A 54,370-nucleotide genomic window follows, 5' to 3' on the forward strand; every position below is an offset into this window, starting at 1 on the left:
ACAGGTCCACGGTTCCGGCGACGCCATCGCCGATCCAGGTCGCGCCAATGCACGCCGCGATGTCGACCGGTTGGGCGGCAACGTGGTTCGAGGCGTCGCCGTGGACAAAGGTGACACGCTCCGCCACATCCAGTTCAAGCGCACGTGCCCTCGCACTGGCCAGGAACACGGTGCTGATGTCGACGCCGGTCCCGGTGATGCCGTGAGCGCGCGCCCAGGTGCACAGCATTTCGCCTGTGCCGCAAGCCAAATCGAGCATCCGGCTGCCGGGCGGGGGGCTCAGCGCGTCGCCGAGGACCGCCAGTTTCTCGCGGGACAGCGGGTTGTGGATGCGATGGCTGCTCTCGCGGATGGTGTAGACACGGGGAAGATCCACGCCGGGGCACGCTAGGGAGATCCGGCCCGCCTGTCCACCTATTTGAGGTGCGCCAGGGCGGTGATCATGCGCTCGGCGATGTCGGGCGGCCAGGGGAACGAGACGGTCGACGCTCGTTGGTGGGCCAGTCCGTGCAGGCCCAGCCAGAGCGCGATCGCGTCCGCCTGCAGGTCGGTGCTGGTCGCCAGGCCAGCGGTGACACAGCCGCTCAGCATGCCCGTGAGCAGTTCTATCGATGCGTCGCCGAGGGTGGACAGGTCACTCTCGGTGATGGATGTGTCGTCCAATGCGGGCATCCACACGCCGCCGAACATCAAGCGGTACCGGGAAGGGTGGTCCTCGGCGAACTGGAGGTAGGCGTTGCAGCCGGCGAACAGTCGCTCCACCGGGTCCGCGCCAGCAGCGTCGAGTGCCGCGCGGAGTTGTTCCGCCAGACCGTCGAACTCCTGCTGCACCAGGGCCAGCATGATCGATGGCTGGTCTGGGAAATGGCGGTAGATCGAGGGCGCGGCGATACCGACGCGGCGAGCGACGGACCGCAGCGTGACCGCGCTTTCGTCGCCGGTCTCGTCGATCAGCCCGGCCGCGGCGGCCACGATCTCGTCACGCAGGCGGGCCCCTTCCCCTCGGCGGTTGCGGGAGCGGGTGGCCGGTTGCTCTGACATGGGCGTCAGCTTACACCACAAAACTTACGGGTGTTAGCTCTTGCGATTCGTAGACTTACATGCGTAACCTTATTGCTGTAAGCACAGACTCGAGGAGCATTTCATGACCACCACTGAAATCGTCCTGCCGGGCAAGGTCGAGCCCACTGGCCTGCAGGTCAAGACCCGTGACCTCCCTGCCCCCGCCGCGGGCCAGGTCGTGTTGCGGATGGACGCGACCGGCGTGTCGTTCGCCGAGCAGCAGATGCGCCGCGGCAAGTACTACGACCAGCCCGCGTTCCCCTTCGTGCCTGGTTACGACGTGGTCGGCACCGTGACCGCCGTCGGCCCGCACGTGGACGCCTCGATGATCGGCCGCCGGTACGCCGCGGTCACCAAGATCGGTGGCTGGGCCAGTTCGCTGCTGATCGACGCCGCGGACCTGGTCGCGGTGCCAGACGGTGTGTCCGCGACCGCGGCCGAGACCATGGTGGTCAACGGGATCACCGCCTGGCAGATGCTGTACCGGTCGGCCAACGTGCTTCCTGGTTCGACGATCGTGGTCCTCGGCGCGAACGGTGGCGTCGGCTCGACCCTCGTTCAGCTGGCCAAGCACGCCGGGATGACGGTGATCGGCACGGCGTCGGCACGGCACCACGACACGGTCCGTGAGCTGGGCGCGATTCCGGTCGACTACCGCGACCCGGACATGTACCAGCGCATCCGCGAGCTCGCGCCGGACGGCGTGGACGCGGTGTTCGACCACGTCGGCGGCGCCGGGCTGAAGGAGTCGTGGCGGTTGCTGCGCAAGGGCGGGTCGCTGGTGTCCTACGGCACCGCGGCGACGAAGAACGAGGACGGCAACTCGCGGCTGCCGGTACTGAAGTCGTTCGCGCGGCTGCTGATGTGGAACATCCTGCCCAACGGCCGCAGCGCGAGCTTCTACAACTTCTGGGCGGGCCGCCGGCACCTGAACACCTTCCGGGACCGGCTGCGCGAGGACCTCACCCAGGTGCTGCAGTTGCTGGACAGCGGCGCGCTCACCGCGCAGATCGCCGCGGAGTTCCCCCTGGCCGACGCCGCCGCCGCGCTCGCACTGGCCGAATCCCGCACTGTCGCGGGCAAAGTCGTCATCGTCCCGTAGCCATGAGCACGGCGCCCCGGCCACGAAACCGTCGAGGGCAGGGCGACCGGCTTCGCGCGGAGCTCCTGGCCGCCGCGACCGACCTGCTCGACGCGGGCTGTGTAGTCACGTTGCGTTCCGTCGCAAGGAAAACCGGCGTCGCGCCGCCCTCGATCTACCCCCATTTTCCCGACCAGCAGGCCATTCTGCTCGCCGTCGCGCGCCAGGGGTACACCGAACTGGTCAGCAGGCTGCGATTCGCCGCCAGTGTCAAGGATTCCCGGCAGCGGCTGCACGCCATCTGCTGGGCCTACCTCGACTACGCCCAGGCACATCCCCACCGCTATCGCGCGATGGCCTTGCCAGGCAACGAAGTCTCGCGGTTGCTCACGGACAGCCTGGCCGCCTGTGCCGCTACCGGGTACAGCACCACGCAGAACCCCGCGGCCGACGCGATCGCGCTGTGGCTGGGTTTGCACGGACTCGCTCACCAACGTGCGGTCACCCGTTTCCAGCCATGGCCCGCCGACATCGCCCATCGCGTCACCACTGCCCTCGCTCGCCTGAATCCCGACCGCAGTGGCGTAACGGAAACGCCACTGCGGTCGGTGTTCAGGCGGCCGGGTGGATGACGATGTCGTCGAGCCGAGTGCGGGCATAGACCTTGACGGTCTCGGCAGCGAGGTCGTTGGCAGGCAACGAATTGCGCACCACACCCTTGGTGCTGTCGGCGTCCACGTCGGCGGCGGCGCCCGCGCCGATGCCGACCTCGATACCACCCGAGGCGTTCATCAGGTCCGCCTGGCCGCGGGTCATCCGGCCGACCCGGATCGGGCAGTTCGCCGCCTTGGCGATCACGCTGCCCTCGGCGCGGTCGATGTCGAAGCTGCCGCTGGCGCCGTTGAGGTCGACATCGGACCGGGCGTGCCCGATCCAGACCTTTCCGGTGGAACCCACATACCGCACGGTCCCCTCGACCTCACCGATCCGCACACCGGCCGCACCGCCCTGAAGGTCGACGGTCCCGGCAACGTGCCCAACCGCGAACCCACCGGCCACCAGGCTGCCGCGCACCGCGGTGATCCGCTCCAACTCGACCTGCCCCGATCCCATCTCCAGCACACACTCACCCAGCAGGCCCTCGGCCCGCACGTCCGTCCAAGCCGTCTTCAGCACCAACCCGGACCCGGCCGGCAGCTCGATGGTGATGGCCACCGAACCGGTCTTGGCGCCCGACTTGGTCGTCTTGATCGACAGCTCACCCGCCGCGAACTCGACCTTGACCCCCTCGGCAACCTTCACGTCCGGCTTGTTCGTGCTGTCGACCGGCTCGACCAGCACAGTTGTGTCGGTCCGCTCGGTCGCGACGACCCGCACTTTGGCGCCGGCGGTGCTGACGGTGGCGGTGATCGGCTCCGGCGTAGCGAAAGCAGGCATTTCGAACTCCCCTTGATGTGTCCATCTCGTTGTTGGGACCACGTTCGCCGGGACGCCTGACACACCCCTGACACGACTCGGACACCGGTATGACTCGCGGTGGGGGTCGATATGTGATCCGGCGTGCTCTCGAGCCGCTCCGGCGGCAGCCTTGGTGAGGGCCCCGCGCCCTGGTGATGTCGGCGGCCGGCGGGGTCAGGGCCGGGCGAGCTCCGCGAAGGCCTCGTGCGGGCCGACTTCGGCGATCCGTTGGGCCAGTACGTCTCCCGGCGAACGGCGGGACTCCACCAGCTCGGCCAGATCGTGTATGTCCGCGGACAACGCGGCCGGTGCGCGGTCGGCGGCTATCCGCAGGCAGCGGCGGGCCGAGTCGAACAGGCGTGGGTCGGCCAGGCCGAAGTGGGCAGCCTCTGTCCACAGTGAACCGGTGGGCTCGGTGGCCTCGGCCGCGAGGTCGGCGGCGACCGGATCGTCCATCAGGGTGGCGGCGACAGCCGCGATGGCCGGCCACCAGCGTCGTGGCGCGGCGTCGAGGTAGCGCAGTTCGAGGTAGCCGCGCAGGCGCACCGGCGGCCACAGGGTGGTGAGGTGCAAGTCGAGGTCATCGGCCGTGGGCAACCGGTTGCCGAGCCGGACCTCGCCCGCCGCCCACTGCTCGAACGTGACATCGTGACAAACTGCGGCCGGTCGCCCGTTGCCGACGAACATCACCGGCGCCCGCAGCGCGTACCGGGCCCATGCCAGCGCCGGTTCCGCGGCACTCCCCTGCACCACTGGGCCGGATCGCCGCAGGTCCAGGCCGAACCAGGCCCATTGGCGCGTCGAACGCCACCCCGTCGGTCTGCTGTGCACCCAGGGTGAACTGGCCGAGATCGCGCTCAGCGCCGGGCCTAGCCGGTGCGCGTGCGCGACCCGCTGCACCCACCCGTGTTCCGGGCCGGCCTCGACGTTGACCTGGAGCGACGCGGTCGAGTTCATCAGGATCGCGCCCGGGGCGGCCGTCCGGACCGCGGCGAAATGTTCTTCCATGGCGCGGTATCGCGGGTTCGGGTTGCGCCGCCGCGATGGCCGCAGCGGGTCGGTGCCCAGCTGGGCGAGCCCGATACCGTGCTCCACCAGCGCTTTCCGGACGCTGTCGAGGTCGGCGCGCAAGGTGGTGACAGCGGCGACCACCGTGTCGTGGGGCGGCGACGACAGCTCCAGCTGCCCGCCAGGCTCCCAGGTCACGGCGTTGCGCCCGGCGGCCGCCCGGACGTTGTCCGGCAACGGGTCGAGCCGCTGCCAGCCGACCGGCCGGGCGACCGAACCGAGGTCCACCACGTGGTTCTCCAGTTCCAGCCCGACCGTCCCGACCTGCGAACCGGTCAGGGCCGATCGCCATACCTGCTGGTAGGCGGCCTCGACGGACAGCGGGTCGGCGGTCATCGGTCTCCCCGGCCTGGATGACTCGTGCACCTCCGATCCAACAGCAGTGGATGGCTGTGCGCACGCCGTCCAATCGAGGGTCATGTTGTGCTGGCGGCGCGTCGGCCGCAGGATGGTGCCGAGGTGAGCGCCATGCTGGACGGCAACGCGATCGCGGGCACGCTGCACGATGTGTTCGGCGGTGACATGACGACCGCCACCGGGACCTGCGGGTCGTGCGGTGACCGCGGGGTCCTCGCGGAGGTACGGGTTTACCTGCACGCGCCCGGCATCGTGGCCCGCTGCCGGCATTGCGAGAGCGTGCTGCTGGTCATCGTGGAGCGGCGCGGGGTCGCCTGCGTCGACGTGTCCGGGTTCGCCGCCCTCGACCAGCCTCACAGCGACGAGTAGTGGTCGCCGAGGTACTGGCCGTGGAGTCCAAAGGGGATGAACGTGTCCAGCTGGGCGCGCGCGACCTCGCTGAAGTCACGGGCGTTGAGCACCAACAGGAATGACGTCTGGGTGGTGGTGTCCAGGACCAGGCACAGGATGACCCCGTCGTCCTCGGTGGTGGCGCCGGGCGTGGGGACGAAGACGGGTTCACCTGGGAAACAACCGTCCTGGAACCACGTCGTGGACACGTGGGACCGGGTGTCGGCCTTGACGATCTGGTTGTAGGCGACTTCGGGCAGATCCTGGCGCATACCCGCGGAGTACACGTACCGGTAGGGCTTTCCGTTGTGGCGCCCGTAGTTGTAGGTCGGCAGCTCGACCTGCTGACTGGACAGGACTTCGCAGGTCACCTCGTTGCTTGCACCCAGTGGCAGGGCGTACCGGCGCAGCTGGCCGAGGGACAGCGGTGAGTTGTGGTGCCGACGGTCGAGGTAGAAGTCGGTCATGTGCTCGGCCGAGTCGTAGGCCGCGACGTCCATGAAGATCATGTCGCCGACCTCGTAGGCGTTGGCGTGGTGCACGGCGAAGAACCCTTTTGCCTCAAGGACTTTGTGCAGGGTCCCGTCGACCCGGCTGGTGATGAAGATCTTCGTTGCGGCCGTGGGGTTCCAGCGGAAGCAGGCGACGAAAGGCCGGTCTCCGGCGGCGAGCGTGGCCAGATCGGTGGTCAACGGGTATTCGACGGCGATGACGTAGTTCTCGGTCATCGAGAAGTGGTGGCGGTACCCGGGATTGCCGCTTTCAACGGGCACCGTCGACAGGATCTCCGGTGTGCCAGTGGTGATGTCCGTCGACACGATCTGGTAGACCGGGTTCGGGCCGAGGACGGTGTGCACGTTGTACTGGATCTTGTGGTCGAAGTCGCGATGGGGGTGCGCGGTGACCGCGTGATGGCCCGGGATGTCGTTGTCCGCCGGTGACTGGTCGAGCCAGCCGGTCGCCTGGAGGGTCTCCGGGTCGAACGTGACGGCCATGGCGCCCTCACCCTGCGCGGCGACCACCTCGCCGATCCGGGTGATGTTGATGTTGCAGTTGCCGTTCTCCTCGACGAGATCCGTCTTCTCGCCGCGCATCAGGCCGGCGCACGGATCGGTCGCGAACGACTTCCACGAGATCCGTCCGGTGGCCTCCTGCGTTCGGTAGCCGGGACTGTCCAGGAACCGGCACCGATACGACACCGTCCCGCCCGCGAAACTGAAGCGCTGCAACAAAGCCAGCCCATCCCACCAGTGCAGCAGGTGCTGGCGGCCGAGATCCCACTTGCTCGGGCCGGTGCGCAACAGGCTGCCGGACAGCCACTCCGGCATGGTTCCGGTGACGGGAACGTTCGGCATGTCCACCTCGCCGGGCAGGTTCCGCCAGCCCAGCGTCCCACGCAGGGTACCGACCATGTCCCCCTGGCCACCGCGGTAGATCCCCTGCCGCACCAACATGTCCAGCTGAGGCAGACGGTCCAGACTGTCCACAGTGGCGTGCCACATACACCCTCCCGGTCCGGCCGCCACCCTCCCACCCGCCGACACCGGGAACTACCAGTTCTTGCGGACGAAGGTGCCTTCCATCCAGGTCTGGCATGCGATGGTGCCGCCCTCGGCGACGATGATCTCCCGCCTGATGGTGCGGTCGTCGAAGGCGGAGCGGATCGAGGCGAAGTACGCGGCCAGTCCCGCGTAGCCGGTTTCGAAGCCGTCGGGACCATTGAATGTTGCCCGGTGCTCCACCCGCCGTACCGGAGACACCTCCGGAACCGTGCTATGGTCGATAACGGAGGACCCCTCCACTACCACTGCACGAGGAGGACGCGGATGATCGCGAACAGCCCTCATTTCACCGCTACCGGCACCGCCCGTGCGGGTGGGGCCGGGGCGATGGGGAACCAGGCGGTGTCGCGGATCGGGTTCGGCGCGATGCAGCTGAGGGAGTTGCACGCCGACCGGGCCGCCGCGATCGGTCTGTTGCGCCGCGCGGCCGAACTCGGCGCCGACCATGTCGACACCGCCCATTTCTATGGCGACGGCTTCGTCAACGGGCTGATCCGGGACGCGTTCCGGCCGCAGGACGGCGTGGTGACGGTCAGCAAGGTGGGCGCCGATCCCAATCCGGGGGGACGCATTCCGCTGCGGCCGGCTCAGCGGCCCGAGCAGCTGCGCGCCAGTGTCGAGGACAACCTGGCGAGTCTCGGTGCCGACCGGATCCCGGTGGTGAACCTGCGCCGCCTGGAGACCCTGCCCGGAATCCTGGCCGAGGGCGACCAGGTGGTCGACGTGGACGACCAGCTCGCCGAGCTGACCGCGTTGCGGGACGCGGGCAAGATCGGCGCGATCGGCCTGAGCGCCATCACCCTGGACACCCTGCGCCGGGCGCTGCCCGCTGGGATCGCCTGTGTCCAGAACGCCTACAGCGTGGTGTCGCGCGGCGACGAGGAGATGCTGCGGCTGTGCACCGAGGAGCACATCGCGTGGGTGCCGTTCTTTCCGCTGGGTGGCGCCTTTCCCGCCATGCCGAAGGTCGTCGATGAGCCGGCCGTCATCACTGTCGCGCGGGAGCTCGGCCACACCCCGGCACAGGTCGGGCTGGCCTGGCTGCTGCATCACGCGCCGAATGTCCTGCTGATCCCCGGTACGGCCAAACTCAGCCATCTCGAAGCGAATATCGCCGCCGGGTCAATCGAGCTCGACGAGCAGGCGATGGCCGCGTTGGATGCCGTTCAGCCGCGTTCTGCCGAAGTGACGCTCGGCTGAGCGAGGAACCTGCCGGGAAGGCATTCCTTCCCGGCAGGTTCATGCCATTCTCCTGGTTATCGGGTAAGGAACGCCCACGATTGGTCGGAGAAACTCGGCATGCAGTCGAAACTGGTGGCCGCGCCATTCGCGCTGGGCGCCGCGAGGCACTTTCCGCGCAGAATCCCTTTTTCTCCGACGCGAAGAAATCGAATCACGGCGAGACAAAGCGATTTAGTGAATGCGTCTCAGCCGGGCCGACGAACAGGAGCCCTATTGCGTTTTCCGGGCCCATTGGCCGGTTGTTTCCCGGCGATCTTGGCCGTTGGCCGGATGCGGCCATCCCCGCTACACTCTGCCCCGGCGCTGCGGGAGGGTGGATGAGAACCGGCTTGACCAGTGTGCTTTCGGAGTCGGCCGCCAGGCTTTATGAGCGATTAATCGTCAGCGGCGGCCTGTCACTGCGGGAGCATCCGGACCTGTCCGGCAGCCACGAGGCCCGGGAGCTGATCGACAAGGGGTTCGCCCGGGAACGCTATGTGGAGCTGCCCAGACTAGTGCCCGTTGAGCCGATCCGGGCCGTCGACAACGCCATTCTGACCAAACAGCGGCAGATTCTGGACCAATACCAGTCGTTGCTGCGCCTGCGCGACGAGATGCGCGCCCTTCAGCAGGACTACCTGTCGGCCGCGGTGCCCGAGGAGCCGCACGACCTGGTCCGGGTGATCACCGACCGGGAGGAGATCGGCGCGCTGTCGGTCGAGCTGTGCCTGTCCGCGCAGCACGAGGTGGCCAGCCTGGAGACCGAGCACTTCACCCGCCCGCCGGATCCGCGCTCGGCGCGGTCGCTGCCCGCCGAGGTCGTCGAGCGCGGGGTGTCGTTCCGCAACATCTACTCGAAGGCGGCGCTGGAGGTGCCCGGGGCGGCGGAGATGCTCCGCAAATCCCAGGACGCCGGCTGGCTGTGCCGGGTGTACCCGGATCTGCCGATGAAGCTCGTGCTCGTGGACGAGCGGGCCGCGTTGCTGCCGCTGGGCCCCACCGGTATGGAAGGCGCGGTGCTCGTGCGGGCGCCGGTGATCACCGCGACCCTGCGGACCTACTTCGAGCTGCTGTGGAGCCGGGCGGTGTCCATCGACGGCACCCCCGCGAAGGTGCCGCCGGAACAGGACCAGGTGCTGCGGCTGGTGCTGACCGGCATGACCGACGGCGCCATCGCCCGCAACCTGGGCATCAGCGAACGGACCGTGCGCCGGCACGTCCAGGCGCTGCTCAACGCGCTCGGCGCGACCAACCGGGTCACCCTGGCGGTCGCCGCCGTCCGCGAGGGCTGGGTGGACTGAACCACTACTGCCACTACTGCCATTCCCATGGCCGGTCGATGCTCCCGCCACAGATGCGAACCAGCCTCGGGTCGCCAGGAGGCGGCGAAGCCACTGACGGCGCGGCGTCCCCGCCCACCGGCGCGATCAGCCGGCTGTACTGTCCCGCTACCCCCGAGGACGGCCGCCAGTCCGTCCGGTTGGCGGCACGACAGGGAAACTGCGTCTGGGTCAACAGCACCAAACCGCTGGAGTCGACGCCGTACAGCAGGGTTCCGTCGCCGGTCACGTCGTGCACGCCTTCCGGCAGCTGCCCACTCGGGTACCAGACGTCGTCGTGTGTGGCACTGCCCGGCTCCCGCCAGACGCGGTACTCCATGCCGTCCCAGTTGCCGACCGCGTAGTCCTTTGCCAGCGCGGTGATCACCGGCCCGTGCAAGAGCGTGAAGAGCACGCCGTCCTCGGTCAGGGTGTTCCCGTTGTGCCGGAACAGGTGCACCGGTCCGCCGAAATCACCGGCCGCCAGGTATCCCGGACGAGCGGCGAAAACGACGTTATGAGACCAGCCGGACCCGGCACGGACGGGAGCACCCAAAGCCGCACCGGGAGTTTCCTGCCGGCGCCACCACAGTTCACCGTTCGCCGTGACCGCGTAAACGACCACCGCCGCCCCGTCGTACGCGCCGAACACCTTCGAGTAGGCCCGCCAATCCCCCGAGTCCACCGTCACCACGGATCCGAGCTGCCAGGATGTGTCGGCGGGCCATGACGTCCCGGCCGGACACACCTGAACCTCCGCCAGGTGCCCAGTTTTCGCGTCCACGGCGAACACCCGCGTATCGCACCCGGTGTCGGCCGCGGCGGGCGTGACCCCGCTCAGTACCAGCACCAAGCACGCGGCCACCCGTCCGACCGTCTGAAGGAACACGGCCCCAACACTAGGAACCGCGGACCCGCCCGAACCGTCCGGCGCAGGCCACTGACCTCATCCGGCCGTTCGGGCCGTGATGATCCAGGCGCGCGAGTCGAACCAGACGCCGTCGTCGGTGTTGTGCTTGGTCATGACTTGATGCAGCCGGTCGAGGGCGTCGGGCTGTGTGGCGGCCCCACTGCCCATCTGCAACGCGAGCACGGCGTCCACGGCCGCGTCCGGATTTGCGCCGTACCACACCGGTTCGCGCACGTCAGTGACGGTGATGCCGGTGAACCCGGCGGACGTCAGCATACCGTCCACAGTGGACGGTTCGGACAAGGAGAACGCGCCGCCGCTCGGAACCGTTCCGCCCAGCGCGCCTTGGATCGCGTGCGCCCATTCCTGGTGGTCACCGCTTTGCCACACCAGCTGAACCAGCCGCGCCCCTGGCTGCAGCGCCCGCCGGATGTTGGTGAACGCCGCGACCGGGTCGGCGAAGAACATCGTGCCGAACCTGCTGATCGCCAGGCTGAACCCCTGCGGAAACGGGTAGACCTGCGCGTCCCCCTCGTCAAAGCGCAGGTTCTCCAGCCCGTCGGACAACCGGCGCGCACGCTCCAGCATCACCGGGTTCACGTCGACGCCGAGCACGCTTCCGTCGGTCGCGAGCCCCGCGGCCGCACGGCTGGTCTGGCCGGTGCCGCAACCGATGTCCACAACGGTGTCACGGTTTCCCACGGCCATGGCCTCGATCAGCCGCGGCTGGTATCGCCGCAGCTCAGCGTCGTAGTCGAAGCCATCTCGTTGATCTCCCATCGCCCCATCATGCATCAACGCGACGGCCGACCACTGTCCTCTGTGGACCGATCGACAGCGACGCGCGCTCACCGGGCGCAACAACACGGCGGAAGCCGCTGGCTGGGCACGTCCTGCGTGCCCGGCGCTGACAGCTGCTGCCTGTGACGACCGGGCGGCCCGGTCGTCACAGGCGCCGGTCGACGGTCAGCGCCAGCCGAGCTCGGGGGCCACGTGCGTGAGGATGTTCTCGATGACGTGCGCGTTGTACTCGACGCCGAGCTGGTTGGGCACGGTCAGCAGCAGGGTGTCGGCTTCGGCGATCGCCTCGTCCTCGGCCAGCTGCCGCACCAGCACGTCGGGTTCGGCGGCGTAGGTGCGGCCGAAGATCGCCCTGGTGTCGGCGTCGATGTAGCCGACCTGGTCCTTGCTCTCGCCGTCCCGGCCGAAGTACGCGTGGTCCATCTCGGTGGTGAGCGCGAAGATGCTGCGCGACACCGACACCCGCGGCTCGCGCTGCCAGCCCGCCTCGTCCCAGGCCTTGCGGAACGCGCGGATCTGATCGGCCTGCTGGACGTGGAACGGCGCTCCGCCCTCGTCGTTCTTCAAGGTCGAGCTCATCAGGTTCATGCCCTGCTCCGCGGCCCACACCGCCGTGCCGTTCGACCCCGCGCCCCACCAGATCCGGTCGCGCAGCCCAGGCGAATGCGGTTCGACGCGCAGCAGGCCCGGCGGGTTGGCGAACATCGGCCGCGGGTTGGGCTCGGCGAACCCCTCGCCGCGCAACACCATCAGCAGGACCTCGGCGTGCTTGCGGGCCATGTCGGCGTCGGTCTCACCCTCGGTCGGCGCGTAACCGAAGTACCGCCAGCCATCGATCACCTGCTCGGGTGATCCCCGGGAGATGCCCAGCTGGAGCCTGCCGCCCGCGATCAGGTCCGCGGCGCCGGCGTCCTCGGCCATGTACATCGGGTTCTCGTAGCGCATGTCGATCACGCCGGTGCCGATCTCGATGCGTTCGGTCTTCGCCCCGATGGCGGCCAGCAGCGGGAACGGCGAGGCGAGCTGCCTGGCGAAGTGGTGCACGCGGAAGTAGGCGCCATCCGCCCCCAGCTCCTCCGCCGCCACCGCCAGGTCGATCGCCTGCAGCAACGCGTCCGCCCCAGTCCTGGTCTGCGAGTGCGGCGTGTCCGACCAGTGCCCGAATGACAGAAACCCGATTCTCTTCACACCCACCCCAACGCACAACCCCGATGGTTGATTCCTCAACTAACAGAGTCCAACAACTGTGCCGGCCAGGCCTTCGGTTTGGTTTCCGGGGCGAAGCGGAACGAGATGGCCTCCATCAGGGGCTTGCGCTGGGTGTTGTGGAAGGCGGCGACGAGCCAGTGGCCGTCCTGGCGCACGAACGTGTAGGTCTGGACCTTGGTCAGCTTCTTGGGGTGTTCACCCTTGTAGGTGTCACCGCGGGTGGTGACGACGGCCGCGTCGGCGCCGAGGAAGCGCACGTCGAGGACCTCGTGGGCGAGCTTGGTGTCCTTGAGGAACTTGGCGAACAGGGTGTTGTGGCTGCCCGCGATGTCGTCGCGGCCCTGGTAGCGGGTGCCGACGAAGGTGATGTAGGTGGCGTCCTCGGTGAAGTGGGCGCCGTACGCGTCGCCGTCGCCGCGCGCCCAGGCGTCGGCGAGCGAGTCGAGGACTGCGGTGATGGCGGCGGTGCGGTCGGTGTCGATCATGGTCGTTCCCTCAGCTAGGATGTCTTCGCGTGTGCAGTATCTGCGCAAATGCAGATATTAGGCAGAGGAGGGATCTCATGGCAAGCCTTCATCTGGTTTTCCGCCGGTACCTGGACGCGGTGGGCCTGCACGGGCTGGCCGCCGCCGAGGCCGCGGGCCTGCACGCATCCGAGTGGTATGCGCTGAGCCTGCTCGACCTGGAGGGCCCGCTGACCTCCGGCGAGCTGTCCACCCGCACCGGCCTCACCACCGGCGCGACGACCCGGCTGATCGATCGCCTCGAACGCGCGGGCTACGTCCGCCGCACCGCAGACCCGGCCGACCGCCGCAAGGTCGTCGTCGAACCCATCCCCGACGCGCTGACCGGCGTCGAGGCGATCGTCGGCCCGGCCCGCCGCCACATCGCGGACATCATCGCGAGCTACACACCCGAACAGCAGGAGCTGTTGTTCGACTACTTCGCCCGCGCGGCACCGGCGTACCGTGAGGCGTCCGAGGAGATCCGGCAGGCGAAACGCGGCAAATGACTACCGCACCAGGACTTTCACGAGAACCCGCGCGATCGCTTGGCGCGTCGACGGTTCGCCATGCGACGCCGCCATCCGGCCGGAGCAACCGCATCGCCTCGGCGATGACCCGGTCGGCGATCGGGCGCCGCTCGGCGTCGCAGGAAACAACTCACCCGGAAGTCAAGGTGTTTTCGCCGGACAGCTTCCGCACACGCACGGCGTCACCGCGGTCCGGTCCGGACGGCGAAGCGCACGCCGACGCCACGGCCGACGCCGAGCCGACAACCCACAGCTGGCGAGAAAAGCCCGGTCGTCGGCCAGCAGTTCCGGGAAGTAGTTCACACCGACATGCATGGCCAGGTCGCTTTTCAGCTGTGTCCGCAGCAACGACACCTGGCGCACGAGCGCGCAGCCACGCCTGCGTTCGGCCTCCGCGGGCGGCAACGCGGCGAGCTGCTCGGCCAGACCGCTCGGCTTGACCGTCCCGAGTGGACACCCAAGGTTGGTGTGCACGACGACGAACAGGTCACGGGACGCGGTGGACATCAGGATCCCGTCGCCGTCGTCGAAGTACCACTTGCTCATGTCGTCGAAGAGCTGCCGGCGTTCCGCCGCGTCCAACGGCGTGTCCCGGAACGGGCTGGCCAACGCGGTCAGCCCCCACAGCCGCATGTACGACTCGACCTGCCGTTCGGCCAGCTTCAGACGGATCTGCCGCCGGTAGTTGTGCGCGAACCAGAGCCCGACGAGGCCCAGCAACACCGTTCCAGCCGCCTGAATCCACACCGTGACCGTCATGCTGCCAGGATGGGCCGAGAACGCTGAAAGGGGGACCGTATGGCTACTTTTGTCCTTGTCCCGGGTGCCTGCCACGGTGGTTGGTGCTACGAGCAGATCGCCGGTCAGCTGCGTGACCATGGTCATCGTGTCATCACGGTGACGTTGACCGGCCTGAGTGAACGCAGACACCTGCTGACCTCCACGGTCAACCTGGACACCCACATCCAGGACCTCACCGCGGTGCTGGTCGCCGAGCAGGTACAGGACGCAATCCTGGTGGGCCACAGCTACGGCGGCATGGTGATCACGGGGGCCGCCGACCGGATGCCCGAGCGCGTCGACTCCCTGGTGTTCGTCGACGCGTTCGTGCCGCGGGACGGCGAGTCGTGCTGGATGCTCACCAACGACATGCAGCGCGAGTGGTACCTGAGTGCCGGCGAGGATGGGTACTCGGTGCCCGCGCTGCCGATGTTCGACCCGCGTGCCACCGCGCACCCACTCGCCTCGTTCCTCCAGCGCATCAGGCTTTCCGGCGATCTCGGCCGGTTCCGGCGCCGCGACTACGTCTACGCCAAGGTCTGGGACGGCGAGTCCCCGTTCGCCCCGACCTACGAGCGGCTCCGCCGAGATCCACAGTGGACGGTCCATGCCGTGGACAGCAGGCACAACATCATGCGCGACGCCCCGGAGGAACTCCTCAAGATCCTGCTGGACACCGTCTAGCTACTTGCGGCCCGCGGAGAACGAGTCCCACTCGGGCCGCGACGACCCACGCGGCACCAGCACCTGCCGGTAGTAGCCGGGTGTGCGGGTCATCAGGACCTGTTCGGTGACGCCCTGGTAGAAGCCCAGTGGGGTGTCCGCGGTGAAGACCTGGGGGTCGAGGTAGGCGTGCGGGCCGCCGGTGCCGGCGATCTCATGGGCGTACTGCTTGTCGAACACGCCCATGCTCAACATCCACAGGGCGGTGCGGGTCAGCGATACGTGCACGCGGTAGCTGCCGCCTTCGGTGGCCCGGCGGATGAGGGCCTCGATGATGCCCGCGGTCATCAGCCACGCCACCATGTAGTCGTTCACGACCAGGATCGGTGGCAGCGCGGGTTTTTCGGGCGTTCCTTCCAGGTGCATCATCCCGGTCAGGCACCCTGCGGTGTGGTCGAAGCCGGTGCGGTTCACCCACGGACCGGTCTCGCCGTTGAGGGACGCGGTGGCGTGGATGATCCCCGGGCGGATCTCGGCGGCCTGATGGACGTCCATGCCGATCTTGGTCAGGTAGCCGGGGCGGCGGTTGGCGAAGAACACGTCGGCGCCGCGCAGCAACGAGTGGATCTTGGACATCCCGTCCGGCCAGGCGGGGTGCAGGGTGGCCGACCGCACGCCGACGTTCGCGGTGATGTAGGTGACCTCGTGCTCGATCTCGTCGTGCCGCCACAGGTTCAGCACGTCCGCGCCGTGCAGCGCGAGCGCCCGCCCGGTGCCCGCACCGGCGATCACGTGTCCCATGCCCAGCGCGCGAATACCGTCCAGCGGCTGGACACCGCGCTGGGTGAACGGTTCCGGGTCGCTGTCGGCGATCTTGGTGATCTCGATCAACGGCAGATCGGCCAGCACCTGCTGGTAGTGCTCCTCGGCGAGCAGCTCGTCGGCGAACCGGACCATCGGGATGACCGCGCCGCCCTGCGCCGCCGCGTCCTCCAGGTCACGGGCCTTCCACTTCGAGATCGCCGCGGCGACCGCATTCACGTCCTCCGGCACACCCAACACCCGCTGTGCGGCCACTTTCGGCCGTGGGTACGGGTTCAGCGGCATCACCCAGCGGTCGTCCGCGGTGCGGTAGAACCCGAACGCGAACGCGTCGTTGGGCATCGACGGCGCCGCACCGGGATACCCGTTGATCAGCTCCCATTTTGAGTCGTACGAAGGGCACAACCGGTGCGGCGTGACCCGCAGGTCGACCGCGATGTCCTGGCCGTCACCGCCCCGGTGGCGCCACAGCTTCGCGACCGCGGCCGCCTTGGTGGCCAACGCGATCGCCGCGGCGCCGCCGAGCCGCAACGTGCTGGGCACCACCGGATCCGCACCGATGAACCCGATCGCGCCACCGGTGTCGTCCGGGGTCATCCCGATCCCGGCGAGCACCTCCTCGAACTCGGCGTGCGGGTCGAACGCGTCGTCGGTGGCGGGGTTCGCGATCGCCTTGGCCACCCGGTCCGTCAAAGACATCCGTCACCAGCTCCCTTGGATTGTTGTGGGGAGCTTGCGGTGGGTGGGACTGGTTGATCGACGAGTTCAGCGAATGCCAACCGCGCTAATCGCCCAAACCGGCGAGAACCTCCCTGAGTTTCCCGGCGAACGCCTCGGGCTGACCGGCGTAGCCGGACTCCGGACCGAGGAAACCGCCGTGGTGACTGGGAAAAACGGTCGGTTCCTGGCCGAGCAGCTGGGCCATCGCGACCGAGGTACGCCCGGTGACGATGCCCTCGGACTCCTCACCCACCGCGATGACGATCCGGGTCGGCGCCGCCTTCAGCGCGTCGACGTCGGGCTCGTAGCTGGAAATGGGCCAGGACACATCGGACAGCAGCGGATCGCCCCGGGTGCCGTCATCCTCGGCGGGGAGTCCGAAGTGGACCGGATCGGGCGCCGGCTGCGCGAAGTAGTCCTCCGTGTACTCACCGCGCCAGGACGTCATCGCGATGAACGCGGCCATGCCGGCGCCGAACCCCTTGGCCTCGTAGGCGTCCCGGAACGCGGCTCGCGCACGCATGGTCGCCTCGGCGTCGGGTAGCACCGAGAACAGCGGCGGCTCGTGCGCGACCAGCGTGGTCACGTCGTTCGGGTGGGCCGCCACGAGGGCGAGCGCGGTCACCGCTCCCCCGCTGCTGGCGAACATCTCGACCGGGCCGGCGCCGAGCTTCTCGATGATGCCGTGCAGGTCCTCCGCCTGGACGGTCGGTGAGTTGTCCACCCGGCCGTCGTGGCGTGTGCTGCGACCGAGGCCGCGCGGGTCGTAGGTGACCACCGTGCGGTCGGTGAAATACGAGGCCAGCGTCGTGAACCCGGAGGCGGTCATCGGCTGGCCGATCATGAACAGCGGTGGCCGTCCGAGCTCGGCGGGGAGCGGACCGGACACGTCGTAGACGACTGCGGCTTCTGTGGTCTCCAGCACGTGCATTGGCAGGATGGTAGTCGCGCGGCCGTCGTGCCACGATCTTTCCATGAACGACCTGGGGGACCGCGGCTCGGGCGAGCTTCTCGACCAGGGCCTGGACTTTCTCGGCGCGGTCATCGGCCGGCTCGGCCCGGACGACTGGGAGCGGCCGACACCGTGCGCCGGGTGGACCGCCCGCGACCTGGCCGGCCACGTGGCGACCTCGACCAGGGTCGCGATCAGCTCGATGCTCGGCCAGCCGCCCGCGTTCCCGGACGTGGCCCGTCCCGGCGACCTGGTCGACGGCGATCCGGCGGAGTTCTGGCAGGCCACGGCCGCCGAGGCCCGGGACGTTCTGCGCAGGGCGGACCTGACACTGCCCACGAACTCGCCGCTCGGCAGCACCGTCGCCGACGACCTCGCGATCCCGGTGATCGACTTGTACGTGCACGCCTGGGACCTCGGCGTCACGATCGGCGCCGACGTCGAGATCCCAGCGGACGTCATCGCCTACGCCCACGCCTACCTCGACCCACTGCCCTACGAGCTGTTGCGCGGCGAGAACCGGGCCTTCGCGGCCCCGGCCGCGGCGCCCGCCGACGCCTCCCCCACCGAGCGGTTCATCGCCTGGACCGGTCGCCAGCTGACACAAGGAGTCCCGTGAGCATCCAGCCTTCGGTTCTGCAGGCCATCGGCGGAACGCCGCTCGTCCGGCTGAACCGTGTCGTTCCCGAGGGCGTGGCCGACGTCCTGGTCAAAGTGGAGGGCGGCAACCCCACCGGCAGCTACAAGGACCGGATGGCGCTGGCCATCATCGAAGGCGCCGAGAGCCGCGGCGATCTGCGCCCAGGGCAACGAGTCGTGGAGTTCACCGGCGGCAGCACGGGTTCCTCGCTGGCGTTCGTGTGTGCGGTGAAGGGATATCCGGTCTCGCTGGTGAGTTCGGACGCGTTCTCGCCGGAGAAGCTGCGCTCCATGCGGGCGTTCGGAGCGGATGTGACCGTGGTGCCCAGCGACGGGGGCCGGATCACGCCCGACCTGTTCGTCCGGATGCGTGCGGAGGTCGACCGGATCGTCGAGCGTGACGGCGCGTACTGGACCGACCAGTTCCACAACACCGACGCTTTCACCGGTTACGCGGCCCTTGGCCGGGAAATCCTTGAGCAGACGGATGTTGACGTGTTCGCCGCGGCTGTGGGCACGGCTGGGATGATCACTGGGGTCACCGCGGCCCTGCGCGATGGTGGCAGCAAGGCCCGCATTGTGGCGCTGGAGCCGTCGTCCTCGCCGATGCTGACCACGGGCACTGGTGGCCCGCACCGCGTCGAAGGGACCGCCGCGGGCATCATCCCGCCCCTGCTGACCGACGGCACCTACGACGAGGCCCGCGCCATCGACGAGGACGAAGCCCGCGCGCTGGCGTTGCGGCTGGCGCGTGAGGAGGGCATCTTCGCCGGAACCTCCAGCGCCCTCAACGCGGTGGCCGCGATCCAACTGGCCCGCGAAATCGGGCCAGGGCACACCGTCGTGACGGTCGCGGTGGACAGCGGGCTCAAGTACCTCAGCGGGGATCTGTTCGCCGGCTGACTGCCGCGTGCCGTCCCGCGCGGCGGCCGAAGAACGAGCCCTCGCCGAGCTGGAGGCCCGAGCAGTAGCCCTGGCCGTCCTGCGCGATGGCGGAGGCGCACGCGCCCGCGGCGTAGAGTCCCGGCACCACCGAACCATCGGCCCGCTGGGCTTGTCCGTCCACTGTGGTCTTGATGCCGCCCAGGGTGAAGCCCGCGTAGAGTGCCTTGCCCAGGCTGAGGTTGTAGGCCGCCCAAGGTCCGGTGTCCTGCGGTGCAAGCCATTCCGGTTGCTTGTGGAAGTCCGGGTCCTCGCCGCGGGCGGCGTGGGTGTTGTAGCGCTCCAGAGTCGCGCGCAGCGCATCTGTTGGTATACCTAGACCTTCGGCCATCTCCCCGACCGTTTCCCAGCCGTCGATGAACGGCACCAGCGGCATGCTCGGGCGTTCGGCGTGGTTGCTGTCGACGATCAGGTACGCGGCCGAATCCCGTTGCCGCATCACGTGGTACGAGGTGCGGGCGTGGTAGCTGTCCTCGGCCACGAACCGCTGCCCGTCCTTGTTCACGACCAAACCCTTGACCAGCAGCGAAGGCGGGTAGAAGGGCGCGGTGATGAACGGCTGGTCCATGTGCTCGAGGGCGGCCCCGGCCGACGCGCCGAGCCGGATGCCCAGCCCGTCGTCGTAGGTGGAGCCGAGCGTGAACAGCTTGGCGCCCAACGCCGGGGTGTACTTGGCGACCATGTCGGCGTTCATCACGAACCCGCCCGCCGCGAGCACAACGGCGTTCGCGCGTACCAGGCCGGTTTCCTGGAACTTCCGCCATTTCAGGCCGACCACCTCGCCCGCCTCGGTCGCTACCAGCTGCGTGGCGCCGGTCTCGTAGCGGACCTCGGCGCCAGCCTCCTCGACCCGGTCCCGTAACAAGTCCATGACCAGCTTCGCGCCCTGGGTGTCGCCCGGGACGGGCACTTTGTGGCCACGCGGCGCGGGGGTCGCCTGGTTGAGGTACGGCCACACCTTCTCGTTGGCCGTGTACATCAGGCCTTCGGTGCCCGGCTGGATCACCGCCTTGCCGGCGAAGTACGACCGTTCGAACTCGAACCCGAGCGCTTCCAGCCAGTCGAAGTGCTCGACGGAACCCTCGCAGTAGGCCCGGATCTTGGCGTGGTCGGGTTCGCGCGACACCGACACCAGGAAGTCGTACATCGCCTCAGCGGTGTCGTCGTGGCCGGTCGCCTTCTGCACGGCGGTGCCGCCGCCGAGGTAGAAGTGCCCGCCTGCCATACATGTCGTGCCGCCGGGCACCGCCGCCCGCTCCAGCACCAACACCCTCGCCCCAGCGCGCGCGGCCTCCAGCGCCGCGCACCCACCCGCGATCCCGAACCCAACCACGACCACGTCGTAGGAGTCGCCGACGCCGGCCAGATCCGCCGCGTCGAGCAGGGTCTCCCCGTCTTCACGCACCGTCATCGCGATGGGCTCCTCACCGTATGGGTCCGAGGAAGATCACCTTCTCGCGCCACGGCCTCGCGGGCAAGGCGCCATTCGCGTGGCCCATGGGTGCCTGCCCCCAGCCGAATCGGGAAAGCTTCCCGGGAATTTCCCGGATGGCGAATCTGTCGGCCGGAACGTTCACGTCCCTACGGTTGACGCTTAGCGCTTACGGGAGGCGGTGATCACGTAACCGCGCCTGTCGACGATTTCGACCTCGACATCCGGATGACGGAAACCAATCGCGAAAGGACGTAGAGAAATGTCCGCACCAGTCGATGACTTCGACCTCGACATCCGGCTCGGCTCGATCGAGCTGACCGAATTCGGCGGTTCCGTGGCGGGCGCTGGGGCCACCGGCGCTTCCAACTGCCAGACAGAGTGCCGCTCGGCCTGCACCACGGGCTGCCGCGCCAGCGAGTGCGTCTGTACTCGCACCCAGTAGGCGGCGACGGAATCTGCTGATCCAGTAGTTCACTCGAAAGGAAGGGCTGCGCAGTGGCCACTCACCATGCGCCGGTGGCGGTCCGGCGGCCGTGGCGGGCGATACTGCCCGATGATCTGGCCGGCCAGGCCATCGAGGTGGCGCTCGACGTCGCGCGGCGGCTTTCGGAGCCGATGCCGGAACACACCATGGAGAGTGGCGCTGGTTGTGCCGTGCTGTTCGGCCGGCTCGACCGGTATCTGCCCGGGCAGGGCTGGGCGGCGGCCGCCCACGACAGCCTGACCGCCGCGGTGCGAGCCGCCGAACGATCCGGCGCCGGTCATGCCGGGTTGTTCGGCGGTCTGAGCGGGGTCGCGTTCGCGGCGAACGCCGTTTCCCAGCAAGGTACCCGGTACGGACGCCTGCTGACCGGGCTGGACGGGGCCGTCACCAAGGCGGCCCGCGGGGCCGCTCAGGCGATCGCCGGGAGGCCGGAAGGCTTGCCGGTCCGCGTGTTCGACATCATCAGCGGCGCGGCCGGAATCGGCACCTATCTGCTGAGCCGCCGGGACGAGGCCGCGGTGCGGCCGGTGCTGGCCAGTCTGGTGGCGCTCTGCGGCGAGGACGACGGCATGCCCAACTGGTACACGCCGCCCGAGGCCGGTATCCCCGCAACGCCCATGGCCGACGGCTTTCCCGAGGGCGTGTTCAACTGTGGCCTCGCGCATGGCGTTCCGGGTCCCATGGCGCTGCTCGCGCTCGCTACACGGGCCGGGATCGCGGTGGACGGCCAGCTCGACGCGATCCGCCGGGTCGCGCAGTGGCTCGTCGCGAGCCGGGCGGACGACGAATGGGGCCCCAGCTGGCCGAGCGGCATCTCGATGACCGGCGGCCGTGCGGTTCACCCGACCCACAACGCTTGGTGCTACGGCAGTTCGGGCCTCTCTCGAGCGCTGTGGCTGGCGGGCGAGGCACTGGAGGACGACTCGCTGCGCACGCTCGCCGTCGACGCGATGGCCGCGGTGTACCGCCGACCGCCGGAGGCCAGGTTCATCGACCGTTCGCCGGGCCTGTGCCATGGGCTGGCCGGTGTCCTGCAGATCTCGTTGCGGTTCGCGCAGGACAGCGGCGAGGACGTATTCACGGTGGCCGCGACCAGGTTCACTGAGCTGCTACTCGGCCACTACGACCCCGGCCGCCGGTACGGCTTCGGTTCGGTTGTGGAGGACGGCTCGCTGACCGACGAGCCGGGCCTGCTCGACGGCGCCGCCGGGGTGGCCCTCGCGCTGCTCGCGGCCGCGACCCCGATCGAGCCGGACTGGGACCGGATGTTGGCGCTGTCATGAGGAAAGAGGTGGCGATGAGGTACCGGCCGCTCGACTGGGTGATGGTTCGCGCGCCGTTGCTCCCGGTCCAGGCGCTGAGCGAAGACTGGTCCGGCGACGCCCGTGTGCAACGCGCGCTCGTGGTCGGCGCAGGCGACTTGCCGCAAGCCCTTGCGCGCTCGACACCGGACGGCCGGGTGGCCGCGAAACTCCAGCGGTACATGATCCGGATGGCCAGCCGGCCCACCCCGTACGGTGCGTTCGCGGGAGTCGCGCTGGGCTCGTGGGGCGAGCACACGAACCTGGAGATCTCGGACAAGCCGGCCACCCTGCGCACCCGGCCGGACATGGGCTGGCTGCTCGACTTCGTGTCCACAGTGGAGCAACGCCCGGACGTCCGGTCGCAGCTGCGCTGGTTCGCCAACCCGGCCGCGTTCTTCCGCGCCGGACGGGTGTTCCTGGCCGAGCAGACCCCGGTCGGCGCGGACACCGAGAAAGGCAGGCCGGTGTCCACCCGTGCCTCCGGTGCGGTGCGGCGAGCGTTGGAGTTCGCCCGAGAACCGGTGCCGTACGCGGATCTCGTCGCCGAGCTGTCCTCATTTCCCGGCGCCACAGGGGAAAAGATCGAACGACTGCTGAACCAGCTGTGGGAGCAGACGCTCCTGCTGACGGACCTCCGGCCGCCGCTGACCGGCGTCGAGCCCGCTTATCATGTGGCGCAACGCCTTTCCAGCATCCCGGCCGCGGCCGGCGAAGCCGCCGCCCTCACCGGCCTGCTCGACCGGCTCAGCGGCTGGGACCGGTTGAGCCCCGAGGACGCTGTCACCGAGTACCCGCAACTCTCAGCCCTGGCACGGGAAATCCATTCCCCCAAGGGCCACAAGGACATCTTCCAGACCGACATGGCGATCCCGCTCGCCGGGCGAGTGGTCCACCGGGCGATCGCGGACGAGGCCGCCCGGGCCGCCGAACTGCTGGTCCGGCTGAGCCCGCACCAGTCCAGCCCGCGGCACTGGGACGCCTACCGGGACTCGTTCATCGGCCGCTACGGGTCGGATCGCGATGTGCCGCTGCTGGAGCTGCTGAACCCGGAGTTCGGGCTCGGTTCGCCGAAACACTCCCACGGTCACCCGCAGACCACTCGCGACCGGGTGCTCATCGAGCTCGCGATCAACGCCATCCGGGACCGCACGCACGAGGTGGAACTCGACGAGGCGCTGATCGCCAGGTTGCAGCCGAAGGTTCCGGAAAGGGCGACGTCCTCATTGGACATCTCGGTGTTCGTGTGCGCCACCTCCGCGGCGGCCCTCGACGCGGGCGATTTCCAGGTGGTCGCCGGGCCCAACCTGGGCGGCCAGGCCGCGGGCCGGGTGCTCGGCCGGTTCGCCGACCTGATCGGGCCGGACGCCGAGGACGCGCTGCGTGGCGCCGCGGCGGCCGAGGAGGCGGGCGAACCGGGACAGATCCGGGCCGAGGTCACCTACCTGCCACGCAACGGCCGCAACGCCAACGTGTCGATCCGGCCGCTGGTGCGCGACCTGGAGATCACGGTCGACACGGTCGCGGCGACCGGGAAGGTGATCCCGCTCGCCGAGCTGGCGGTCGGGGTCCGGGACGACCGGCTGGTGCTGCGCTGGTCGGTCACCGGCGAGGAGGTCGTGCCCTGCGCCGGGCACATGCTCAACTCCCAGATCGCCCCGGCGGTCGTGGAATTTCTGGACGAGCTGACCCGGCTCGGCCGCGCCGTGCCGATCCCGTTCAGCTGGGGCACCGCAAGCGATTTCCCTTTCCTGCCAAGGCTTCAGTCCGGTCGGGTGGTGCTGTCGCCGGCCACCTGGAAGCTGCGCCCGGCCGATGTGGAGTCGTTCGACGTGTGGCGCGAGCACTGGCAGGTGCCGAGGTACGTGTACCTGACGTTCGCCGACCAGCGTCTGTTGCTCGACCTGGACGACCCAGCCCAGGTCGAGCAGGTGCGGATCGAGGCGCGTGGCAAGCCCGATGACCACCGGCTGGCGTTGTCCGAAGCGTTGCCTTCGCCCGAACACGCCTGGCTCGTGGCACCGGATGGCGGCCACATCAGCGAACTGGTCGTGCCGGTCGTCCGCGACAGCGTCGAACCCGCTGTGCGCCAGACCCGTCCGGTTGTCGTGCGGGAGGACCAGCGGGTCCGGCCGCCGGGCACCGACTGGCTGTTCGCCAAGCTCTACCACCCGCCCACTTTCGAGCAGGACCTGCTGGTGGACCACGTTCGCCCATTCTGCCAGCAGTCCGTGGCCAACGGGCAGGCCGGTTCCTGGTTCTTCATGCGGTACGAGGACCCGGAGCCGCACATCCGGGTCCGTTGGACCGGCGATCCGGACACCCTGGCCGACAAGCTGGCGCCCGCGGTGCTGAGATGGGCGAACTCGTTGGTGAGCGACGAAGTCTGCCGTCGGGTGGGGCTGGACTCCTACGACCGTGAGGTCGAACGCTACGGCGGCGTCGAGGGGATCGAGCTCGCCGAGGACCTCTTCGCCGCCGACAGCGAGGCCGTGCTCGACCTGCTGCACCTGGTCGACCACAAGGTTCTGGACCTGGACACCGCATTGCTCGGTGTGTACACGGTGGACGATTTAGTGCAAGCGTTCGGGCTGACCGCCGAACAACAGGACCACCTGTACCGCCACGCCGTGAACGACCGGAAGGCGGCGGCCAAGGAATACCGGGAGCAGCAACGGGTTCTGCGTTCGCTGCTCGGCGACCCGCAGTGGCTGGCCGCGCAACCGGGCGGCGGCAAGGTCATCGAGATCCTCGCGCGCCGCCGGTCCCGCGTTCAGCGGGTCGCCGCCCGGTACGACACCCTGGACGCCCCTGTCCGGACCAAGGTCGAACTCGCCCGCAGCTTCGTGCACATGCACGCCAACCGGTTGCTCGGCTGCGGCCACCCACCCGAGCAACGCGTCCTCGGGCTGGTGCAACGGACCAGGGAGAGCCTGCACCGCGCACCGGTGAAACAACTGCTACGAGCAGGTCCAGCGCAATGGGCCGCCACCGGACACGCGACCGAAGATCGAGTCATCGTCCCCGACGACGAAAGTGTCGTCGTCGCTCTCACCGGCCGGTAGCGGAAGCTCGGCGAGCAGGGTGGTGTCACGCCAGACAGCGGCCGGACCGGCCAGCGTGCCACGACTTCCGACGATCAGCCCACGGCCGTTGATGGCTTGTGCGGTACCGCCATCCTCGATCGCCTTGGGCGAGGCGGGGTCGTACCAGAGCAGCGACTGGGCGTCCGGCCAGGACGTGACCTCGTAGCCGATGACCTTGCCCGACCGGATGGCGCCGAACACGAACGGCCCGGCCGCGCCGGTCAGCGGGGTGATCTGGCCGTGCCGCCACACGTGCGCGGGGTTGCTCCTGCCGTCGTAGAGCAGGACGGTGCCGTCGTCGTCCAGATCGATGCCCGTGCCCAGCGGGGTGTCAATCACGATCGGCCCGGCGGCGAGGTTCGACCAGAGCACCGTGACCTGGTGCCCGTCCTTGGCGTGTGCGATCCCCAGCACGTCACCGCGCTCGTTCAGGGCCACCGCGTAGTCGGTCTCGTACCCCGCGGGCGCGGGGACGTAAGTGAGCGTCGGGTTGGCGGTGTGCGCGTTCTGGTACAGGAAGATGCCGTAGCGGCCCGTGCTGCGCTGTGACCCCGACACCAGCACGGTGCCTGCTGAGTTCTCGTCGGTGACGTTCGGGAACATGAAGTCCGCGAAGGCATCGGCCAAATGCGGTTCGCCCTGGTTCCAGATCACGACCTTGGCCGAGTCACTGGCAGGACTGGACGTGGTGCCCGAGTAGTTGCCGTGGCTGTCCGTGCCCTCCACACGAGTCCGCTGGTCCTCATACCCGGCCGGTGTCCGCACCTTTTCCACGGTCCACGTGCATCCGGCGGCCTGCGCCGGTGTCGCCGCAGCCACACCGGCCACGAGCACAGCGGAAATGAGCATGCCAAGACGTTTGTCCATGTGATTCCCCCTTCAGTCCCGCCATGATGGCAGCGGAGGCCTTGCAGAAATCTTGCAGCACCCAGCCGAGGACTACAGTGATCATGACGGCACCGGCAGGAGGTTCGGTATGCGAGCAGCGGGGATCCAGCGGATAGACAGCGCTGTGGAAGTGCTCGAACTGCCCGAGCCGCGTGCGTTGGCCGCTGACGAGGTGCTCATCGAGGTCGCCGCCGCCGGGGTCGGGAACTGGGACGAGATCGTCCGCACCGGCGGGTGGGATGTCGGGTCGACGCCGCCGATGGCGTTGGGGGTCGAGGCCGCGGGGACCGTCGTCGCGGTAGGTGCCGATGTGACGGATGTCGTGGTGGGCGCTGAAGTCCTGACGCATCCGTTGCCGTTGCGGGAGCAGGGCACTTGGGCGGAACGGTTGATCGCGCCCGCGAACCTCGTGGGCAGCAAGCCCGCCGGGGTGTCGTGGGAGGCCGCTGCCGCGTTCGTGGTTCCCGCGTTGACCGCCGAACAGGTTCTTTCCGAAGCACTCAGTGTCCAATCCGGACAGACGCTCCTCGTCCACGGGGCCAGCGGGATCACCGGCGGAATGCTCGTCGAGCTCGCGGTATTGCGTGGCCTGCGGGTGATCGCCACCGCGGGCCCCGCCGCCCACGACCGGGTGCGTGCGCTGGGCGCTGCGGAGGTCCTGGACTACCACGACGATGACTGGCCGTCACAGGTGCTGCGGTTCAGCGGCGGCGGCGTCGACCTCGTGGCGAACGCGGCCCGCGGCGGCGCCGCGACGGCACTGTCCGCTGTGGTCGACGGCGGCCGCCTCGCGACAATCACCTCGGACACACCAGCGGCGGAGCGGGGCATCACGATGTCCGAGGTGTATGTGCGACCGGATGGCGACCAGCTGACCGGTCTCGCCGCGTTGCTGGGTGAGGGGCAGCTGACGGTGACCGTCGCCGGGCGCTGTTCGTTCGCGGACGCGGGCGAGGCGCTGGCCAAGGTGGTCAAGGGAACGAGCGGCGGCGCCGTGGTCCTCACTCCTATGTAGACGCATATCACTCAGGTGGTGAGGCGGCGATCTCGAAACCTGGCGGCCGGAGGTCGACTCCTTCCGGCGAATGGTGCTGGACGGTGGCGTTCCGGCCGACATTGTTCGTGAATATCTGCGGTTTCGCTGCCTGAACCAGGAACTCATCTGCTCGGTCTGCATTCTGGATCTCGACCTGACGTTGATCAAGCGTGACGAGCCGATCCTGTGGGAACGCCATCAGGACCATGTCACCGAAGCGGGAACATGGGCCTATCTGTCGATCGAACGCGCCGACGCACAGGGTGGAGTCACTCTGGAGCCGCTGTACTTGGAGTCCGCGCTGCGACAGTTCGCACGCGATTGGACAGTGGCCAAGGAGTTGTGATCACGGCCGGAGCGTATGATGCTCGGACACTTCGGCATGGGCGAACGGGACAGGGATGACCGACACAACGGCGACCTCGGCGCACTCCGGCGGGGAGAGCACCTTCGTCCCGCCGGACTTCAGCGTCCCGACCACGTTCGTGCACGACGAGTTCCACCTGACACCGCTCCGGCCGGAACACAACCCGGACGATTACCGGGCCTGGACCTCGAGCAAAGAGCACATTCGCCGGACCCCCGGCTTCGAGCATTATGGCTGGCCGGTGGACATGACCATCGAGGAGAACCGGCGGGACCTGGTTCAGCATGCCGACGACTTCACCCGGCGGGTCGGTTTCACCTATTCGGTGATATCCGGCGAGGAGGTCATCGGGTGTGTCTACATCTATCCCGACGACAAGCCCGGGCATGCACAGGTCCGGTCGTGGGTTCGCGAGGACCGCGCGCAGCTCGATGTGGTGTTGTACGAATTGGTGGACGAATGGCTTCGGGATGTCTGGCCGTTCAAGGGGTACAGCTACTCGCCCCGGACCAGAGAACTCAGCCGCTATTAGCGTTCGATCACCGCGAACTCGCGCCCACCTGCGCAATCAGCCGACCGGCGACCTTGGGAGGCGCGGCGATTCCTTTTCGGGGTGATGGGGGTCTACCTGCTCGACACAGTGTGGCCCACCATGAAAGCGAGCATCATGCGCGCTCTGCAGCAGACATCCCTGAACGGCCCGCAGGACATGCGGTTGATCACCGACGCGCCGGTGCCTAGCCCTGGCCCGGGTGAGGTCCTGATCCGGGTGGAGGCGGCGGGGATCAACTTCGCCGACATCTCGAGGGCTACGGGCACCTTCCTGGGTGGACCGCAACCGCCGTATCTGGCGGGGTTCGAGGCTGCGGGGGAGGTCGTCGAGGTAGGCGAGGCGGTGACTGGCCTGCAACCGGGGACGAGAGTGACCGGGGTTGGGTATGGGGCTTTCGCGGAGTACATGGTTCTGCCCGCGGCGATTCCTGTGCCGGATGGGTGGACGGCTGAGGGAGCGCTGGGGCTGGCAGTGAACTGGCCCACCGCGTTGGCGGCGCTCAAGCCGATGGGCAACGTCGTCGCCGGGGAGACCGTGCTGGTCCACGCGGCGGCGGGCGCGACTGGCCAGGCCGCGGTGACCATGGCCAAGCACTATGGCGCAACGGTTATTGCCACCGCGTCGCCGAGCAAACACGACAGAGTACGCGGCGCCGATCATGTGTTGGACTCGCTCGATGGCGACCTGGCCGCGGCGGTGCAGCGGCTGACCGGTGGTGCCGATGTCGTGCTGGAATCGGGTGGTGGCGCCACGTTCAAGGCCAGCCTGGCCGCGGCGAAGCCGGTCACCGGGCGGGTCGTCGTCTTTGGCCTGGCGGGGGGCGAAGCCGCGATCACCAACTGGGAACTGGTCTACAAGCACCAGGTGAGGCTGATCGGCCTCAACATCGGCGCCCTGATCCAGAACGCGCCCGCGGTGTTCGGCGAACTGATGGGCGAACTTGCCGCGCTCATCGCCGGAGGCGTCCTCGCGCCCGTGCAACCCACCGTGTATGACCTGGCCGACGGGCCGAAGGCGCTCGCGGAACTGGCCGCGCGGGCGACTGTCGGCAAGCTCGCGCTGCGGCCCTGACCTGCGCTGCGATTCCTTTCCGCGATCGCCCCAGTCGTACTGTGGCGAGGAAAGGAGCCGCGTATGGCAGGCAGGGTGCGGACGGCGGCGGACCAGGACCGGTTCGCCGCCGAGACCGGGCAGTTCCGCCGGGAGCTGCTGGCGCACTGTTACCGCATGGTCGGCTCGGCGCAGGACGCCGAGGACCTGGTGCAGGAGACGTACCTGCGGGCCTGGCGGTCCTACGCCGGGTTCGAGGGGCGCGCGTCGATCCGGTCCTGGCTTTACACGATCGCCACCAACGTCTGCCTGACCGCGTTGGCGCCACGCCGGATCCGGGTCCTGCCCTCGGGCCTTGCTGGTCCGTACGACGGGCCCGACCGGCCGCCGGTCCAGGTCGCCCCCGGTGCGGTGTCGTGGCTGGAACCGTTGCCGGACAACTGGATCGAAGACCCCGCGAGGACGGTGATCGCGCGCGAGTCCCTCCGGCTGGCGCTCATCGCGAGCCTGCAGCACCTGCCCGCCCGCCAGCGCGCGATCCTCATCCTGCGCGAGGTGCTCGCGTTCACCGCACCCGAAACCGCCCGGATCCTCGGCACCACAACGGCGGCGGTGAAAAGCGGCCTGCAACGCGCCCGAGCCCGGCTGGACGACCTGGAGCCCGAGGAGGAGCTGCTCGAACCCACCGACGAGCGGGCGCAGGCGTTGCTCAAGGGCTACATCGCCGCTTTCGAACGCGCCGACACCCGCCTGCTGGAACAAGTGCTGCGCACCGACGCCACCCTGGAGGCGACTCCGTTCCGTGACTGGTATGCGGGCCGGGTCACCTGCATCCACCTGCTCGAGGCGTTCGTGCTGGGCGACCCCGGCGACTGGCAGCTGATCCCCACAACGGCCAACCGCCAGCCCGCCGCCGCCGTGTACCACCGCGACACGGATCTCAGGCTGCGGGCACACGGAATCGTGGTGCTCACCCCGACCGCGACCGGCGTCTCCCGGGTGACCGAGTTCCACGACCCCGCGCTGGTCGGAAAGTTCGGCTACCCGGATGTGCTTTTCACTCCGCCAGAAGGGGGAAACCTGTCCCCAGAAACGACCGGATACGGCGTACGGTCAGTCCAGAGACCCGCGCCAGCGCGGAGGTGAGCGGCGGTGAGCGGCCCCGTGGAGGTCCCTAGCACCATGCAGGGCGGATGCTGTGTCGCCCGCCCGGAGGGGGTCCTCGACAGCCGGACCTACCGCGAACTGCGGGACGCGCTGATCAAACTCGCCGTGGAGCAGCCGGACGCGCTCGTGGTCGACCTGCACGACCTGCGGATCAGCAGCCAGAGCGCACTGACGGTGTTCTCGTCGGTGTGGATGCGGGTCAGTGAATGGCCAGGGGTGCCGATCCTGCTCGTAACCGAGGACGAGCACGTGCGGTCGCAGCTGCGGGGCACGATCAGCCGCTACGTCCCGGACTACCCGACGGTCGCGGCGGCACTGGCCAAGTCCGGCCTGCCGCCCGCGCGGCGCAGGGCCGTTCTGGAGCTGGCCGCCGACCCGGACAGCTCCCACATGGCCCGTTTGTTCGTGTGGGAGACGTGTGAACGGTGGGAGCTGTACGACCTGACCACCGACGCGCTGGCGGTGGTCAACGAACTGGTCGACAACGTCAACGCCCACACGCACAGCGGCGGCTGCCAGGTCCGGCTGGAGCTGCGCAGGCGGATGCTGACCATCGCCGTGTGCGACGAAAGCCCCGCCCCCGCGGTGCTGCGTGAGCGGATCGGGTTCGAGCCGTGGGGCAACGGCCTGCGCATCGTCGCGGGCCTGTCCCGCCATTGGGGCTGCACCCCGCACCTCAACGACGGCAAGGTCGTCTGGGCCGTCCTGGGCCAGCCCTAGACCATCTCCGCCGGTTCCATCACCAGGATGGCGCCCTCGGTCGACCCGCCCGGGCTGCGCAGGGCGCCGATCACCACGCGGATGGTGGTCTGGCGGCCCTTGCGGTTCACCGCGTCGAGGGTGAGCACGTCCTCGTGGCCGGAGTCGGCCATCGCGGTGCGCACCGATGACCGCAGCTCGCTCACCGGCAGGCCGATGTCAAGGTTGAGCAGGTGCTCGCCGGCCGCCTCCTCCCGGCGCAGGCCCCACAGGTCCTCCGCGCCGCGGTTCCACACCAGCACGCGCATCTCCTGGTCCACCACCACGATCCCGGAGCGCACCGAGGTCAGGATCGACTCGAGGAAGTCGTTCACCTCGTCCAGCTCGGCGCTGCGCTCGCGCAGGGTGTCGTTGATCGCCTGCAGCTCGTCGTTGGCGGACTGGAGCTCCTCGTTCATCGTCTCCAGTTCCTCGTTGGTCGACTGGAGCTCCTCGTTGGTGGTCTCCAGCTCTTCCACAGTGGACTGAAGTTCCTCGTTCCTGGTCTCCAGCTCCTCGTTGGTGGACTGCAGCTCCTCGTAGGCGGACTCGAGCTGGCGGTTGGTGTGCTCCAGCTCGTCCAGCAGCTTCCGGGCCGCGCTGACGTCATGGAACACGATCGACACGCCCAGCAGGCCGTTGTCGGAGTTGACCAGTGGGTTGACGTGGATCTCGAACCACACCGACTCGCCCGGCGGCCGCTGCCACTCCACGTCCTTGATCCGCAGCGCGCGGCGTTCCACCCGGGCCTGCTCGACGAACGCGCGCAGCTCCACCGGCCGGTACGAGATGTCCAGGTCGCGCAGCGGGCGGCCGATGTCGCGCGGGGACAGCCCGAAGATCACCTCGGCCGGCTGGTTGATCAGCGCGACGATGTCCTCGCCGGTCACCACCACCTGTGCGACCGGGCTCGCCGAGAAGGCGTGCTCACGCAGTTCGTCCAAGCCTCCCACCTCGCCGTGGCGGTCGTATACGAGGCCCTGGGTCACCAGGTGCCCGAGGCCGATGGGAGTGCCTGGCGTCTTGCGGAAGATCCGCCGCTTGAGGTCGAGCGGGTCGAAGATCCGGCTGTGCGACAACAGCATCTCAGCCTTGCCGAGGAACAGCAGCCCGCGCTTGGCCAGCGCGAAGTGGAACCGGCCGAGGATCTTGGCCTGCGTCTCGGCGTTGAAGTACATCAGCGTGTTGCGGCAGACCAGCAGGTCGATCCGGGAGATCGGCGCGTCCTGGACCAGGTCGTTGCGGCCGAAGATGACCGAGCGGCGAAGGTCCTTGCGGAACACGTACCGGTTGCCCTGCGGCTCGAAGTACTGGTCGATCTGTTCCTCGGTCAGGTTGGTCAGCTCGTTCTGCTGGTACGAAGCCTGGCGTGCCTGGGACAGCGCGTCGTCGTCCACGTCGGTGGCGTAGATCTTCACCCGCTGGCGGAACATGTCCGCGCCGAGCGCGTCGGCGAACACCATGGCCAGGCTGTAGGCCTCCTGGCCGGACGCGCAGCCCGCGCTCCAGATCCGGATCGGGTCGTCCGGCCCGCGTTCGGCCAGCATCGACGGCACGATCTCCTCGCGCAGGTGCTCCCAGGCCTCGCGGTCGCGGAAGAAGCTGGTGACGTTGATCAGGATGGTGTTGAACAGCGCGCCGAACTCCTCGGAGTTCACCTGCAGCAGGTCGATGTACTCGCCGAAGTCGCTCATCCCGACCTGCGTCATCCGGTGCAGCACGCGGCGGGCCAGGCTGGTGCGCTTGTACCCGGTGAAGTCGAACCCGCGGGTCTCCTTCAGATAGGCGAGCACCGCCTCGAACTGACTGACGGCTTCAGGAGGCAACGCATCCACAGCTGCGCACGCTACGCCCGTGATAGCGCCGGACGACCAACGGCGCGAGTTGCCGGAGGGTGGCCCACACGATCTCGCCGCCGTCGCGTGGGGGCATGCAACCCCAAGCCGTGGCCAGTTCGGCGACGGCGAGCAGGCCGTCGGGCGCCACTCCGCCCTCGACACGTTCGCGCAGTACCGGCGGGCGCGGACCGTCGTCGGCGACGGCGACGCTCAGCAGCGTCCCGAGCAGCTCCACTCGGCGATCCGGATCGCCACCGACGCGAACACCGTCAGCGCGTGCACCGAGGGAAGGATCAGGTCGTCGAGCCGCACCAGCAACGCCGACGGCTGCTCGGCGGCGCACTTGAGCAGGGGTGTCCCGCAGGTGGGCGTAGGTCACCGCGTCCAGGGTGCCGGCCGGGTGCACGACGGTCGCTCCCTCGACTCGCCCGAGCAGCTCACCCCGCGACCTGGTCATGCCTCGTCGGCCACCGGCCGGGTCGTGACCGCGGTAAGCCGTCCGCGCAGCACATCGGCGGCCTCGGTGGCCTCCTCGGCGGTCAGGGCGTACCGCTCGGCGGTGCGGAAGTTGCCTCGTTCGATCGCGGCGTCCCGCATCTTCAGCGACAGGCTCGCTTTCTCGTCCAGTGACCGCAGGGCCGTCCACAACGCGCGCTCGAAAACGTCGCCCTGCGCGCTCAGCAGTGCCTCCTCCGACCAGGCATGGCCCACCCGGCAGCGGAACCAGCCGTTCCCGGCAGCGAGCTCGCTCAGCGAACCCTGGCAGTCCGGGCAGGTCAGTCCGCTGTGCTCGCCCATTCCCTCCGCCTGATAATCCGCCGCGCGATGGTGCTCGTCGAGAGCGATCCCGTTCTCCAGGCTCATTCCCGCCGGGGCGGGCGGGGATTCGCCGGCGTCGACCTCCTCACGGGCCAGCTTCAGCAGCACGTCGCCCATCTGGCTCGTCGTGAGCACGTGGTCGGGAGTCAGGTGCGACAAGGCACTCGTCGGCATGCCCGGGTAAAGCGCGTCCCGCGGGTCCTGCACGATGGTCCGCCCGCCGCGGTCGCGGATCGCCACCAGCCCGGCCACCCCGTCGTCGAGGACGCCGGACAGCAGCATGCCGGTCACCCGCGGCCCGAAGGCCACCGCGGCCGACCGGAACAGCGCGTTGATCGCCGGCCGGTGACCGTTCTCGGTGGGTCCGTGCGACAGCACCAGCTGGTCTTCCAGCACGAGCAGGTGGTGGTCCGGCGGCGCGACATAGACCTTGCCCCGCGCGATCGGCATCCCGCTCGCCGCGGTGACCGCCGGCAGCGGACCGAACCGGCGCAGGATCTGTGCCAGCGCGCTGGTGCCGCCAGCGGGCAGGTGCAGCACCACCACCACCGCGGCAGGCAGGTCCGGCGGGATCCCGGCCACAAGTGCCTTCAACGCCTCCACGCCGCCCGCCGAAGCGCCGATCACGACCAGGTCACGGTGCTGCGGCGTCATGCCGACCACCTTCTCGATAGCAACGCAGTTCCCCCGTCCCAGCGTAGGTAGCCAAGCAAGCCGCCCCTGGTCACCCGCCGCTGTGCAGGTCCTCGAGCGCGTCCTTCACGAGGGTTTCCCGGTGCCACGCCAGCCACTCGGCCACCTCGGCCGCGGCGTGATCCGTCTTGGCGCACTGGATCCCGGTCGGCTCGTGTCCCGGCTCGGTGTGGAACGCGGTGATCGCCCCGAAGCACTCGCCGCCCGCGCTCACCATCGGCGTGCTGTGCATGGCCCGGAGCCCAGAATCGGCCAGCACGCTGCGCGCGGCCACGGGAATCGACGTGTACGCGAGGATGTCGGTGACGATCACCCGTCTTCGGCCGGTGAGAGCGAGCGCCACCGGCTGACAGTCGCGGTGCGGTTCCACCAGGTGGTAGGCGACGCGGGCGGACAGGCCCTGCCGCCGGTCCAGCCACATCGGCCGGCCGGACGCTTCGGTCAGGTGCAACGCGCCCCTGGCGGTGGCGAAGTACCTCAGCACGGTGCTGAAGAACGCGGCCATCATCGCGGCGTGGTCGCCGCGGTCGCCCGGTGGCCGGGCGCAGAAGGTCACGAACGGCTCCGGCCGCCGCCTGCGGCCCGGGAACCATTCGGCGCCCCGGCCGGGTGCCGGAGTCGCCAGCACGGCCTGCGCCAGGTGGTGCACGGTGAGGCCGTGCCGCTGCGCGCTGTCGCCGAGCAGCTGGAACGCCTGGTTCTCGCCGAGCCCGTACCGGCCCTGCAGCAGGCCCGCGGCCTGGGTGATCGCCGGTTTGGTGTGCAGGGCCATCCGCAGGCCCAGGACGTGCTCGGGGCCGGCGGAACGGGCTGCCGCAGGCCCAGGCTCGCCCGCGACCGCGGGGGCCGACTTGCGGGCGTCGACGATCGCGAGGGACACCGTGTCGTACACCTTGACGACGCTGCTGGCGCTGGTGAGGTTCAGGATGCCCATGACATGCGAGTTGGGGGCGACGAGCGAGAACCTGCGCCCCCTCGCGACCAGCCGGCGGGCGTGCTCGGTGAGAACCCGCACGCCCGCGGCGGTGAGCAGCGTGGTGGCGCTGAGGTCCAAGGCGACGTGCGTGTACTCCGGCGGCAGCCTCGCCCGCAGGTAGTGGTCCAGCGCGCGGCTGGTCTCCGCCGAGATCGGACCCTGGATCCGCAGCACGACGGTGCCGTCGGCAGGGTTGCCCGCGCCCGGCTTGATGGACAGCTCGTGACCCTGGCTGTCGCGCTTCGTGATGGGTGTCCTGGTCGGTTCCATCGCGCCCTTTCTGCGGACGACGAGGTTTCCGGAGCGCCGCGCTGGAGGACGGACCAGAGTGCTCCAACGCTCCCAGCGACGGGCTCCGTGCTCAGGACTACCCGTCTCCCCGGCCGGCACACAATGCCGCGGCTCGTGCGTAGCGGCCGGAGCTTCGGGTAGCCATCCGGGCGTGAACCCGGTGGAGCACGACAAGGAGACGGACATGACCGAACCGCATCCAGAGGACTTCGAGGACCCGGAGGACTTCGCCGACGCCGTGGGCCCCGATCCCACCCCTCAGCAGGTCGACGAGTACCGCGAGGAGACCGAGAAACCGGGCCGGCGCAAGGCCGATCCCGATCGCGAACCGTCCGACCCGACCGGTGGCTCAGGCGCCTGAGCCACCGGCATCCGGGTGGTGGTCACAAGTCGCGGGCCACCACCCGGATGGAGTCCAGCTCCGAGTCGGCCGGGTCTGGGAGCTGCATGCCCGCGTTGTGGCCGCTGCGCACGTAGTCCAGGATCTCGCGGGTGATCACCTCGCCGGGCAGCACCGCGGGCGCTCCCGGCGGGTAGGGCGTGATCATCTCGGCCGAGATCCGGCCGGGCGCGTCCGCGGCGGCGACCTGTTCGGTGCGGCCGAAGAACGCGTCACGCGGCAGCATCGCCGTCTCCAGCGCCAGTTCGTCCGGTGACGGCAGATCGACCCGCGGTGGCCGCGGGAAGTCCGCGTCCAGCAAGGCCTTCACCGCTCGTACCAGGATGTCGCCGGTGTGCTCGTCGTCGGCGTAGGTCAGCTGGGCGACGATCCGGCGGTGGTCGGCCAGGCCGACCGCGACCTTCTGGTGTTCGCGCAACCAGTCCGCTGCCTGGTACCCGCTGATGCCCAGCTCGTCGAGGTCGATGACGATCTTGAGCGGGTCGAACGAGGAGGCAGCGCCCGGCCCGACGAACTCCTCCGCCATCACCCGCAGGCCGGGCAGGTCGTCGATGCGGGCACGCACCGACTTGGCCAGCGCGAGCGCCGCGTCCAGCAACTGGTGCCCGTACTCGACCATCTGCCTGCGCCAGCCGTCCAAAGTGGCGTACACCAGCGAGGTCGGGCTGGTCGTGCCGAGCAGGTCCTCCTGTGCCTCGAGCACGGTGGGATCGACCCGGTCACCCTGCAGGTGGAACACGGAACTCGTGGCACACCTCCCGGACCGCGGTGATGTCCCCGCAGGTGCCGTAGTCCGTCGGCGTGACGAGCAGCATGCCCTTCGCCTCGGGCTCGGCCTCGAACGCGGCCCGCACCGCGTCCGCGCCGGGTGGGTGGGACAGGTGCCGTTCGGCGTCCCAGGACGGGCGCACCCACACCGGTTCGACACCGCTGAGGATCAGCCCCGAGATCACCGACTTGTGCGACTGCCGCGCCACCAGGAGCTTCTCGTGCGGTCCGGCGACGGCCAGCATCGCGCTCTTGACCGACAGGGAGCTCCCGCAGGTCGAGAAGAAGGTGTGGTCGGCGCCCACGGCCCGGTGATCAACCCGAGACCTTCTCCAGCGCCTGCTTGGCACCGTCGTAGGCGAACTGCAGCACGTCCGACGCGGCGACGGCGGTCAGGACGGTGGCGACCAGGCGGGTGAACCTGGGCTGGAAGACCATTCCGGCGGTCAGCCCGGTCGCGATCCACACCGCGAGGCAGAAGGGGCAGGTCAGCAGCTCACCGGCGGCGTGCTGGACGCCGTGCCCGCGGACCGACTCGTTGAGCTCGCCCTCCCCCGCGGACTCCTCGTACCGCGCGAACGGCGCCCGCAGCGGGCTGGCGACGGCGTCCTTGGCCAGCAGCCGGCTGGCCTTGTGGGTCGCGACGCTCAGCAGCACCGTGTCACCGAGGCCGAACCGTTCGGGCAGGCGCGTCCCGGCCGCGTGCCCGGCGACGGTCAACGCGCCGACCACACCGCTGTAGACGCCCAGCACCGTCGCGTACCCGCGCAGTGGCTGATCGGCTCCGTACTGCTTGCGTATCCGGGCAAAGGTCTCACGGACTCGGTCTGTGGTTCGCATCTGCCCGGAGTACCCAGCGGGAACCCGGCTCAACTTCCGGTGTGCCGCCCGCTCATGTGATCCCGCATGCGGTCGATCAGGCCGGCGCCCGGCGCGAGGATGCGGTTGGCCGGCGGCTTGTCCGGGGCGCCGGGATGCGGCCGGGTCGGCGCGATCTTCTTGGCGTTCGTCACCTTCCGGCCCAGGTCCTCCAGATCCTCCGCGGAGCAGGCCTGGGCCAGCCGGGGCAGCAGGTTCTCCTCCTCTTCCTTGATGTGGTGCCGCACGTCCTTGATCAGCCGCCGGACCAGCTCGTCGAACCTCGGGTCGGTGGCGGGCATGTCCTCCAGGCCCTTCATCACCCGTTCGGCCTCGGCGTGCTCCTCGATCTCGTGGTCGGCGATCTCGTCACCGTCCGGCAGCGCCTTGCGCGCCGCGGGGTACATGTACATTTCCTCGGCCACCGAGTGGCGCACCAGCTCGGTGACGACGTGGTCGGCCAGCTCCTTGCGGTGGCCGGGGGTGCCCTGCCCGCTCTCCAGTTCCTCGAACATCCGCTCCACCTCGCGGTGGTCGGCGACGATCACGTCGACGAGATTCTCACTCATGGCTACTCCCTGTGTTGCCGTCGCGGCCGAGATACCCGGCGCGAAGACGGGCAAACAGCGCCGATCTTTGATCTTGGACGCGGACAGCTACCTGTCGCTGGCTGGACAGACAGGAGGACGAGGTCGGGGGAGGCAATGACGGACGAGCTGACGGTGAGACCCGTACCTGGGCGACAGGCGCTCCCGCTGATGACCTCGAGCCGACCGGGAGGCCGCGCTGCTGCTGGCCACCCACGCCTCGCTCGCCGTCGCCAACAGCCACACCACCGAGCTGGCCGACGTCAACGTCAAGCTGGTCGACCTGGCCTCCCACCACGACGAACTCGACCAGCACGGGTGAGTTGAGCCACGCGCCGGCTGGGTACCTGCATCGGGTGAGTGACGCCGAAGAGTCGGAACAGCAGCAACTGGCCCGCAACCTGGGCGAACTGCTCCAGGAACTACGGGTGGCGCAGGCCGGCGTGCAGATCTTGTTCGGCTTCCTGCTGTCCATCGCGTTCACCGACCGCTACGCGCGGGCCGACGACTACGTGCACATCACCCACCTCATCACGGTCCTGTTCGCCACCGCGGCCACCGCCCTGCTCACCGCGCCCGCGGCCTGGCACCGGGTGCTGTTCCGGCACGGCCGCCGCCGGCAGATCATCAGCACCGCCACCAAGATGGCCATCGTCGGGCTGGCCTGCCTCGCCGTCGCGATGGCGGGCACGGTGCTGCTGATCTGCGAGGTGGTCATCGGCGGCTGGGTGCCGATCCTGGTCGCCGCCCTCGTGGCCGCCGGTTTCGCGGTGCTGTGGTTCATCTGGCCCGGCCGGGAGCGGGCCGAGGGCCCGGCGGCGGAACGCGTCGACGACGTCCCGGGTGGATGACCGCCGGACCCTCATGAACCCTTCGTCACCAGTCGTGGTCTGTGCTGAGTGCTGATCGCGCGTTGTGCACAGGGGCGATCTGCGGGGCCGCCCGGTCCCAGGCGTAGCGCGATCCCGTGCGGCCAGGCCGTAGGCGGTCCGGGTCAGCTCGTCGTCCAGCAACCGCCGCAGCGCACCGGCCAACGCCCGCGGGGACCGAGGCGGGACATGCGATCCCGTCACGCCGTCCACCACCGTGTCGACCAGCCCACCGACGGCCGACGCGACCACCGGACGGCCGCAGGCCATCGCCTCCAGGGCGACGATGCCGAACGACTCGTGCCACGGTGTGCACACCACCACGTCAGCCGATCGCAGCAGCCGCGGCATGTCCGCACGCGGCACCGGCCCGAGCAGCCGGACTTGACCGGCCACACCGAGGTTCTCGGCCAGCCGCAGCAGGTTCATGCCTCCGGGTCGAGCCGGAGCCGGTTGGCCGGCGGGCCGCCCGCGATCACCAGCTCGGTGCCGGGCAGCGCGGGCAGGGCCGCGACGATCGTCTCGAACCCCCTGCCGGGACCCGGTTGCCCGACCGAGACGATCCGGTGGGGGCTGCCGCGCCTGCGCGCGGGTCCGTCCACAGTGAACAGATCGACGTCCACGCCCGACGGCACAACGGAGATCAACTGCCGTGCGCGGCGGGTGCCGAGGCCAGCCCGGACATCCAGAAGTGCGCATGGACGACTTCCGGGCGCCGGTCCTGCCACAGGCGCCTCAGCCCGACGGCGAAGTCGCCCATGTACTGCAGCAGTTCGTCCTTGGACACCTGCTTCGCCGGGCCCGCGTCGACGTGCACCACCCGGTATCCCCGCGGTGTGGTGACCTGGTCGGGCAGGCCCGGCGCGTCCCTCCGGGTGTACAGCTCGCAGACCGAGATTTCCGGCGCCCAGGACGGCAAACCAGCCCACCATCGCGACTACCTTGGGTAACCAGAAGGCGTTCTGGAGCACGTCACCGCTACGGACCGTGTTCCTCAACGCCGTTGTGGTTTAGCCAAACCCCGCTCGGGTACCGTCAGCCGCCCATACCCGCGGGCTGCAACTGGTGCACGGTGGCTCCGTCGTTGCGTGTCAACGGTTGCAGCGGCAACGCGGGCAGCGCGGTCACGTCCTCGAGGTGACGCAACAGGATGCCTTCTCGCAGCGCCCATGGGCAGATGTCCACGGCCTGGATGTCCAGCGCCGTCATGGTCGCCTCCGCCAGCACGGCTCCGGCGACGATCTGCCGGGCGCGTGACCGTGCCACACCACGGAGTCCGGCCCGCTCGCTGGCCGAGACCGCGGCGAGCTTGGGGATCGACTCACGCAGGTCCGCCAGCTTCAGGGTGCGCCGGACGAACGGACCTTTGCGTTGGGACGCCGCGCCGTTGAGCCGGGCCAGTTGCTTGAACGTCTTCGAGGTCGCCACCACGTGCCGGGGCTTGCCTTCCCAGCGCAGCCGGTCCAGTACCTCCGACAGGGTGCTGCGGACGTGCCTGCCCAACGCCTTGAGCTGCTTGCGCGCCGGTGGGTCGGCGGCCAGGAACTCGCGGGTCAGCCGGCCCGCGCCCAGCGGCAGCGAGATCGCCAGCTCCGGCAGCACATCCCGGCCCAGGACCAGTTCCATCGACCCGCCGCCGATGTCCATCAGCAGCATCGGGCTCGACGACCAGCCGTACCAGCGGTGGGCGGCGAAGTAGGTCAGCGTGGCCTCTTCCTCACCGGTCAGGTACTGCGGCCGGATCCCGGACCCCGCGTGGATCCGGTCGATGACCTCCTCGCGGTTGACCGCGTCCCGGATCGCCGCGGTGACGAACGGGTAGAGCTGCCCGACCCCAAGACGGGCGGCCGCCTGCACGGCGTTGGCCACCGCGCAGGTCACCCGCTGGATCCCGGTCTCGCTCAACGTGCCGTCCGACCGGATCTCCTCGGCCAGCAGCGTCGGTTCCTTGACGGCGTGCGCGGGTAATGGCGGCGCACCCGCGGCCACGTCGACCACTTGCAGTTGGGCCGAGTTCGATCCGATGTCCAGCACGGCAAGTCTCATCCCGCCCAGATACCCCGGGTCGCGCGGGTCACACCCTGCGGATCGGGAAGTGTGCGAGCCGGGAAAACGGGTAGCCGACTACGGGATGTCACCAGAGGAGGCAACGGCCATGCCAGGCAGGGAAAGCATGCCCAGTACGGTGCGTCGCTCGCCCAAACACGCGCAGGACACCTGGGTCAAGGCACACGACTCGGCGATCGAGACCTATGGCGAGGGTGAACGCGCGCACCGCACGGCGTTCGCGGCGCTGAAGCACTCGTACGAGAAGGTCGGCGACCACTGGGAACGCAAGGAAGGCGGGAGACGAGGCCCGTCCGACGAGCAGGCCGCGCGCGGGGTCGGCGCCAAGCAGGTCCGTGAGACGGCCGGGGGCGTGGACACCAACGCCAGCAAGCAACACCTCTACGAACTGGCCAAGAAGCTCGGCGTGCGGGGGCGCTCGTCGATGTCGAAGGACGAGCTCGCCAAAGCGATCCAGAAGGCGAACGACCGGGCAACGGCTAAGGCGCGTTCTTGAGGGACCGGCGGGCGGTGACGAGATCCGCGACGAGTCCTTTGTAGACTTCGTCGCGGTTCTCCGCGCGCAGCACCGCCGAAGGGTGCGTCGTCGCGGTCACCTTCGATTTCGTGTCCGGCAGGTCCATGATCTCGCCACGGTGCTGGGTCAGCCGGAACGAGGCACCGAGCAGGGATTTCGCCGCGACCGCACCGAGGCAGACCACCAGCTCGGGTTCCACTTCGGACAGCTCACCGAGCAGCCACGGCTGACAGGCGACCACTTCGGTCCGGTTGGGCTGCTGGTGGATACGGCGCTTGCCCCGCTCGGCGGGCTTGAACTTGAAGTGCTTCACCGCGTTCGTCAGGTACACGGTGGACCGGTCGATCCCGGCCTCGGCCAGCGCCTTGTCCAGGATCCGCCCGGCGGGTCCGACGAACGGCTCCCCGGCCTTGTCCTCCTGGTCGCCCGGCTGCTCCCCGACCATCACGATCCGCGCGTGCGACGGTCCCTGGCCGAACACGGTCTGCGTCGCATCCTTGTACAGACCGCAGTTGCGGCAGCCGGCCGCCGCATCGCGCAGTTCGGCAAGGCTCATTCCCGGCCCCGCACAATAGTCGGTTCCAGCTCCTCGTCGTCGAAGACCTCGACTTCTTGTTGCTCAACGATCTCCACTGTGGGCATCGCTCGCCCCTTTCTCTTTCCTTAGGGGCTACCCAGTGGCCGCCGTCACAACCATCGGCGCAACAACCGTGTCACAGCAGGCATTACGACGTACGTCATCGTCGTCAACAGGACAATCGGGAACAAAGCCGACCGCAGCAGCAGCGGCCACGACGCCGTGAGCGGGGCGAGGAACGCCTGGAACGCCACCACCAACGGGTACACCGCGACCAGGGAGATCAGCCACATCTTCCACCGGGGCGGTGGGCGCATGGTCGCGGCCGCCTCGGACGGCACGTGGAACCAGGTCTCCAGCCCCGTGCGGTGCTGCACCGCGGTCCGGTCCGCGGCCATGGTCCGGGCATGACGCAACCACCGCTCGCGCTCGTCCGAGTCCAGCCAGTCACGCAGCTCGCGCCGGGTCTGGAACTGGTGCACCACATGGAAGTCCCGGCTGCCTTCGTTGTGCACGACGGTCGCCGCCAGGTTCCCCGGATACCTGGCGGCCTCAGCGGTCGCTCCCTTGGCCCATTCGGCGAACTCGTCGACGTGACCGGGTTTCGCCCGCCAGCTGAAGATCGTGGTGACCGGTTCCTCTGGATGCCCGGTGCGCTCCGCGACCTCGTTCGAGTTCGTCATGATCACCTCGCTACGGCCTGCCGATGGCGACCAGCCGGAAGCCCGCCGACCGGGCCTTCTCCGCCGGCACCACATCGCGAGTGTCCACAACGACCGGCCGGGAAACCTCACCGGCCAGTTCGGCCCAGTCCAGTTCGGCGAATTCGGGCCATTCGGTCAGCACCACGATGGCGTCGGCGTCACGAGCCGCCAAGGTGGGTGTGGCAACGGTGTGTACCGGGCCGCTGCCTGGTGGCACGCATGGGTCGTATGCGGTCAGGTGAGCGCCTTCGGCAGCCAGGACCTCCGCGACGGCCATCGCGGGCGAATCGCGCAGATCGTCGGTCCCCGCTTTGAACGTCAACCCCAACAAGCCGATCCGGGCGCCCGCCAGCGTACCGCCGACGACGTCCTTGACTTTGTCGGCCATCCGGCGCGCTTGGCGCGCGTTCGTGTCGATCGTGGCCCGCAGCAACGGGAAGTCCAGCTCGGCCGACCGGGAGGTGGACAGCAGCGCCTCGGTGTCCTTCGGCAGGCAGGAACCGCCCCAGCCGGGCCCGGGGGTGAGGAACGCCGAACCGATCCGCTCATCCAGGCGCATGCCCTCGGTGACCGCCCCGATGTCGGCGCCGACCCGTTCGCACAGCTCGGCCATGGAGTTCACATAGGACAGTTTCATCGCGAGGAAGCAGTTGCTGGCGTACTTCACCAGTTCCGCGCTCGTGCTCCCGGTGAGCACGACCGGTGCACCGGTGCCGTCGTAGAGCGACAACACCCGCCGGGCGGCTTCTTCGTCCTCCGAGCCGACGACGACTCGTTGCGGATGCAGGAAGTCCTCCACCGCGTGTCCCTCACGCAGGAACTCCGGGTTGGTCACCACCGGCCGTCCCAGCCGCTGCCCGACGCGGGTAGCGGTGCCCACCGGCACAGTGGACTTGATCACCACGACACAGTCCGCCCGCGCGCTCTCGATCTGCGCCAGGACGTCGTCGACGGCTGACAGATCGGCCTCCCCGCCCGCACCAGAAGGCGTCGGCACCGCGAGGAAGATGAAGTCCACATCGGACAGATCGGCGGGGATGCCGTGCACGAACCCCAGCCGTCCCACCCGGAGACCGTCCCGGACCAGGGCCGGCAGGCCGTTCTCGTGCAGGCCGACCTCGCCGTGTGACATCGCGGCCACTTTCGCCTCGTCCACATCGGCACAGATCACCCAATGACCCAGCCGCGCGAAGCAGGCCGCGGTGGTCAGACCGACGTAGCCCGCGCCGACAACGAGGATCCGTTGTGGAGCCATGGTTTCACCTCCTCGAGCACTTGGTCGGCTGAAATGGCCAGCAGCCCGGGATCGGGCTCATGGGCGAACGTGTCACCGCTCCGCCCGTGCCACAACGCTTTGTGCGGCCCGGCCCTCGGACCCCACAACGCCGGCGAGACAGGGCCGAACAACACCACCGAAGGCGTGCCATACGCCGTCGCCACGTGCGCCACACCGGTGTCGCCGCACACCACCAGCCGCGCGTGCGCAACGAGATCCAGCAGGCCGCCCAAGCTGCCGCCGATCCGGACCGGAAGGCCCTGAGCGACGCTCTCGACCAGTTCCGCCTCGGCGGCACTCCCGGTCACCACGACATCCGGCCCCAGCGCACGAGCAACTTCGGCATAACGCTCCGCAGGCCACCGCCGCGAGCCGTGACTGGCACCCGGATGCACCACCACCGGCCCGCCGGACCGCTCACCACCGACACCCACCCGGTCCGGCTCGCCCACCCGGAGATCACCCGGATCTGCGGGCGACCGCCGGGATCCACGGCTCCCATCGGGATACCCGCCGGTGTGCCCATCGGCATGATCCAGGCTGTCCGGCCGGAAAACAGCCGGATCTTCCGGCCAACCCCCGGAGCCATCGCTCCCATCGGGATGCCCGCGGGTGCGCTCATCGGCACGGTTCGGGGTGTCCAGGCGGAGATCAGCTGGGTCGGCGGGGATGCCGTGGTCTTGCAGCAGTCGGCACCAGCGGTCCACCTCGTGTTGCCCGGCGACCCACTTCGTGTGGGTGATCAGCTGCCTCGGGTGCACCGCGCGCAGCAGCTGAGTGCTTTGCGGGCCGCGGCCGTGCAGGTTGACCGCCAGGTCCGGCGGCGGCCCCTGCCATGGGATCGGCGCCAGTTCGGGGGTGGGCAGCAACCGGTCGACGGCGTCGATCCGGTCGACCGCATCCTTCAGCCAGGTGGGAGCGGCGAGTGTGATGACCGCTGCCGGGTAGGCCCGTCGCAGTGCGCGCAGCGCTGGGACCGCGGTCAACAGATCGCCGAGGCCCAATGCGCGCAGCACCAGGATGTTCATCGCCGGACCGCCCGGTGGCGCAGTTCCCCGCGCAACCGGTGCACGCAGGCCGCTGGTGGAATGGCGACGCTCGTGACGACCATGCGGGCGATCTCGTCAACGGTCTTGGGGCCGGGCGCAATCCGGTGGTACGCGAACTGCGCAGTCAGCCCTCCCCACACCAAACCTGCCAGCAACGCCGCCGGACGCCACGACTTGAGTCCGAAAAGGACGGCAGCCAGACCGGCCGCCGTTGTCGCTGCGTGCCACGGTAGACGAGTGGGCCGGCCACCGACCTTGGCCCGCCAGCCCGGCCCCAGGAGACGGCGCATCAGTGCGTCGTCCGCGTTGCCGCGCTGGGCCCGCAGGCTGGCCAGGAACCCGGCCTCCCGGACGGGATGGACCGTCTCACGGTCCCCGGCCACGATCCGGTGGCCCGCGGCCTGGACTCGCAGCGCCAGCTCCGCGTCCTCCCGGTAGGCACGGGGAAAGCGTTCGTCGAAGCCACCGACCCGGGCGAGAACCGTTCGCCGGTAAGCCATGTCGGCGGTGATCCAGCGGCCGTCCATCAGCCCGGCCGTGCCGCGCTCCCAGTCTGTCGGGGCGCGGTCAGCAGGCAACGGCACGACAATCCGTGCCTGGGTGGCCGCGACATCCACCGGCAGCTCGGCCACATCCTTGACCAGGCTTGCTTTCCAGTCGGGTGGCGGCAGCACGTCGTCATCCAGGAACGCGATCCACTCCGACTTCGCGGCGCGCCACCCCGCGTTGCGCGCCGCCGCCGGTCCGCGCCCACCGCTGCGGACCACCTGGATTCCTTCCGGCACAGGCAAGTCCGGCCCGGGATGCGGCCGATCGTCGACAACGATCACCTCGCGTGGCGCCGGGCCATGTCCGTCCGCCAACGCGTTCAGCACGACAGACAGACATTCCCTGCCGACTGTCGGGATCACCACCGTGTAGTCGACGCTCATGCCGCCACCCCGGCACGGCGGACGACGAACGGCCCGATCGCCAGCAGATCGACCGGCGCGGAACCGAAACACTCCAGCGCGTCCCGCGGATCGTCCACCATGGGCCGCCCCGCGGTGTTGAGGCTCGTGTTCACCACGACCGGCAGGCCCGTCCGCCGCTCGAACTCGGTCAGCATCCGCGCCACCAACGGTTCCCGTGCGGAGTCCACGGTCTGCGCGCGTGCCGTGCCGTCCACATGGACAACGGCCGGGATGCGGTCCTTCCACTCTGGACGGACGTCGTGCACGAAAAGCATGTACGGGCTCGGGATGGGGCCCCGCTCGAAGATCTCGTGGGCGCGATCGGTCAGCACCATCGGCGCGATCGGCCGGAACTGTTCGCGGCCCTTGACCTCGTTGAGGCGTTGCAGGTTGTCCGCGACACCCGGGTGGGCCAGCAGCGACCGGTGGCCCAGCGCTCGCGGCCCGTACTCGCTGCGCCCCTGGAACCAGGCGACGATCTCGTTGTTCGCCAGCGCCGCCGCCACTTCGGCCGCCACATCGCCGGGCTCCGTGTACCGGATCTTGGCGCGGTCGAGGAATCCGCGGATCTCCTCGTCCGTCCAGTCACGACCGAGGTCCGCGCCCGGCATCGCCGCGGCGGGTTGGCCGGCCTGGGCGGCGAGGTGCAACGCCGCCCCCAGCGCGGTTCCGGCGTCGCCGGCCGCGGGCTGGACCCACACCTCGTCGAACGGTCCCTCGGCGAAGATCCGGGTGTTGGCAACGCAGTTCAGCGCCACTCCCCCGGCCATCGTCAGCCGCCGCTGCCCGCTCCGGTCATGCAGCCACCGCACCAGGTCCAGCAGCACCTCTTCCAGCCGCACCTGCACGCTCGCGGCGAGTTCCGCGTGCTCGCGGGTCATCTCGTCGTCCTTGCCCCGCCGTTTGGCCAGCGTCGCCCAGTCGATGGGGTTCACCACGAAGCCACCGTCCTCGGTGGCGAAGATGTTCTCGCGCATCAGGTCCAAGTGTTTGGGCTTGGCATAGGACGCCAGCGCCATCACCTTGTACTCGTCGCTGGACCGCATGAACCCCAGGTGTTCGGTCAGCTCCTCGTACATCAGCCCGAGCGAGTGCGGCAGCCGCTGCGCGGCAAAGGTTTCCAGTCGGCTGTCGCGATAGCTGCCGGCGAGGTGGGAGGCGCATTCACCGCGTCCGTCGGATACCAGCACCGCGCAGTCGCCGTCGAACGGTGCCGCCAGCCCGGTGGATCCGGCGTGCGCCACGTGGTGCGGGACGAACCTGAAGACCCCCGGATCCAGGCCCGGCAGAGCATTGGCGAGAAAGTAGGGAGCCCGCCGGGCATAGGTCGTGCGCATGTCCTCCCAGCGCTCGTCGAGTCCCGGTTGACCGGGCTCGACGAGGTCCGGGTCATAGGAGTAGGCCACCGCGTCCACATCGGACGGTTGCAGCCCGGCGCGCTCCAGGCACCAGCGCGCGGCCTGCTCCGGCAGCTCCCACGAGGAGAACGGAACCGGCCGTTTGCCGTGCTTGCGCCGGGAGAACCGTTCCTCCTCCGCGGCCGCGACGATCTCGCCGTCGACCACGAGTGCCGCGGCGGGGTCGTGAAAGATCGCATTGATACCGAGAACGCGCATCACACGCCCCTTTCATCCGATGTCGGCCGGCACCCGGCCGGCCATGGCACGCAAGCCGTCATGGAGTGAAACCTTCGGGCGCCAGTCCAGAACCCGGTGCGCCAGCGTGATATCCGGGCAACGGCGGCGCGGGTCGTCGGGCATCGGCTCGACGTGCCGGACCACCGACCGGCTCCCGGTCACCTCGATCACCCGCTCGGCCACATCCAGCACAGTGACCTCTTCCGGGTTCCCGAGGTTGATCGGACCGCAGTGGTCGCTGTGCGCCATCGCCAGCAGCCCGCGCACGAGATCGTCCACGTAGCACAGCGAGCGGGTCTGGCGGCCGTCGCCGTGCACAGTCAGCGGCTCGCCTGCTTGTGCCTGCTGGAAGAACGTCGGGATCATCCGCCCGTCCCCGGCGCGCATCCTGGGTCCGTAGGTGTTGAAGATCCGGACAATGCCGGTGTTGACGGCGTATTCGCGGTGGAACGCCTGGGTCAGCGCCTCGCCGAACCGTTTGGCCTCGTCGTACACACTGCGCGGGCCGATCGGGTTGACGTTGCCCCAATAGGTCTCGCGCTGCGGGTGCTCCAGCGGATCGCCGTAGACCTCACTGGTCGAGGCGATCACGATCCGGGCGTTGTCGCGCCGCGCCAGTTCCAGCGCATGCAAGGTGCCGAACCCGCCCGAACGCATGGTGTCCACGGGCATCCGCAGGTAGTCCACAGGCGACGCCGGACAGGCGAGGTGCATCACCAGGTCCACCCGCCCGCGAACGTCGAGCGGTTCCGCCACGTCGGCGATGACCATCTCGAACCGGTCGTGGGTCAGCACGCCGCCGAGATTGCGCGGCGAACTGGTCCGGAAATCGTCCACACACACCACGTCGGTGCCCTGTCGCACCAGCTCAACGCACACGTGCGAGCCGAGAAACCCCGCCCCGCCGGTGACCACTGCCCGTTGGAAGCCCATGGGCCTGAGCTACCCGTGAATCACGGGTGTAACCACCGGTTCTCTGGGTATCAGGCAAGCAGCCGGACCTGGCGCTCGACATCCGCGGGCAACGGCTTGCGTTGCCGGGCCACGGCGGGCAACCGGCGTAGCGCCGCGCCCAGCGCCGCAAGTGCGTTCCGGTCGCCCAGTCCGCGCCTCGCCAGCGCCAGCGCATCGGTCATGCCGACCGTCAAGGGGCGGCGCAGCCAGGTGCTGAGCAGGTCGTTGCGCAGTTCGGCGCGGATGCGGGCGGTGGACGGGCCGCGGCTCTTCGACGGCTGGTGGTGCGCCACGATCTCGTCGACGTAGCAACCGGCCCAGCCCGCGGCCGCCAGGTCCCACGAGAACAGGCGTTCCTCACCGGGGAAGAACAGCACCGGGTTGAACCCGCCGACCTGCAGGAACGCCTCCCGGCGGACCAGCGAGCCGCAGCAGACGAACCCGAGCACCGACGGCCCCGGCAGGTCCTCGGCCCGGCCCAGCGCCGAGCACGCCATCTCCCGGCAGACCGGATCGAGCCGGCCTTCCGGTTCGATCATCACCCGTCCGGCGATCAGGCCAAGCCTTGGATGCCGTTCGAACAGCCGCTCGGCCCGGTCGAGCGCATCCGGCGCCCACCAGGAGTCGTCGTCGCTGAACGCCACATACGGCGTCTCTGCCAGGCGAACTCCGTGGTTGCGGGCGGACGAGCCGACATTGCGCTCCAAGGGGTACACCCGCACCCACGGGAAATTGCGCAACACCCGGCCCACGCTGTCGTCCGTCGAGCCGTTGTCGACGAGGATCACCGGCACATCGAGTTCCCGCAGGCACGCCAGCGTGCGTTCCAGTTCGTCAGCGCGGTTACGGGTCGCTATCACCACTGTCGTCTCGGCCACGACCGCGTGATACCCCGCACCAGCCCGCCGACACACGTTTGATCTTGTCTTCTCCGGGCACCACGGGGAGATGGACGAGTCCTTGTCACTTCTGCTGGAAGGCTACGGGTGGCTGCCCGACCGGCGGCGGCGTTCACCGAACGGCGTCGTGCGCACGCGGCTGATGGGGCAGCGTGCGATCGGCCTGTGCGGCCCGGACGCCGCCCGGTTCTTCTACGACGAGAACCACATCCGGCGGCACGGCGCGATCCCCGGACCGGTGCAGAGCACGCTGTTCGGACATGGCGCCTTGCACACCCTCGACGGTGCCGCGCACCGGCACCGCAAGAGCCCGTTCCTGTCGTTGGTGACCGACGAGAGCATCGCCGACCTGACGCGAAGCGTTTGCGCCGCCTGGGACGACAACGCCTGGCCGGTGGACAAGCCGGTCGTCCTGTTCGACGAGGCCGCCCGCGTGCTGACCCGCGGTGTCACCCGATGGGCCGGGCTGCACACGACCGGCGAAATGGCCAAGGACCTGGTCGCGATGGTCGACGGGTTCGCCACGCCCGGGCCGCGGCACTGGCGCGCCCGGGCCGCCCGGCGCCGCCAGGAGGCCGCGCTCGCCAGGACGGTGACCATGGCGCGATCAACCACCGTGCCAGCCGGTACGGCAGTCGATCTGTTGTCCCGGTTCGAGGAGAACGGCGAACTGCTCAGCCCGCGGCTGGCCGCGGTGGAGCTGCTCAACGTGATCCGCCCGACCGTCGCGGTGTGCTGGTTCGTCGCGTTCGCCGCGCACGCCCTGCACCACTGGCCCGAGCACCGGGAACTGTTGCGGGCGGGAGGCGACGCGTACGCCCTCGCCTTCGCGCACGAGCTGCGCCGGTTCTACCCGTTCGCGCCGTTCATCGCCGGCCACGCGGTCAAGGACCTCTCGTGGCAGGGTGAGCACATTCCCGCCGGGGCACTCGTGCTGCTCGACCTGTACGGGCAGAACCACGACAGTTCACTGTGGACGGACCCGTACACGTTCCGCCCCGGGCGGTTGCTCAACCACGAGATCGGCGCCTTCGAACTGGTCCCGCAAGGCGCGGGCGACCCGCACACGGGGCACCGCTGCCCCGGTGAGCCGTTCACCGTCGGGATCCTGCGCGCGCTCGCGGTCCGCCTGGCCCGCCTCGACTTCCGGTTCCCCAAGCAGGACTGGACCATCTCACTGCGCCGGGTGCCCGCCCGCCCCGCCGACGGCGCCATCCTCATCCCCCAGCAGCCCGACCGGGAAGGAATCTCATGCACCCCAATGGAAATCCGCTCGCCGTCGTAACCGGCGCGTCCAGCGGCATCGGCTATGAGCTGGCCAAGCAGTTCGCCTCGCACGGCTTCGATCTCATCATCGCCGCCGAGGATGACGGCATCACCGCCGTCGCGGCCAAACTCGAGGCCTACGGGCGGCAAGTGGAAGCCGTGCGGGTCGACCTCGCCGAGCCCGACGGCGTCCAGGAGCTGTGGATCCGCGTGACGGCGGCCGGGCGGACGCCCGCCGCGGTCGCGATCAACGCCGGGGTGGGGGTGGGCGGCGAGTTCGCCACCACCAGCCTCGACGACGACCTGAAGCTGGTCGACCTGAACGTCCGCTCCTCGGTGCACCTGGCCAAGCTCGCCGTGCGCGACATGGCCGCCCACGGCCAGGGCCGGATCCTGTTCAGCTCGTCGATCGCGGCCACCCAGCCGGGACCGTACGAGGCGAGCTATGCCGCCTCCAAGGCGTTCCTGCTCTCCTTCTCCGAGGCCCTGCACGCCGAGCTCAAGCCCAAAGGCATCACCGTCACCGCGTTGATGCCCGGGCCGACCGACACGAACTTCTTCGCGCGCGCCGGAATGCTCAACACCAAGCTCGGCTCGGCCAAGAAGGACGACCCGGCGCTCGTGGCCGAACAGGGCTACCAGGCGATGATGAAGGGCAAGGACCACGTGGTGGCCGGATCGGTGAAGAACAAGGTGATGGCGGCCGCCGCCAAGATCACGCCGGAGGCCATCAAGGCGCAGCTGCACCGGACCATGGCCAAACCCGGTTCCGGCACGCGCTGATGGGTACACCCGAACCCATGACACACCCCCGTGACGAAGAAGACGTCCTCGAAATGCTGCAGCGCCAGCACGAGGAGATCCGGCAGCTGTTCACCCAGCTGGAGACCGCCACCGGCGAGCGCCGGAAGGACCTGTTCCACAGCCTGGTCCGGCTGCTGGCGGTGCACGAGACCGCCGAGGAGGAGGTCGTCCACCCCGAGGTCCGTGACCTCACCGGCGGCGAGCCGGTCGTCGAGGCCCGGCTGGGTGAGGAGCACCGCGCCAAGCAGCTGCTCAGCACGCTGACCGAGATCGGCCCGGATGCCGACGGCTTCGACACGCTGCTCACGCAGCTGCGCGACGACGTTCTGGCCCACGCCGATCACGAGGAACGTGAAGAGTTCCCCTTGCTGCGTCAGCACCTTCCCGACCAGCGGCTGCGAGCGATGGCCTCCACCGTCAAGGTGGCCGAGGCCATCGCGCCCACCCGCCCGCACCCCGGCGTCGAGAGCGCGACGAAGAACCTGCTGCTCGGCCCGCCGATCGCGATCATGGACCGCGCCCGGGACGCCATCCGCAACGCCCTCGGCCGCTGACCGGTCCGGGCGGCCCCCGCTCAGCCCCACCGGGGCCGCCCCGGACACCACGCGTTCAACCCGGGACGCGGTGGGTATGTCTGACGGATGACTGTTGAGCGAGTTGTCGTCCTTGGGGCGACAGGGAATGTGGGCACCAGCGTGGTGCGGAGCCTCGTCGCGGATCCCGAGGTGGGATCGGTGGTCGGGGTGGCCCGGCGGATCCCGGACTGGACGCTGCCCAGGCTGACCTGGGCCGAAGCGGACATCCGGAAGGACGACCTCACACCGCTTTTCCGGGGCGCGGATGTCGTGGTCCATCTGAGCTGGCTGTTTCAGCCGACTCACCAGCCGAAGGTGACGTGGGACAACAATGTCCGGGGCAGCATCCGGGTGTTCGAGGCGGTCGCCGAGGCTGGTGTGCCAGCGCTCGTGTACGCCTCCTCGGTGGGCGCCTACTCCCCTGGCCCGAAAGACACGCCGGTGGACGAGAGCTGGCCCACCCATGGCTGGGCCGAGGCGGCCTATCCTCGGGAAAAGGCTTACCTGGAGCGGGTTCTGGACGCGTTCGAACCGGCACACCCTGGTGTGCGGGTGGTCCGGATGCGGCCAGGGTTCATCTTCAAGCAGGGCGCGGCCAGCCAGCAGCGCCGGCTGTTCGCCGGTCCGTTCCTGCCCAACAAGCTCGTCCAAGCCCTGCCGGTGATCCCCGACCTGCCCGGCTTGGTCTTCCAGGCACTGCACACCGAGGACGCCGCCGAGGCATACCGCCTGGCGGCGCTGCAAAACGTCCGTGGCGCGTTCAACATCGCTGCCGAACCAGCGGTGGACGCGAAAGTTCTCGCTGAATGTCTCAAAGCGACGGTCGTCAGGGCACCGGCGTGGCCCGTTCGTGCCGCGCTGACCGCCGCGTGGGCGTTGCACCTGGTTCCGGCCAGCCCCGGGCTGTTCGAGACGGTCCTGCAGCTGCCGGTCATGGACACCACCCGCGCCCGCATCGAGCTCGGCTGGACACCGCGGCACAGCGCCCAGGAGGCCATCGGGGAGTTCCTGACCGGGCTGCACCGGGGTGCGGGGCTGCCCACCGCCCCACTGGAATCCAGTGTGGACGGTGGGCGGCTGCACGAACTCGGCACCGGCGTGGGCGAGCAGCCCTGACCTATGCGCGAGCCAGGCGCTGGGCGAGCAGCTGCTTGCCCTGCTCGGCGCCCTTGCGGCTGTCGGCCTGCGCCTTGCGGAAGAACTCCGCGAGCTCCGAGTCACCCGCCTGCTCCGCGTCCTGGATGTAGGTCTCCAGGCGCAGCACGTTGTCCAGGCAGGCCTCGGTGAACCAGATGATGTCGTAGTCCTTGTCCTTGGTTCCGGTCTGGTGACCGGTCTCAGCCGTCATCGTGCCTCCTTCTCGTGGCTACCTTTCGCATACCCAGAAAAAGCCCGGGCATGCGGGCGGCGGGGCCGGGTACCCGACACCGCATGTCAACCATCACGCCACTACCCCATGAACGGTCCGGCGCACCGCTCCACGCGATGGTCACCGGCTCCGACTCCGGCATCGGCCGGGCGGTCGCTGTCGCCCTGGCCGGTGGCGGTGTCGATGTCGGCATCACCTACCACGAGGACGCCGACGGCGCTGAGGAGACCGCCAAGAAGGTCCGGGAGCTGGGTGCCCGCGCGACCGTGCACCGGCTGGACCTGACCGATCTGCCCACCGCGGCGAGCGTCGTCGACGAGGTGGCCGACGAGCTCGGCGGCCTCGACGTCCTGGTGAACTGCTCCGGCACCGGCAGCAGCCAAGCCGTCATGGACATGGACTTCGACACCTGGCGCCACGTGCTGTCGGTCGACCTGGACGGCGCTTTCCTGTGCTCCCAGCGCGCCGCACGGCACATGATCGACGCCGGGCGCGGGGGCAGGATCATCAACATCACCAGCGTGCACGAA

Annotated in this window: 57 protein-coding genes and 2 pseudogenes (2 of these 59 only partly in view); 26 read left to right on the top strand and 33 right to left on the bottom strand. The window is 69.3% G+C overall.

Annotated features, from left to right (window positions below):
- Positions 1-376, bottom strand: partial view of a methyltransferase domain-containing protein gene (locus tag AB0J95_RS16480; protein WP_364757828.1) — the 5' portion only. Its footprint begins 371 nt before the window's first position; only the first 376 of its 747 coding nucleotides appear in the window; it begins with the start codon at positions 374-376; its stop codon lies beyond the left edge, outside the window.
- Positions 377-414: 38 nt separating this feature from the next.
- Positions 415-1,041, bottom strand: a complete 627-nt coding sequence (locus AB0J95_RS16485) for a TetR/AcrR family transcriptional regulator (RefSeq protein ID WP_364757830.1) — start codon at positions 1,039-1,041, stop codon at positions 415-417.
- Between the two features lie 103 nt (positions 1,042-1,144).
- On the opposite strand from AB0J95_RS16485, the gene AB0J95_RS16490 reads away from it, so the two are divergent.
- Both AB0J95_RS16490 and AB0J95_RS16495 read left to right on the top strand, forming a co-directional pair.
- Positions 1,145-2,164, top strand: a complete 1,020-nt coding sequence (locus tag AB0J95_RS16490) for a medium chain dehydrogenase/reductase family protein (protein ID WP_364757832.1) — start codon at positions 1,145-1,147, stop codon at positions 2,162-2,164.
- Positions 2,165-2,166: 2 nt separating this feature from the next.
- Positions 2,167-2,775, top strand: a complete 609-nt coding sequence (locus AB0J95_RS16495; RefSeq protein ID WP_364757834.1) for a TetR/AcrR family transcriptional regulator — start codon at positions 2,167-2,169, stop codon at positions 2,773-2,775.
- On the opposite strand, the gene AB0J95_RS16500 is transcribed toward AB0J95_RS16495, so the two are convergent.
- Together AB0J95_RS16500 and egtA are read right to left on the bottom strand one after the other, a co-directional pair.
- A complete protein-coding gene (locus AB0J95_RS16500) occupies positions 2,756-3,580 on the bottom strand; it encodes a hypothetical protein (protein WP_364757835.1) in 825 nt (274 codons plus the stop codon). The genes AB0J95_RS16495 and AB0J95_RS16500 overlap by 20 nt on opposite strands.
- 195 nt (positions 3,581-3,775) lie before the next feature.
- Entirely contained in the window at positions 3,776-5,005 is a 1,230-nt protein-coding gene (gene egtA / locus AB0J95_RS16505) for an ergothioneine biosynthesis glutamate--cysteine ligase EgtA (RefSeq protein WP_364757837.1), read from the bottom strand.
- Between the two features lie 132 nt (positions 5,006-5,137).
- Here egtA and AB0J95_RS16510 point away from each other — a divergent pair, with 132 nt between their 5' ends.
- Positions 5,138-5,395 carry a DUF6510 family protein gene (locus tag AB0J95_RS16510; protein WP_364757991.1) on the top strand — a complete coding sequence of 86 codons (258 nt, stop codon included), beginning with the start codon at positions 5,138-5,140 and terminating at the stop codon, positions 5,393-5,395.
- Here AB0J95_RS16510 and AB0J95_RS16515 read toward each other — a convergent pair.
- Complete coding sequence (locus AB0J95_RS16515) at positions 5,380-6,918, bottom strand: carotenoid oxygenase family protein (protein ID WP_364757839.1); 1,539 nt, start codon at positions 6,916-6,918, stop codon at positions 5,380-5,382. The two genes, AB0J95_RS16510 and AB0J95_RS16515, sit on opposite strands and share 16 nt — an antisense overlap.
- Before the next feature lie 48 nt (positions 6,919-6,966).
- Complete coding sequence (locus AB0J95_RS16520; protein ID WP_364757840.1) at positions 6,967-7,176, bottom strand: hypothetical protein; 210 nt, start codon at positions 7,174-7,176, stop codon at positions 6,967-6,969.
- 66 nt (positions 7,177-7,242) lie between these two features.
- On the opposite strand from AB0J95_RS16520, the gene AB0J95_RS16525 reads away from it, so the two are divergent.
- Together AB0J95_RS16525 and AB0J95_RS16530 are read left to right on the top strand one after the other, a co-directional pair.
- Entirely contained in the window at positions 7,243-8,178 is a 936-nt protein-coding gene (locus tag AB0J95_RS16525) for an aldo/keto reductase (protein ID WP_364757842.1), read from the top strand.
- Positions 8,179-8,537: 359 nt separating this feature from the next.
- Positions 8,538-9,500 carry a LuxR C-terminal-related transcriptional regulator gene (locus tag AB0J95_RS16530; protein ID WP_364757844.1) on the top strand — a complete coding sequence of 321 codons (963 nt, stop codon included), beginning with the start codon at positions 8,538-8,540 and terminating at the stop codon, positions 9,498-9,500.
- Positions 9,501-9,513: 13 nt separating this feature from the next.
- On the opposite strand, the gene AB0J95_RS16535 is transcribed toward AB0J95_RS16530, so the two are convergent.
- The 4 genes from AB0J95_RS16535 to AB0J95_RS16550 all read right to left on the bottom strand — a co-directional run bounded on the left by AB0J95_RS16535 (position 9,514) and on the right by AB0J95_RS16550 (position 12,923).
- The gene (locus AB0J95_RS16535; RefSeq protein ID WP_364757846.1) at positions 9,514-10,407 is read right to left on the bottom strand and encodes a hypothetical protein; all 894 of its coding nucleotides are present in this window, start codon (positions 10,405-10,407) and stop codon (positions 9,514-9,516) included.
- A gap of 57 nt (positions 10,408-10,464) precedes the next feature.
- Positions 10,465-11,208 carry a methyltransferase domain-containing protein gene (locus AB0J95_RS16540; protein WP_364757848.1) on the bottom strand — a complete coding sequence of 248 codons (744 nt, stop codon included), beginning with the start codon at positions 11,206-11,208 and terminating at the stop codon, positions 10,465-10,467.
- Between the two features lie 186 nt (positions 11,209-11,394).
- Entirely contained in the window at positions 11,395-12,417 is a 1,023-nt protein-coding gene (locus AB0J95_RS16545; protein ID WP_364757850.1) for an LLM class flavin-dependent oxidoreductase, read from the bottom strand.
- Between the two features lie 35 nt (positions 12,418-12,452).
- Positions 12,453-12,923, bottom strand: coding sequence for an SgcJ/EcaC family oxidoreductase (locus AB0J95_RS16550; RefSeq protein ID WP_364757852.1), 471 nt, complete (start codon positions 12,921-12,923; stop codon positions 12,453-12,455).
- A 77-nt stretch (positions 12,924-13,000) separates the two neighbouring features.
- On the opposite strand from AB0J95_RS16550, the gene AB0J95_RS16555 reads away from it, so the two are divergent.
- Entirely contained in the window at positions 13,001-13,450 is a 450-nt protein-coding gene (locus tag AB0J95_RS16555) for a MarR family transcriptional regulator (RefSeq protein ID WP_364757853.1), read from the top strand.
- A gap of 162 nt (positions 13,451-13,612) precedes the next feature.
- On the opposite strand, the gene AB0J95_RS16560 is transcribed toward AB0J95_RS16555, so the two are convergent.
- The gene (locus AB0J95_RS16560; RefSeq protein WP_364757855.1) at positions 13,613-14,230 is read right to left on the bottom strand and encodes a hypothetical protein; all 618 of its coding nucleotides are present in this window, start codon (positions 14,228-14,230) and stop codon (positions 13,613-13,615) included.
- Between the two features lie 39 nt (positions 14,231-14,269).
- Here AB0J95_RS16560 and AB0J95_RS16565 point away from each other — a divergent pair, with 39 nt between their 5' ends.
- Positions 14,270-14,935, top strand: a complete 666-nt coding sequence (locus AB0J95_RS16565) for an alpha/beta fold hydrolase (protein WP_364757857.1) — start codon at positions 14,270-14,272, stop codon at positions 14,933-14,935.
- Here AB0J95_RS16565 and AB0J95_RS16570 read toward each other — a convergent pair whose 3' ends face one another.
- Both AB0J95_RS16570 and AB0J95_RS16575 read right to left on the bottom strand, forming a co-directional pair.
- Positions 14,936-16,435: a CoA transferase gene (locus tag AB0J95_RS16570; RefSeq protein ID WP_364757859.1), complete on the bottom strand. Its 1,500-nt coding sequence runs from the start codon at positions 16,433-16,435 to the stop codon at positions 14,936-14,938.
- 85 nt (positions 16,436-16,520) lie between these two features.
- The gene (locus tag AB0J95_RS16575) at positions 16,521-17,387 is read right to left on the bottom strand and encodes an alpha/beta hydrolase (protein ID WP_364757861.1); all 867 of its coding nucleotides are present in this window, start codon (positions 17,385-17,387) and stop codon (positions 16,521-16,523) included.
- Between the two features lie 43 nt (positions 17,388-17,430).
- Between AB0J95_RS16575 and AB0J95_RS16580 the strand changes: the two genes are divergently transcribed.
- Complete coding sequence (locus AB0J95_RS16580) at positions 17,431-18,027, top strand: TIGR03086 family metal-binding protein (RefSeq protein WP_364757863.1); 597 nt, start codon at positions 17,431-17,433, stop codon at positions 18,025-18,027.
- Positions 18,024-18,950: a PLP-dependent cysteine synthase family protein gene (locus tag AB0J95_RS16585; protein ID WP_364757865.1), complete on the top strand. Its 927-nt coding sequence runs from the start codon at positions 18,024-18,026 to the stop codon at positions 18,948-18,950. Before AB0J95_RS16580 ends, AB0J95_RS16585 begins: the two co-directional genes overlap by 4 nt.
- On the opposite strand, the gene AB0J95_RS16590 is transcribed toward AB0J95_RS16585, so the two are convergent.
- Positions 18,925-20,400, bottom strand: coding sequence for an FAD-binding protein (locus tag AB0J95_RS16590; RefSeq protein WP_364757866.1), 1,476 nt, complete (start codon positions 20,398-20,400; stop codon positions 18,925-18,927). The two genes, AB0J95_RS16585 and AB0J95_RS16590, sit on opposite strands and share 26 nt — an antisense overlap.
- Positions 20,401-20,683: 283 nt before the next feature.
- Between AB0J95_RS16590 and AB0J95_RS16595 the strand changes: the two genes are divergently transcribed.
- The 3 genes from AB0J95_RS16595 to AB0J95_RS16605 all read left to right on the top strand — a co-directional run bounded on the left by AB0J95_RS16595 (position 20,684) and on the right by AB0J95_RS16605 (position 25,274).
- Positions 20,684-20,866 carry a hypothetical protein gene (locus tag AB0J95_RS16595; RefSeq protein ID WP_364757868.1) on the top strand — a complete coding sequence of 61 codons (183 nt, stop codon included), beginning with the start codon at positions 20,684-20,686 and terminating at the stop codon, positions 20,864-20,866.
- Positions 20,867-20,940: 74 nt separating this feature from the next.
- Positions 20,941-22,191 carry a lanthionine synthetase C family protein gene (locus AB0J95_RS16600; RefSeq protein ID WP_364757870.1) on the top strand — a complete coding sequence of 417 codons (1,251 nt, stop codon included), beginning with the start codon at positions 20,941-20,943 and terminating at the stop codon, positions 22,189-22,191.
- A 14-nt stretch (positions 22,192-22,205) separates the two neighbouring features.
- The gene (locus AB0J95_RS16605; protein ID WP_364757872.1) at positions 22,206-25,274 is read left to right on the top strand and encodes a lantibiotic dehydratase; all 3,069 of its coding nucleotides are present in this window, start codon (positions 22,206-22,208) and stop codon (positions 25,272-25,274) included.
- Here the strand turns inward: AB0J95_RS16605 and AB0J95_RS16610 are convergent.
- Complete coding sequence (locus AB0J95_RS16610) at positions 25,170-26,162, bottom strand: hypothetical protein (RefSeq protein WP_364757874.1); 993 nt, start codon at positions 26,160-26,162, stop codon at positions 25,170-25,172. The genes AB0J95_RS16605 and AB0J95_RS16610 overlap by 105 nt on opposite strands.
- Before the next feature lie 109 nt (positions 26,163-26,271).
- On the opposite strand from AB0J95_RS16610, the gene AB0J95_RS16615 reads away from it, so the two are divergent.
- The 6 genes from AB0J95_RS16615 to AB0J95_RS16640 all read left to right on the top strand — a co-directional run bounded on the left by AB0J95_RS16615 (position 26,272) and on the right by AB0J95_RS16640 (position 31,076).
- On the top strand, positions 26,272-27,198 hold the full coding sequence (locus AB0J95_RS16615) for an NADP-dependent oxidoreductase (RefSeq protein ID WP_364757876.1): 927 nt from the start codon (positions 26,272-26,274) through the stop codon (positions 27,196-27,198).
- A gap of 70 nt (positions 27,199-27,268) precedes the next feature.
- The gene (locus tag AB0J95_RS16620; RefSeq protein WP_364757878.1) at positions 27,269-27,565 is read left to right on the top strand and encodes a hypothetical protein; all 297 of its coding nucleotides are present in this window, start codon (positions 27,269-27,271) and stop codon (positions 27,563-27,565) included.
- Positions 27,566-27,620: 55 nt separating this feature from the next.
- Positions 27,621-28,118 carry an N-acetyltransferase gene (locus AB0J95_RS16625; RefSeq protein WP_364757880.1) on the top strand — a complete coding sequence of 166 codons (498 nt, stop codon included), beginning with the start codon at positions 27,621-27,623 and terminating at the stop codon, positions 28,116-28,118.
- A 120-nt stretch (positions 28,119-28,238) separates the two neighbouring features.
- Complete coding sequence (locus tag AB0J95_RS16630; protein ID WP_364757881.1) at positions 28,239-29,210, top strand: NADPH:quinone oxidoreductase family protein; 972 nt, start codon at positions 28,239-28,241, stop codon at positions 29,208-29,210.
- A gap of 63 nt (positions 29,211-29,273) precedes the next feature.
- Positions 29,274-30,335: an RNA polymerase subunit sigma-70 gene (locus AB0J95_RS16635; RefSeq protein WP_364757883.1), complete on the top strand. Its 1,062-nt coding sequence runs from the start codon at positions 29,274-29,276 to the stop codon at positions 30,333-30,335.
- 6 nt (positions 30,336-30,341) lie between these two features.
- On the top strand, positions 30,342-31,076 hold the full coding sequence (locus tag AB0J95_RS16640) for a hypothetical protein (RefSeq protein ID WP_364757885.1): 735 nt from the start codon (positions 30,342-30,344) through the stop codon (positions 31,074-31,076).
- Here AB0J95_RS16640 and AB0J95_RS16645 read toward each other — a convergent pair.
- The 4 genes from AB0J95_RS16645 to AB0J95_RS16660 all read right to left on the bottom strand — a co-directional run bounded on the left by AB0J95_RS16645 (position 31,073) and on the right by AB0J95_RS16660 (position 35,690).
- Positions 31,073-32,929 carry a CheR family methyltransferase gene (locus AB0J95_RS16645; RefSeq protein ID WP_364757887.1) on the bottom strand — a complete coding sequence of 619 codons (1,857 nt, stop codon included), beginning with the start codon at positions 32,927-32,929 and terminating at the stop codon, positions 31,073-31,075. The two genes, AB0J95_RS16640 and AB0J95_RS16645, sit on opposite strands and share 4 nt — an antisense overlap.
- Positions 32,910-33,389, bottom strand: coding sequence for a hypothetical protein (locus tag AB0J95_RS16650; RefSeq protein WP_364757889.1), 480 nt, complete (start codon positions 33,387-33,389; stop codon positions 32,910-32,912). The genes AB0J95_RS16645 and AB0J95_RS16650 overlap by 20 nt, the downstream gene beginning before the upstream one ends.
- On the bottom strand, positions 33,386-34,405 hold the full coding sequence (locus AB0J95_RS16655; protein WP_364757891.1) for a chemotaxis protein CheB: 1,020 nt from the start codon (positions 34,403-34,405) through the stop codon (positions 33,386-33,388). Before AB0J95_RS16655 ends, AB0J95_RS16650 begins: the two co-directional genes overlap by 4 nt.
- 70 nt (positions 34,406-34,475) lie before the next feature.
- Entirely contained in the window at positions 34,476-35,690 is a 1,215-nt protein-coding gene (locus tag AB0J95_RS16660; protein ID WP_364757893.1) for an STAS domain-containing protein, read from the bottom strand.
- Between the two features lie 205 nt (positions 35,691-35,895).
- Between AB0J95_RS16660 and AB0J95_RS16665 the strand changes: the two genes are divergently transcribed.
- Positions 35,896-36,072 (top strand): hypothetical protein, encoded by a 177-nt coding sequence (locus tag AB0J95_RS16665; RefSeq protein ID WP_364757895.1) that lies wholly within the window; start codon positions 35,896-35,898, stop codon positions 36,070-36,072.
- Positions 36,073-36,094: 22 nt separating this feature from the next.
- Here the strand turns inward: AB0J95_RS16665 and AB0J95_RS16670 are convergent.
- From AB0J95_RS16670 to AB0J95_RS16680, 3 genes and pseudogenes are all read right to left on the bottom strand, one after another.
- A pseudogene (locus AB0J95_RS16670) lies at positions 36,095-37,187 on the bottom strand (ornithine decarboxylase); the annotation flags it as partial.
- Positions 37,188-37,194: 7 nt separating this feature from the next.
- On the bottom strand, positions 37,195-37,719 hold the full coding sequence (locus AB0J95_RS16675) for a DUF1360 domain-containing protein (protein ID WP_364757897.1): 525 nt from the start codon (positions 37,717-37,719) through the stop codon (positions 37,195-37,197).
- Positions 37,720-37,748: 29 nt separating this feature from the next.
- Entirely contained in the window at positions 37,749-38,306 is a 558-nt protein-coding gene (locus AB0J95_RS16680) for a hemerythrin domain-containing protein (protein ID WP_364757898.1), read from the bottom strand.
- 374 nt (positions 38,307-38,680) lie between these two features.
- Here AB0J95_RS16680 and AB0J95_RS16685 point away from each other — a divergent pair, with 374 nt between their 5' ends.
- The gene (locus tag AB0J95_RS16685; RefSeq protein ID WP_364757900.1) at positions 38,681-39,175 is read left to right on the top strand and encodes a DUF6328 family protein; all 495 of its coding nucleotides are present in this window, start codon (positions 38,681-38,683) and stop codon (positions 39,173-39,175) included.
- A gap of 85 nt (positions 39,176-39,260) precedes the next feature.
- Here the strand turns inward: AB0J95_RS16685 and AB0J95_RS16690 are convergent.
- Together AB0J95_RS16690 and AB0J95_RS16695 are read right to left on the bottom strand one after the other, a co-directional pair.
- Positions 39,261-40,094, bottom strand: a pseudogene (locus AB0J95_RS16690) (glycosyltransferase); the annotation flags it as partial.
- Positions 40,095-40,228: 134 nt separating this feature from the next.
- Positions 40,229-41,239, bottom strand: coding sequence for a hypothetical protein (locus AB0J95_RS16695; RefSeq protein WP_364757901.1), 1,011 nt, complete (start codon positions 41,237-41,239; stop codon positions 40,229-40,231).
- A gap of 109 nt (positions 41,240-41,348) precedes the next feature.
- Between AB0J95_RS16695 and AB0J95_RS16700 the strand changes: the two genes are divergently transcribed.
- Entirely contained in the window at positions 41,349-41,756 is a 408-nt protein-coding gene (locus AB0J95_RS16700) for a ChaB family protein (RefSeq protein ID WP_364757903.1), read from the top strand.
- On the opposite strand, the gene AB0J95_RS16705 is transcribed toward AB0J95_RS16700, so the two are convergent.
- The 8 genes from AB0J95_RS16705 to AB0J95_RS16740 all read right to left on the bottom strand — a co-directional run bounded on the left by AB0J95_RS16705 (position 41,740) and on the right by AB0J95_RS16740 (position 49,805).
- Complete coding sequence (locus tag AB0J95_RS16705; RefSeq protein ID WP_364757905.1) at positions 41,740-42,333, bottom strand: UdgX family uracil-DNA binding protein; 594 nt, start codon at positions 42,331-42,333, stop codon at positions 41,740-41,742. The two genes, AB0J95_RS16700 and AB0J95_RS16705, sit on opposite strands and share 17 nt — an antisense overlap.
- 131 nt (positions 42,334-42,464) lie before the next feature.
- Complete coding sequence (locus tag AB0J95_RS16710; protein ID WP_364757907.1) at positions 42,465-43,037, bottom strand: antibiotic biosynthesis monooxygenase; 573 nt, start codon at positions 43,035-43,037, stop codon at positions 42,465-42,467.
- Between the two features lie 10 nt (positions 43,038-43,047).
- On the bottom strand, positions 43,048-44,313 hold the full coding sequence (locus AB0J95_RS16715; protein WP_364757909.1) for a UDP-glucose/GDP-mannose dehydrogenase family protein: 1,266 nt from the start codon (positions 44,311-44,313) through the stop codon (positions 43,048-43,050).
- A complete protein-coding gene (locus AB0J95_RS16720; RefSeq protein WP_364757910.1) occupies positions 44,265-45,362 on the bottom strand; it encodes a glycosyltransferase family 9 protein in 1,098 nt (365 codons plus the stop codon). Before AB0J95_RS16720 ends, AB0J95_RS16715 begins: the two co-directional genes overlap by 49 nt.
- The gene (locus AB0J95_RS16725) at positions 45,359-46,315 is read right to left on the bottom strand and encodes a glycosyltransferase (RefSeq protein ID WP_364757912.1); all 957 of its coding nucleotides are present in this window, start codon (positions 46,313-46,315) and stop codon (positions 45,359-45,361) included. Before AB0J95_RS16725 ends, AB0J95_RS16720 begins: the two co-directional genes overlap by 4 nt.
- Positions 46,312-47,952 (bottom strand): carbamoyltransferase C-terminal domain-containing protein, encoded by a 1,641-nt coding sequence (locus tag AB0J95_RS16730; protein WP_364757914.1) that lies wholly within the window; start codon positions 47,950-47,952, stop codon positions 46,312-46,314. Before AB0J95_RS16730 ends, AB0J95_RS16725 begins: the two co-directional genes overlap by 4 nt.
- 12 nt (positions 47,953-47,964) lie before the next feature.
- Entirely contained in the window at positions 47,965-48,906 is a 942-nt protein-coding gene (locus AB0J95_RS16735) for an NAD-dependent epimerase/dehydratase family protein (RefSeq protein ID WP_364757915.1), read from the bottom strand.
- Positions 48,907-48,956: 50 nt separating this feature from the next.
- Positions 48,957-49,805: a glycosyltransferase gene (locus AB0J95_RS16740; protein ID WP_364757917.1), complete on the bottom strand. Its 849-nt coding sequence runs from the start codon at positions 49,803-49,805 to the stop codon at positions 48,957-48,959.
- Between the two features lie 70 nt (positions 49,806-49,875).
- Here AB0J95_RS16740 and AB0J95_RS16745 point away from each other — a divergent pair, with 70 nt between their 5' ends.
- From AB0J95_RS16745 to AB0J95_RS16760, 4 genes are all read left to right on the top strand, one after another.
- Positions 49,876-51,111: a cytochrome P450 gene (locus AB0J95_RS16745; protein ID WP_364757918.1), complete on the top strand. Its 1,236-nt coding sequence runs from the start codon at positions 49,876-49,878 to the stop codon at positions 51,109-51,111.
- The gene (locus tag AB0J95_RS16750) at positions 51,078-51,875 is read left to right on the top strand and encodes an SDR family NAD(P)-dependent oxidoreductase (RefSeq protein WP_364757920.1); all 798 of its coding nucleotides are present in this window, start codon (positions 51,078-51,080) and stop codon (positions 51,873-51,875) included. Before AB0J95_RS16745 ends, AB0J95_RS16750 begins: the two co-directional genes overlap by 34 nt.
- Positions 51,876-51,892: 17 nt before the next feature.
- Complete coding sequence (locus AB0J95_RS16755) at positions 51,893-52,450, top strand: hemerythrin domain-containing protein (protein ID WP_364757922.1); 558 nt, start codon at positions 51,893-51,895, stop codon at positions 52,448-52,450.
- A gap of 87 nt (positions 52,451-52,537) precedes the next feature.
- Complete coding sequence (locus AB0J95_RS16760; protein ID WP_364757924.1) at positions 52,538-53,587, top strand: NAD-dependent epimerase/dehydratase family protein; 1,050 nt, start codon at positions 52,538-52,540, stop codon at positions 53,585-53,587.
- Position 53,588: 1 nt separating this feature from the next.
- On the opposite strand, the gene AB0J95_RS16765 is transcribed toward AB0J95_RS16760, so the two are convergent.
- A complete protein-coding gene (locus AB0J95_RS16765) occupies positions 53,589-53,819 on the bottom strand; it encodes a hypothetical protein (protein WP_364757926.1) in 231 nt (76 codons plus the stop codon).
- Positions 53,820-53,902: 83 nt separating this feature from the next.
- Between AB0J95_RS16765 and AB0J95_RS16770 the strand changes: the two genes are divergently transcribed.
- On the top strand, positions 53,903-54,370 hold the 5' portion of the coding sequence (locus tag AB0J95_RS16770; RefSeq protein ID WP_364757928.1) for an SDR family oxidoreductase. The gene runs 363 nt beyond the window's last position; only the first 468 of its 831 coding nucleotides appear in the window; its start codon is at positions 53,903-53,905; its stop codon lies beyond the right edge, outside the window.

The sequence above is a fragment of the Actinocrispum sp. NPDC049592 genome (genome assembly GCF_040675465.1).
In the GTDB taxonomy this organism is placed as follows: Bacteria; Actinomycetota; Actinomycetes; order Mycobacteriales; family Pseudonocardiaceae; genus Kibdelosporangium.

Excerpts from the sequence above, each read along its gene's own strand:
- AB0J95_RS16485 (WP_364757830.1), bottom strand. The coding sequence starts at position 1,041 with ATGTCAGAGCAACCGGCCACCCGCTCCCGCAACCGCCGAGGGGAAGGG.
- AB0J95_RS16490 (WP_364757832.1), top strand. The coding sequence starts at position 1,145 with ATGACCACCACTGAAATCGTCCTGCCGGGCAAGGTCGAGCCCACTGGC.
- AB0J95_RS16495 (WP_364757834.1), top strand. The coding sequence starts at position 2,167 with ATGAGCACGGCGCCCCGGCCACGAAACCGTCGAGGGCAGGGCGACCGG.
- AB0J95_RS16500 (WP_364757835.1), bottom strand. The coding sequence starts at position 3,580 with ATGCCTGCTTTCGCTACGCCGGAGCCGATCACCGCCACCGTCAGCACC.
- egtA (WP_364757837.1), bottom strand. The coding sequence starts at position 5,005 with ATGACCGCCGACCCGCTGTCCGTCGAGGCCGCCTACCAGCAGGTATGG.
- AB0J95_RS16510 (WP_364757991.1), top strand. The coding sequence starts at position 5,138 with ATGCTGGACGGCAACGCGATCGCGGGCACGCTGCACGATGTGTTCGGC.
- AB0J95_RS16515 (WP_364757839.1), bottom strand. The coding sequence starts at position 6,918 with ATGTGGCACGCCACTGTGGACAGTCTGGACCGTCTGCCTCAGCTGGAC.
- AB0J95_RS16525 (WP_364757842.1), top strand. The coding sequence starts at position 7,243 with ATGATCGCGAACAGCCCTCATTTCACCGCTACCGGCACCGCCCGTGCG.
- AB0J95_RS16530 (WP_364757844.1), top strand. The coding sequence starts at position 8,538 with ATGAGAACCGGCTTGACCAGTGTGCTTTCGGAGTCGGCCGCCAGGCTT.
- AB0J95_RS16540 (WP_364757848.1), bottom strand. The coding sequence starts at position 11,208 with ATGGGAGATCAACGAGATGGCTTCGACTACGACGCTGAGCTGCGGCGA.
- AB0J95_RS16550 (WP_364757852.1), bottom strand. The coding sequence starts at position 12,923 with ATGATCGACACCGACCGCACCGCCGCCATCACCGCAGTCCTCGACTCG.
- AB0J95_RS16555 (WP_364757853.1), top strand. The coding sequence starts at position 13,001 with ATGGCAAGCCTTCATCTGGTTTTCCGCCGGTACCTGGACGCGGTGGGC.
- AB0J95_RS16560 (WP_364757855.1), bottom strand. The coding sequence starts at position 14,230 with ATGACGGTCACGGTGTGGATTCAGGCGGCTGGAACGGTGTTGCTGGGC.
- AB0J95_RS16565 (WP_364757857.1), top strand. The coding sequence starts at position 14,270 with ATGGCTACTTTTGTCCTTGTCCCGGGTGCCTGCCACGGTGGTTGGTGC.
- AB0J95_RS16570 (WP_364757859.1), bottom strand. The coding sequence starts at position 16,435 with ATGTCTTTGACGGACCGGGTGGCCAAGGCGATCGCGAACCCCGCCACC.
- AB0J95_RS16575 (WP_364757861.1), bottom strand. The coding sequence starts at position 17,387 with ATGCACGTGCTGGAGACCACAGAAGCCGCAGTCGTCTACGACGTGTCC.
- AB0J95_RS16580 (WP_364757863.1), top strand. The coding sequence starts at position 17,431 with ATGAACGACCTGGGGGACCGCGGCTCGGGCGAGCTTCTCGACCAGGGC.
- AB0J95_RS16590 (WP_364757866.1), bottom strand. The coding sequence starts at position 20,400 with ATGACGGTGCGTGAAGACGGGGAGACCCTGCTCGACGCGGCGGATCTG.
- AB0J95_RS16595 (WP_364757868.1), top strand. The coding sequence starts at position 20,684 with ATGTCCGCACCAGTCGATGACTTCGACCTCGACATCCGGCTCGGCTCG.
- AB0J95_RS16605 (WP_364757872.1), top strand. The coding sequence starts at position 22,206 with ATGAGGTACCGGCCGCTCGACTGGGTGATGGTTCGCGCGCCGTTGCTC.
- AB0J95_RS16610 (WP_364757874.1), bottom strand. The coding sequence starts at position 26,162 with ATGGACAAACGTCTTGGCATGCTCATTTCCGCTGTGCTCGTGGCCGGT.
- AB0J95_RS16615 (WP_364757876.1), top strand. The coding sequence starts at position 26,272 with ATGCGAGCAGCGGGGATCCAGCGGATAGACAGCGCTGTGGAAGTGCTC.
- AB0J95_RS16620 (WP_364757878.1), top strand. The coding sequence starts at position 27,269 with ATGGTGCTGGACGGTGGCGTTCCGGCCGACATTGTTCGTGAATATCTG.
- AB0J95_RS16625 (WP_364757880.1), top strand. The coding sequence starts at position 27,621 with ATGACCGACACAACGGCGACCTCGGCGCACTCCGGCGGGGAGAGCACC.
- AB0J95_RS16630 (WP_364757881.1), top strand. The coding sequence starts at position 28,239 with ATGAAAGCGAGCATCATGCGCGCTCTGCAGCAGACATCCCTGAACGGC.
- AB0J95_RS16635 (WP_364757883.1), top strand. The coding sequence starts at position 29,274 with ATGGCAGGCAGGGTGCGGACGGCGGCGGACCAGGACCGGTTCGCCGCC.
- AB0J95_RS16650 (WP_364757889.1), bottom strand. The coding sequence starts at position 33,389 with ATGACCAGGTCGCGGGGTGAGCTGCTCGGGCGAGTCGAGGGAGCGACC.
- AB0J95_RS16655 (WP_364757891.1), bottom strand. The coding sequence starts at position 34,405 with ATGACGCCGCAGCACCGTGACCTGGTCGTGATCGGCGCTTCGGCGGGC.
- AB0J95_RS16660 (WP_364757893.1), bottom strand. The coding sequence starts at position 35,690 with ATGGAACCGACCAGGACACCCATCACGAAGCGCGACAGCCAGGGTCAC.
- AB0J95_RS16665 (WP_364757895.1), top strand. The coding sequence starts at position 35,896 with ATGACCGAACCGCATCCAGAGGACTTCGAGGACCCGGAGGACTTCGCC.
- AB0J95_RS16675 (WP_364757897.1), bottom strand. The coding sequence starts at position 37,719 with ATGCGAACCACAGACCGAGTCCGTGAGACCTTTGCCCGGATACGCAAG.
- AB0J95_RS16680 (WP_364757898.1), bottom strand. The coding sequence starts at position 38,306 with ATGAGTGAGAATCTCGTCGACGTGATCGTCGCCGACCACCGCGAGGTG.
- AB0J95_RS16695 (WP_364757901.1), bottom strand. The coding sequence starts at position 41,239 with ATGAGACTTGCCGTGCTGGACATCGGATCGAACTCGGCCCAACTGCAA.
- AB0J95_RS16700 (WP_364757903.1), top strand. The coding sequence starts at position 41,349 with ATGCCAGGCAGGGAAAGCATGCCCAGTACGGTGCGTCGCTCGCCCAAA.
- AB0J95_RS16705 (WP_364757905.1), bottom strand. The coding sequence starts at position 42,333 with ATGAGCCTTGCCGAACTGCGCGATGCGGCGGCCGGCTGCCGCAACTGC.
- AB0J95_RS16710 (WP_364757907.1), bottom strand. The coding sequence starts at position 43,037 with ATGACGAACTCGAACGAGGTCGCGGAGCGCACCGGGCATCCAGAGGAA.
- AB0J95_RS16715 (WP_364757909.1), bottom strand. The coding sequence starts at position 44,313 with ATGGCTCCACAACGGATCCTCGTTGTCGGCGCGGGCTACGTCGGTCTG.
- AB0J95_RS16720 (WP_364757910.1), bottom strand. The coding sequence starts at position 45,362 with ATGAACATCCTGGTGCTGCGCGCATTGGGCCTCGGCGATCTGTTGACC.
- AB0J95_RS16725 (WP_364757912.1), bottom strand. The coding sequence starts at position 46,315 with ATGAGCGTCGACTACACGGTGGTGATCCCGACAGTCGGCAGGGAATGT.
- AB0J95_RS16730 (WP_364757914.1), bottom strand. The coding sequence starts at position 47,952 with ATGCGCGTTCTCGGTATCAATGCGATCTTTCACGACCCCGCCGCGGCA.
- AB0J95_RS16735 (WP_364757915.1), bottom strand. The coding sequence starts at position 48,906 with ATGGGCTTCCAACGGGCAGTGGTCACCGGCGGGGCGGGGTTTCTCGGC.
- AB0J95_RS16745 (WP_364757918.1), top strand. The coding sequence starts at position 49,876 with ATGGACGAGTCCTTGTCACTTCTGCTGGAAGGCTACGGGTGGCTGCCC.
- AB0J95_RS16750 (WP_364757920.1), top strand. The coding sequence starts at position 51,078 with ATGCACCCCAATGGAAATCCGCTCGCCGTCGTAACCGGCGCGTCCAGC.
- AB0J95_RS16755 (WP_364757922.1), top strand. The coding sequence starts at position 51,893 with ATGACACACCCCCGTGACGAAGAAGACGTCCTCGAAATGCTGCAGCGC.
- AB0J95_RS16760 (WP_364757924.1), top strand. The coding sequence starts at position 52,538 with ATGACTGTTGAGCGAGTTGTCGTCCTTGGGGCGACAGGGAATGTGGGC.
- AB0J95_RS16765 (WP_364757926.1), bottom strand. The coding sequence starts at position 53,819 with ATGACGGCTGAGACCGGTCACCAGACCGGAACCAAGGACAAGGACTAC.